Source organism: Marivivens sp. LCG002, from assembly GCF_030264275.1.
Taxonomy (GTDB): Bacteria; Pseudomonadota; Alphaproteobacteria; order Rhodobacterales; family Rhodobacteraceae; genus Marivivens.
In genome coordinates this window covers 281,287-337,143 of the sequence record NZ_CP127165.1, presented here as the reverse complement: position 1 = coordinate 337,143, position 55,857 = coordinate 281,287, and the positions used below count along the sequence as shown (strand labels likewise).

The following is a 55,857-nucleotide window of genomic DNA, read 5'->3' as shown; positions in this document are numbered from 1 at the left end:
ACCTTCAGGCGATCGAAAGCCTCAAGGGCTATTCGGTAAACGGCAACCATGTGAAAATCGGCGCGATGGTGACGCAGCATGAACTGATCAACAGCGACGAGCTTGCCGCTGTTGCGCCTATCCTGCGTGAAACCTCGCTCCAGATTGCCGACCCCCAAGTGCGCTACATGGGCACGGTCGGCGGCAATGTCGCCAACGGCGATCCGGGCAACGACATGCCCGGGTTGATGCAGTGTCTGGACGCGACGCTGCACCTGATCGGGCCGAACGGCACCCGCGAGGTCGCGGCACGTGACTATTACGAAGCGGCCTATGTGACGGCCCGCGAAGAGGACGAAGTTCTCACCGCGATCAGCTTTGAAGCCCCCAAAGGCGGCTTTGCCTATGAGAAGCAGAAGCGCAAGATCGGGGACTATGCCACCGCTGCCGCTGCGGTCACGATCCAGAAAGACGGCGGCAAAGTCGTCTCGGCGTCCATTGCTATGACCAACCTCAGCGATACGCCCGTCTGGTCCGAAGCAGCAGGCGCCGCACTTGTCGGAACGACCTGCGACGCAGGAGCGATCAAAGCCGCTGTGACCGCCATGCTCGACGACATCGACCCGACCGAAGACAACCGCGGTCCCGTTGCATTCAAAAAGCACGTGGCCGGCATCATCCTCACTCGCGCGATCACCCGCGCTTGGGAACGCGCGTAAGGAGCAAATCATGTCCAAGAAAATGCACATCAATCTCACCGTGAACGGTGAACACCATGAGTTCCTCGCCGAACCGCGCGAGCTTCTCATCTATACGCTGCGCGAGCGCCTGAACATTACGGGCCCGCACATCGGTTGCGAGACGTCGCATTGCGGCGCTTGCACCGTTACCCTGAACGGCAAGTCGGTCAAAGCCTGCACGATGTTCATCGCACAGGCAGACGGAGCCGAGATCACCACCATCGAGGGTATCGGCTCACCCGACAACCTTCATGTGCTCCAGCGTTCCTTCCGCGAGCATCACGGGCTCCAGTGCGGCTACTGCACACCCGGCATGATCACGCGGGCGTCCAAGCTTCTCGAAGAAAACCCCAATCCGACCGAAGAAGAAGTGCGCTTCGGGATGGCCGGCAACATGTGCCGCTGCACCGGTTACCAGAACATCGTGAAATCGATCCTCGCCGCCGCGAGTGAACTGAACGCCGCGAAGGAGGCCGCAGAATGAAAGATTTTACCGACGAACAGAAAGAGCGCGCCGCCAATCTCAAAGGCCTTGGTAGCTCGCGCAAGCGGGTCGAGGACGCTCGCTTTACCCAAGGCAAGGGCAACTATGTCGACGACATTAAGCTTCCCGGCATGCTGCACGGTGACTTTGTGCGTTCGCCCTATGCCCACGCCCGGATCAAATCGATCGACACGTCCAAGGCCATGGCACTCGAGGGCGTTGTCGCTGTCTTGACCGCAGCCGACCTTGCACCTCTCAACCTTCACTGGATGCCGACCCTTGCGGGCGACAAGCAGATGGTTCTTGCCGACGGCAAAGTGCTTTTCCAAGGACAGGAAGTCGCTTTCGTGGTCGCCAAAGACCGCTTTATCGCGGCTGATGCTGTCGAACTCGTCGAAGTGGACTACGAAGAACTTCCCGTTATCGTGAACCCCTTCGAAGCGCTCCAGTCCGATGTCGTCCTTCGTGAAGACATTGCCGACAAGAAAGAAGGCGCTCACGGTCCGCGCAAGCACCACAACCACATCTTTACGTGGGAAGTCGGAGAAGAAGCCGCAACCAATGACGTGATCGAGAACGCCGAAGTGGTCGCGACCGAAACCGTCTATTACCACCGCACACACCCCTGCCCGCTCGAAACCTGCGGCTCGGTTGCGTCGATGGACAAGGTCAATGGCAAGCTCACGCTCTGGGGCACCTTCCAAGCGCCGCACGTTGTGCGGACGGTCGCATCGCTTCTCTCGGGGATCGAAGAGCACAACATCCGTGTGATCTCGCCCGATATCGGTGGCGGCTTCGGCAACAAGGTCGGTGTTTATCCCGGCTATGTCTGCTCGATCGTTGCGTCCATCGTCACGGGCGTTCCCGTCAAGTGGATCGAAGACCGCATGGAAAACCTCATGTCGACTGCCTTTGCACGCGACTATTGGATGACGGGCAAGATCGCCGCCACCAAAGAAGGCAAAATCACAGGTCTTCACTGCCATGTGACAGCCGACCACGGTGCATTTGACGCCTGTGCGGACCCGACGAAGTTCCCCGCCGGTTTCATGAGCATCTGCACGGGGTCTTATGACATCCCCACCGCCTATCTTGCGGTGGATGGCGTCTATACGAACAAAGCACCTGGCGGCGTCGCCTATCGCTGTTCGTTCCGCGTGACCGAAGCCGTGTATTTCATCGAGCGCATGATCGAAGTTCTCGCGATCGAGCTCAACATGGACGCTGCCGAGCTTCGCCGCATCAACTTTATCAAGAAAGAACAGTTCCCCTATCAGTCGGCTCTCGGCTGGGAATACGACTCGGGCGATTATCACACTGCTTGGGACAAGGCGCTCAAGGCTGTCGACTACGAAGGCCTTCGCAAGGAACAGGCCGAACGCGTCGAAGCCTTCAAGCGCGGCGAAACCCGTTCGCTTATGGGGGTCGGTCTGACGTTCTTTACCGAGATCGTCGGTGCGGGTCCTGTAAAAAACTGTGATATCCTTGGTATGGGTATGTTCGACAGCTGCGAAATCCGCATCCACCCGACGGGTTCGGCCATCGCACGTCTCGGCACCATCTCTCAGGGTCAGGGCCATGCCACGACCTTTGCACAGATTCTTGCCTCGGAAATCGGTCTGCCCGCAGACAGCATCACCATCGAAGAAGGCGACACCGACACCGCGCCTTATGGTCTTGGCACCTATGGTTCGCGGTCTACGCCCGTCGCAGGTGCTGCAACCGCTCTGGCAGGCCGCAAAATCCGCGCCAAGGCGCAGATGATCGCAGCCTACCTTCTCGAAGTGCATGATGACGATGTTGAGTGGGACATCGACCGCTTTGTCGTCAAAGGCGCACCCGAGCGGTTCAAGACCATGAAGGAAATCGCCTATGCCGCCTATAACCAGGCGATCCCGGGCGTTGAACCTGGCCTTGAAGCAGTGAGCTACTATGACCCGCCGAACATGACCTATCCCTTCGGGGCTTATGTCTGCGTGATGGATATCGACGTCGACACCGGTGTACAGACCATCCGCAAATTCTATGCGCTCGATGACTGCGGCACCCGCATCAACCCGATGATCATCGAAGGCCAGATCCACGGTGGTTTGACCGAAGCGCTCGCCGTCGCCTTGGGCCAAGAGATTGCCTATGACGACATGGGCAACGTCAAGACGGGCACGTTTATGGACTTCTTCCTGCCGACCGCTTGGGAAGTTCCGAACTACATCACGGATCACACCGTAACCCCGTCCCCGCACCATCCGATCGGTGCAAAGGGCGTCGGCGAAAGCCCGCACGTCGGCGGCGTTCCCTGCTTCTCGAACGCTGTGAACGATGCTTTCCGTGCCTTTGGCCTTCGTCACACCCACATGCCCCACGACCACTGGCGCATTTGGCAGACGGCCAACAAGCTCGGCCTTCACGATTGATGCAAACGGGCTGCCCCTCACGCGGGGCGGCCCACCTCACCAAGGGGCGTTTCATGAGTTTCAAAGCGATCCAAACCGCAATGGCGGGCCAAGGCTATGTGGCTTCGGATGATCTGGCGATGGCCGTTCATCTTGCTCTTACCCTTGGTCGTCCTTTGCTGCTTGAAGGCGCAGCGGGCGTCGGCAAAACCGAAATCGCCAAAGTTCTGGCCGCCGTGAACGAGACAAAGCTCATTCGGTTACAATGCTACGAGGGGCTCGATGCCTCTCAGGCGATCTACGAATGGAACTATCAAAAGCAGCTCCTTTCGATCCGCGCCGCAGCCGAAAGCGGAACCGTGACCGACGCAGAGGCACGGATTTTTTCCGAAGAGTTTCTTCTTGAACGCCCCCTTCTGGCCGCAATCAGGCAGGCGAAATCGCCCGTTTTGCTGGTCGACGAAATCGACCGCGCGGACGAGGAGTTCGAAGCGTTTCTTCTCGAAGTCCTGTCCGACTTCCAGATTACAATCCCCGAACTCGGGACGATCACAGCCACCGCGCGTCCCGTCGTCATTCTCACCGCGAACGGAACCCGCGATCTGTCGGATGCACTGCGCCGCCGCTGTCTTTATGCCCATGTCGGCTATCCCGATCGTCAAACGGAACTCGCGATCCTCAAGTCGCGTTGCCCTGATATCGAAGCAGCACTTGCCGGCCAGATTGTAGGCTTCATCCAGAGCTTGCGCAAAGAGGACCTTGAAAAGGTGCCCGGCATTGCGGAAATGCTCGACTTTGCTGCCGCTCTGATCGGGCTTGGGATCAACGATCTTACTCAGGACCCCGCCCTGCTTCAAGCGACAATGGCGACCTTGCTCAAGACCGAGGTGGACCGTTTCAATATCACCACCGAGATCACCCAACGACTTGCGGGGCAAGCCGCATGACGCGGGTCACGAAATTTTCGGGACGCGACAGCGGACCCGCCGCGCGGGTCGGGGGGTTCGTTGCCCATCTGCGGGACAACGGGTTCCGCGTGGGTGTCGCAGAGGCCGAGGCATCACTCATGGCATTGGCCCAAGTGGAACCCTATCGCCCGACCGAGGCCAAGAGCGCGCTCAAGACCGTGCTCACCGGATGCCGCGAAGAGTTCGAGCGCTTTGATACCCTGTTCGACAGTTTCTGGATGAACGGAGGCCGCGTGACCGAGCGGATGAGCCGGTCAAACACGATGGCCCAACATGTTCATTCATCCCGTCCCGCACGCGGGGCGGACGAGGGCGGCGCGTCCGGCGAGGCCACCGCCCCCGATCAAGGCGAAGGCGAAAGCAACTCGGGCGGCGAAGGCAAACTCGTTGCGACCCTGACCCAGCAAAAGATGCGCCGCGACCTGCGCCACGTGGTTCAACCCGACGAGATCAAAGAGGCCGAAGCCATCGCGCACCGTCTTGGAGCCGCGCTTCGTGACCGTCGTTCGCGTCGCCGCAAGGCCGCTCAAAAGGGTGACCGCATCCATTTTCGCAAGCTCATGCGCCAAAGCCTCCAGACAGGAGGCGAGCCGCTACAGCTCCCCAAGAAAAAGCGCCCCGATCGTCCACGAAAGATCGTGACGATCTGTGACGTCTCGGGGTCGATGACGCTCTATGCTCAAGTATTCCTTGCCTTTGTTGCGGGGCTCATGCGTGCGGATGACACGGCGGATGCCTATCTCTTTCACACGCGGCTCGTTCGGATTGCCGAGGCGCTTCGTGATCGTGATCCGATGCGGGCCCTCGGGCGCTTGTCCGTGCTTGCAGACGGCTTTGGCGGCGGCTCGAAGATCGGCACATCGCTGCTTCAGTTTTCCAAGACCTATGCGCGCAGATTCGTGGATGGCCGCACAGTCGTCGTGATCTTGTCCGACGGCTATGACACCGGCGCGCCCGAGCAAATCGGCGAAGCGCTTGCGCTGCTCAAAAAGCGGGGCTGCAGGATCATCTGGCTCAATCCTCTCAAAGGGTGGGACGGTTATGAACCCGTGGCCGCAGGGATGCGCCACGCACTGCCTCATCTGGATCTCTTCCGACCTGCGAACACTCTGGCGGATCTTGCTGCTCTAGAAACGGAGTTGATGCGACTATGATCACAACCAAATTCCCGGATACCGGCTTTGACGAGCTCGTCCGGTCTTTGTCGGACAGAGGCGAACCCTATGCGATTGCCACAGTCATTCGCACTATGGGCCTGACGGCGGCAAAACCGGGCGCAAAGGCCGTGCTCAACCACGAAGGCACGATCATCGAAGGATGGATCGGGGGCGGATGCGTGCGGTCCGCAATGACCAAAGCGACCCTCCGCGCCATCGACGAGGGTGCCCCCCAGCTTATCTCTCTTGCTCCTGCCGAAGTGCTTGCCGATCTCGAGATCGAAGCGGGCGCAGAAGTGAACGGTATACGATACGCCAAGAACGGCTGCCCGTCCAAAGGGTCGCTCGACATCTTCATCGAACCGGTGGTGCCGATGCCCGAACTTCTCGTTTTTGGAACTTCACCCGTTGCCCGTGCGCTTGCCGCATTGGCGGAACGCTTCAATTGGTCGGTGCAGACGCCCGACGCAGACGACACGATCCATCCGCTTGCCACAGGCGCACGCCGAATGGTCGTGGTTGCGACCCAAGGCAAAGATGATCTTGCCGCGCTCAAGTCGGCGCTTCAGACCCAGAGCGAGCATATCGGCTTCGTTGCGAGCCGCAAAAAATGGGCGGCTCTGTCGAATAAACTTGCCGAAGCGGGCTTTGACGAAACTGCACTTTCACGGGTGCAGGCACCGGCAGGGCTTGCGATCGATGCGGTCACGCCTGACGAAATCGCTCTCTCGATCCTTGCACAACTGACCCAAATACGTCGCCGCAAACAAAGAAAGGACAGCGCCGATGCCTGACCTCGCGGACAAGGAAAAACCGACACTCAAACGTTTGCTCGAGCATCTCAAGCCAAAGCCTCTCACACCGGAGCAGGCCGAGGTTCTGGCCACCGTAAAATATCCCTGTTGCTAAGAAGGACTGCAAAATGGAACTCAAGGACGAAATCCTGATCGATGCCCCGAAAGATCGTGTTTATGCGGCTCTGAACGACCCGAACATCCTCAAACAATGTATTCCCGGTTGCGAGGAGTTGATCCAGCATTCCGATAGCGAACTTGAAGCGCTTGTCGTTCTCAAGGTGGGTCCCGTCAAAGCCAGATTCAGCGGCAATGTGACCTTGGACAAGTCAGGCGCGCCGGACGCGTTTTCTCTGACGGGTCAAGGCAACGGCGGTGCGGCGGGTCACGCAAAGGGCGGCGCAGATGTGACGCTGACCGAAGTCGACGGAAAAACCCTGCTGAGCTATGATGCAAAGGCCGAAATCGGGGGGAAACTCGCCCAGCTTGGAAGCCGTTTGATCCAGAGCACAGCGAAAAAGCTGGCGGGTGCGTTCTTTGCCAAGTTCGCAGAAGTGATGGAAGAAAAGGCCGAAGCCTGATCGAACGGCTGCGCCTTGCCGAAAGGCGCAGCCATTCTCCTAGGTTTGATCTTTTTGGATGAGGAGCGAGACAAAGGTCAGCGCCATCCCGACAAAAGAGACCAACGCACTGAAAAAGAAGGCATCCGAGCCGAAAACCTTGAAGATCGGCCCGAAAGCCATGACCACGAAAATGGACGATGTCTGCATCAGGATCGCAAAGAACCCCTGTGCCTCGGCCGAAACGGATTCGTCCGTCCGTTTCGCGATGAAATACATGCCCCCCAGATAGGCAAAGGTAAAACTGAACGCCTGTAACAGTTGAACCAGAACAAGGACCGGCACGCTCGGCTCGAACGTCATGAGCGTCCAACGCAAAATCGCAAAAGCGCCGCCAAGCATCAAAAGCGAACGCGCGGTAAAGCGGAACTCCACGTGTTTCCAAAGAAGCATGGTTACGGCCTCGGCGCCTGCGGCGAGTGCGATCAGGAACCCGATCGTGCCTGCGGAAATGCCTTGATTGCTCCAGACCAAAGCAGAAAAGCCGTTCATGATCATATGGGTGGAAAAGATGAACGATGCCCCGATCAAAGGCAGAAGCACCCAAAGTCTGAGCGCTTGGCGCAGCTCTTTCGTGAGAATGGCACCCCCGCTTGTCGAGCGTTTGCTCGCAGGATCACGCATCACGGGAAGATAATAGCCCGTCACCACGCGCAGCGCCGAAAGCCCCCCAAAGAGCCACAAAAAAGCATTCGGCCCGAACCAATCGGCAAGATACCCAGTCACCAAGCTGATCAACAGAAACCCTGCGGTGCCCCAAGCTCTGACGGTGCCGAACGAAAAGCCGCTGCGCTGTCCCAAACGGATCGTCGCAGCATCCGCGACAGGACCGACCATGATCGCAGGAGACACCGCAAGCACCCAAGCGATCAGAACAGTGACAAACGTATCGGCAAGTCCGAAAAACGCAGCAAAGAGCGCGGCAAGGGCCTGACCGATCAAAATCGTCTGCTTCCAGTCGGTGGCTTTATCCGCAATGCGGCCGACGAACACAGTCAAAAGGAGTGTGATTGCCATCGGCGCCGCATTCAAAACCCCGATCTGCGACTCGGTGATCCCGATATGGTCGAGCCAAATCGGAAGATAGGCCACGGTCACAGCAGCAGGCATGAACAACGTGAAGTAAAACCGCGTAACGGCGAATTGCGGCTTATTCATAAATGCTCCTGAAAGTTCGGCGGGTCGGCGCTTTGGCAAAACTGTTAGCGCTCACCAAAGTGGGTTTTCTACGCATTCGCAAGAGATCGCCGCAGAGTTACGCAAATTTACGTGCCGCAGCAAAATCGCTCAGAGAGCAAGTCCTGCAAGTCGTCCTTCTCGGATCGCCGCGGGAGCTTTGCGCGGGGACATGGCGTCGCCGATGACATGACTTGTGATGCCTTTCGCAGTCAACTCGACCAAAAGACTCTGATCAGAGCGGTTCCCCGTGGCCAAAACAAGACTATCTGCTGGAATTAACGACGCTTCCCCTGTCAAGAGCGAAAGACAGCTTGCCCCATCTTTGGTCCATGCCTCGAGCGCGGTTTCCGTCACAAAACGCACGCCAAGCTTGGCCAAAGTCATGCGGGCAGGCACATCGGCGCCCGACCGATAGAGTTCCTTGGCCACAACTGGGTCAGGTGTGACAATCGTCACTTCATGCCCTGCTTCAGCCAAAGCCCAAGCCGTGCCGACCCCTTTCCAATGCCCACCTTCATCGAGAATGACGACACGCTTTCCCAAGCGCGCGGATTTCCCCATCACATCCGCCGCGCTCCAAACGTTTCGGCTCTCGATGCCTTCGAGCGTTGCACGGTGCGGAAGTGCCTTCTGAAACCCGCTCTCGTTGGCAAACGAACCTGTGGCAATGATCAAATGATCCGCGCCAAAGGACCCGATATCCTCGGCGTCGAAATAGGTATGAAACCGAACATCGACTCCAAGTTTTGCAAGTTGTCGTTCATACCAATCGATCAAGTCCGTGATCTGGGCGCGACGCGGCTGCATCCCGGCAAGGCGGAATTGCCCTCCTAGCTTGCCGGACGCTTCGACCAAGCAGACACGGTGCCCTCTGGCAGCGGCAACCCGCGCCGCCTCGAGCCCCGCCGGCCCGCCTCCGACAACCAACACAGAGCGGGGCGTATCGGTTCTACTGAACTCTTCGTCCCCCCAAAGATATTCGTGCCCGACAGCGGGATTGATAAGGCAGGAGATATAGTAATCCCGTCCGCGTCTCCCCCAACATTGCTCGTTACAGGTCAGACAGCCCCGAATATCGTCGGAACGGCCCTCTTCAGCCTTTTTGACCAAATGGGGATCGGCAATCTGGCCTCGAACAATCGACACAAGGTCGGACTGCCCCGCCCCGATCACGGTATTCGCGTTCTCGGGGGTGCGGATGTTGGACTCGGCGATCACTTTGGCCCCAACTCCTGCATCCTTGAGCAGTTTTGCCAAATCCGCCCCAAGGTTCTCTGCAAACTGAAAGGTGGGAAGGATCTTGTAATATTCGAAATAACTGCCCGAACCGACAGTCACATAATCCATGAGCCCCTGTGCATCGTGGAGCGACACGACCTCGACCATCTCTGCACGGCTGAGACAGACAGGCACCTCTTCGTTGTCGTTGATCGACAGGCCGATTATGAAATCGGGTCCGCAGGCCTCGCGGATCCGCCTCATGATCGTTCGGGACAGGCGCGTGCGGTTTTCAAGCGATCCGCCCCATTCATCGTTGCGCGTGTTGGAAAACGGGGTCCAGAATTGATCAAGCAAAGAGTGATAGGCGGCCCAGACCTCGACCCCGTCAAACCCTGCCGCTTGGCAACGCAAAGCCGCCTTTACGAACCCGTCGATGGTTTCCTCTATCTCGCTCGGCGTCATTTCATGACTGCCGTCATTGTCATGATAGCTCGGTCCCCCCGATGGAGACCAATTCGGATGCCAGCTGTTGTCCCAATCCCCATGTGCACCGACGTGATAGAGTTGCTGGATCATCACCGTGCCAAAGGCTTTGCATGCTTGGGTGAGGGCCTTGAAATGGGGCACAACGCTGTCATCGGAATGAAGGAAATTGCCCCGCGTGAGAACGGCGGCCGCATGGACAGGCATCGGCTCGACGACGATCATCGACGCCCCGCCTCGTGCACGTTCCTTGTAATAGGCGATGTGCTGCTCGAAAGGGAGACCGTTACGCGCCATATTCGTCGTGTGCGCACCAAAAACAATTCGGTTCTTGAGGACTCGGGACCCGACCTTGAGGGGTGTGAAAATATGTTTCAAGAAAGTGTTCCCTGTTCCAACCCATCCAAGCCGCGCAAGGTGTCGAGACTTTGTCCCGACCGTTCGAGATGCAAGCGGAGCCGTTGATTATACCCGCCTTCGGTATTCAACGCCGCGATCAGGTCATCTGCGCGGGACTGGCCGAGGCTCGACGCGACAAGCTCCCTGAGAAACTCTTCTCCTGCCTCACCGTCCTCGATCCGATTGCCGAGCCAATGTGCGGTGTCCGAGACCATTCGCGCGATAGGCGAGAGTATGGCCTGCGCACAAAGATAAGCATCAAGCTCCTTGGCATCCTTGAGCGCGAAGACACGATTCCGCTCCCCGAAGATCGCTTCAACCAGACCCCTATCCCCAAGAGCAAGGATCGCGGACCCTCCACTTGCGATAGTCGGAAAAGGAAGCATCACGGCACTTGCATCAGCTGGGGCGACCATGGCTGCTACGTCTTCGAGAGTGACACCCGCCATGAATGAGATGACACGCTGGCCACCCCGAAAACAAAGGCCTGGTAAAATATCCTTGGCGGTCTCGGCCATGAGCGCAATAAAAACAACGTCGCTTTGATCAAGCACTGTTTGATTGTCGGTAACGCTCACGCTCGAAAATTCTGACGCAAGTGCCGAAGAAAACGTCTTGCTGCGTTCCGAGATGGTGATCAGATGCCCGTCATTCGCGATGGCGCGCACCACTGCGCTTGCAATCGTTCCGGTTCCGATAAATCCGATACGCATCCGCTCTCCCGCCGCTTCTCATAAGGGGACAGAGGCACTGAACGACATGAACCCGCACCAAGCAAGGGTCCGAATGTGTCATCCGGAACATTTCTTGTCGGTCGAGGCAGTTCGGGGATCAGCGACGGATAAAGGTCAGATAATGCGGCGTTCGTCCCTCACGCAGAGCCTTTTGCTCGTAGCGTGTCGAGACCCAGTCACTCCACGGCTCGCGCCAGTCTTCGGGGCTCTGAGCGGTCCACTCGAAACCCGCTTTGGGCACTTCCTGAAGCGTCTGGCGGACGTAATCCTCGATGTCCGTCGCAACGCGGAACTCGGCGCCCTCGGCCATGATGCGGTGAAGCGGCTCGAGGTGATCCTGCGTCACAAATCGGCGGCGGTGGTGCCGCTTTTTAGGCCATGGATCTGGATAGTTGAGAAAGGCCTTTTGAACCGTGCCTTCAGGGATCACGTCAAAGAGGTCACGCGCATCACCGGGGTGCACGGCAAGGTTGGTCACCCCAGCCTCGCGGATTTTGCCGAGCAGCATCGCAACGCCGTTGATGAACGGCTCGCAACCGATGATCCCGACGTCGGGATAGGTCTTGGCCATGTGAACCAGATGTTCGCCACCGCCGAAACCGATTTCCACCCAAAGCGGCCTGCCCCCGAAAAGCCCGTCGATATCGAGAGGCTTACGCTCGGGGTTGACGTCCCAACCCACAGCACCCGGGGAAAGACCGTCCAGATCTTCGCGCAGGTATTCCTCCTGCGAGTCGCGAAGGGTCTTGCCGCGAAGTCGGCCATAGAAATTGCGCCAAGGGGCGCCTGAGGGATGCTGGTTCTGGGTCATGGCGCGCCTTTAGCAACTTCGCCTTGCCCTTGCAATGAAAGAGGGGCGAAGTTTCCTTCGCCCCTTTTGTGGTTAGATCGCGGCCTTGAGGGCTTCGACCAGATCGGTGCGCTCCCACGAGAAGCCGCCGTCCGCCTCTGGGGCGCGGCCGAAGTGGCCATAGGCCGAGGTGCGCGCATAGATCGGACGGTTGAGACCGAGGTGCGAGCGGATGCCTCGGGGGGTGAGGTCCATAACTTGGGCAATCGCCGCTTCGATCTTGGCGGGGTCTACGTCGCCCGTGCCGAAGGTATCGGCATAGATCGAGAGCGGTTTGGCCACACCGATGGCATAGGAAAGCTGGATCGTGCAGCGCTCGGCAAGACCTGCCGCCACCACGTTCTTGGCCAGATAGCGCGCGGCATAGGCGGCCGAACGGTCCACCTTGGTCGGATCTTTGCCCGAAAACGCGCCGCCGCCGTGGGGCGCTGCGCCGCCATAGGTGTCGACGATGATCTTGCGCCCCGTAAGGCCTGCGTCCCCGTCGGGGCCGCCGATCACAAAGGTGCCCGTGGGGTTCACCCACCATTCGGTGTCCGCCGAAATCCAACCCTCAGGCAGCACTTCGCGGATATAAGGCTCGACGATGGCGCGGATGTCGGCGCTCGTCTGGCTTTCGTGGGCGTGCTGGGTCGAAAGCACGATCGAGGTGACGCCGACGGGCTTGCCGTTTTCATAGCGCACCGAAAGCTGGCTCTTGGCGTCGGGGCGCAGGGTCGGCTCGCTGCCGTCCTTGCGCACTTCGGCCAGACGCTTGAGGATCTTGTGCGCATAGTGGATCGGGGCAGGCATCAGCTCGGGCGTCTCGGTGGTCGCATAGCCGAACATGATCCCCTGATCGCCTGCGCCTTCGTCCTTGTCCTCGCGCGCGTCGACGCCTTGGGCGATATGCGCGGATTGCTCGTGCAGGAGATTGGTGATCTCGACGGTTTCGTGGTGGAACTTGTCCTGCTCGTAACCGATGTCCTTGATGCAGTCGCGGACGATCCCGTCCACGCGGCCCATGTAATCGCTCAACTTGTCCTGATCGGAGAGGCCCACTTCACCGCCGATCACAACGCGATTGGTCGTAGCAAAGGTCTCGCAGGCCACGCGAGCTTCGGGTTCCTCGGACAAAAACGCATCGAGGATGGCGTCCGAAATCCGGTCGCAGACCTTATCGGGGTGGCCTTCGGACACGGATTCCGAAGTGAAAATGTAGTTCTGTCGGCTCATTGGGAAGTGCTCCATTGGAATGTCCCCGCCACGCCAGGAAGCCGTTGTGACGGGTTTTTGTTATCGTGTTTTCGTTAGGCGCGCCGCGGCTTGCGGTCAATCGGGATACGTCCAAAAGGTGAAATGATCCAAAAGGTGACGATTGCAAGCAACAAAATGGCCGGCCACCCTTTATATTTCACAAAGACTGTTAACGGCTCGGGTGCGGGCAGTTTTACATCGAGCATTCCTTGCTGACCAAAGGGAAGGTCCGCAAGGATTTCCCCGTTGGTGCCGATCAAAGCAGTGATCCCCGTATTGGCCACGCGCAGCATCGGTAACCCCGTTTCGATCGCGCGAATGCGGGCTTGGGCCATATGCTGTGCCGGCCCTGCCCAAGTGCCGAACCATGCGTCATTTGTTGCAAGGATCAGGACATCGGGCCGTTCGCCTTTGACTACTTCCCAAGGGAAAATACCTTCGTAACAGATCAGAACCTTTGCCCGCCCGACCGCCCCGAGGTCAAAGGGTTCGGCTGTGCGACCTGCGCTGTAGCCCCCGCCTTGGGACGCGGCGAGACCATAGATGCCGAGCTGTGCGAAGACCTCGCCGAACGGAACGTATTCGCCGAAAGGCACGAGGTGCTGTTTGTCGTAGATATGTTCCACCTGCCCCTCTGCGTCGATGAAAGCAAAAGCGTTATAGAAACGCTCGCCCTCGATCCTGTTGATCCCGAAGCCAACGGGAGCAACCGCTTTCTCGCCGATTTCCGCGAGGATGTGGTCAGAGAACTCAAGAACATAAGGGATTGCCGTTTCGGGCCACAAAATGAGATCAGGTGTCCCCGGTGCAGCAGAATAGGTCAGAAGGCGTTGATAGAAGACCTCGGCCAAGAGCGGGTCCCATTTTTCGTCCTGCGGGGCGTTGGGCTGGACAAGTCGGACAGTCGGCGCGTCCGCTGGTATAACGACCTCTTCGGGGCGATACGGAAGCGCGAGAAAAACAAGCGGGGTCGCGAAAACCAGAAGCCGCATCGGCTTCTCCTGCGTCACCCAAGCAACCAGTCCGACAGCGAACAGCATCAGGATCGAAAGCCCTTCGGCCCCGAAAACCGCATAGAGCCCACTGGCGGGTGTCTCGAGCAAGACATGCGAAAACCCGCCCCATGGAAAGCCCGTGAAAAGATGCCCGCGTCCCAGCTCTGCAAGGGAAAGCCCGATAGCCCAAGCAAGATATGGCGCATGCCCTGCGAGACGGTGCGCGACGCCCTGGGTGATTGCCCAGAAAAGTGCGAGCCCTGAAGGAAGTAGAACAAGCGCAAAGGGCGCCATCCACCCGTCGCGTTCCGGCTCCACAAGAAATGGCCAAACGATCCAATGGAGCAGCACCAGAAAATAGCCGAACCCGATCAGCCAAGAGTCTTTGGCAACTTCTTTAGGTCCATGGCCACGGGCAAAAAGGCGCGCCCAAATGAAAAGGCCAACTAAGCTCAGGGGCCAGAAACCAAGCGGCGCCTGTCCCAAGGCCATCATCGCGCCCAGCAAAACGAGAACAAGGCTGCGAGGGATCCCCTTCGCAGCCTCTTGCTTCGTAAATCGGCTTATGAACGCCTCAAGCCTCATGCGCTTGGTTCAAGCGGACCCTGAGGCGTTTGATACGGCGCGGGTCAGCGTCCACCACCTCGAACTCGGGACCGTCAGGATGCGGAATGACTTCGCCCCGAGCCGGCACATGTCCCGCCAACATAAAGACCAAGCCCCCGAGCGTATCGACCTCTTCCTCGTCGATTTCTTCATGAGCCGTAAGATCAAAGCCGATTTCGGCCTGAAACTCGTCGAGGGGTGTGACGGCCTGAGCCATATAGACCCCCGGCTTTTCCCGCACAAAGGTCTGGGCTTCTTCGATATCATGCTCGTCTTCGATCTCGCCTACGACCTGTTCGATCAAGTCCTCGATCGTCACAAGCCCGTCGGTTCCACCGTATTCGTCGATCACCAAAGCCATGTGAATCCGCTCCGCCTGCATCTTCTGCAGAAGAACACCCAAAGGCATCGAAGGCGGCACATAGATCAAAGGACGCAGCATCTCTCGCAGTGAGAAATTCGGCGTATCGCCGTTAAAGCCGAACTTGAGCGCAAAGTCCTTGAGATTGGCAAGACCGATCGGAGTATCGAGCGTGCCGTCATAGACGGGGAGACGTGTTAGGCCGCTTTCGCGGAAAACTTTGACCAATTCATCAAGCTCGATGGTTACGGGAACTGCAACGATTTCGGTCTTGGGGATCGAAACGTCTTCGACCCGCATCTTGCGCAGATTCACGAGACCGGGAACAAAGGGAGCCCTTGCCTGAACGTCGGAACGCTCGACGGTTTGGTCCGTCTCTGTTTCTGCGGGGGAAAGAGCGCCGATGATACGGCTGAAAAAGCCCTTGTTCGCGCTCTCGTTACTGTCATCTTCTTGCGCGCTATGCGCTGCGATAGAAGGACCGTCAGGGGTGTCGGTCATTGTCTCCAAACCTATAGCCGAACTTCGGGTCCGACCTTCAATATTCCGAATATGGGTCTTTAATACCCATTTTGCCAAGTATCTCTGTCTCTATTCCCTCCATTAAAGAAGCATCTGCCTCTCTAATGTGGTCAAAACCCAACAGGTGAAGGACGCCATGTACCATCAAATGGGTGGCGTGATCGGTCAGGGACTTTCCCGCCTCTTCAGCTTCACGGGCGCATGTATCAAAGGAAATGGCGATATCGCCAAGCTCGATCACGCCGAAAATATCGGGTTCGGGCGTTTCAGGGAGCGCGCCCTCAATCTCGGCGCCGCGCTCTTCCGCGGGCCAGGAGAGGACGTTCGTTGCTTTGTCTTTTTCGCGGAAATCAGCGTTGAGCTCTTTGATCCGAGCGTCGCCGCACCCCAGCACCGAGAGTTCGCACTCATCCGCCTCGATTTCCAACCGCTCCAGAACCGCAAGCGCGGCTTTTTCGCAGATAGCCTCGAGCCCGAGGGTAGCCCAGCGTTCGTCGGTGATATCGAGATCGATTTGCATAAGAGCCGTGTTCGCAATCCATTCAGTTCGCCCCGCTCTATCTCGAAGCGCAGCAAACGCCCAGTGGATTTTGTGCCGAGCGCAACGCGGCGCTCGGCGGTGTTTCAGCGCAGCGCAGCTTCTGCATCTGCCTCATAGGCTTCGATGATTGCGGCAACCAGCGGGTGACGCACTACGTCCTTGGAGGTGAAGTAGTTGAAGCTGATCTTGTTGATGCCCTTGAGAAGTCGTTCGGCATCCGCAAGCCCCGACGACACGCCGCGTGGAAGGTCGATCTGGGTTCTGTCGCCCGTGATGACCATACGCGAGCCTTCACCCAGACGGGTGAGGAACATCTTCATCTGCATCGACGTGGCGTTCTGCGCTTCGTCGAGCACCACAAAGGCATTGGAGAGAGTCCGGCCACGCATAAAGGCAAGCGGTGCAATCTCGATGCGCTTTTCCTCGATCAACTTGGCGGTCTGCTTGCCGGGCAAGAAGTCGTTCAGCGCATCATAGAGAGGCTGCATATAGGGGTCGACCTTGTCCTTCATATCACCGGGGAGATACCCGAGCTTTTCACCCGCTTCGACGGCAGGGCGGGAGAGGATGATGCGATCCACCTGCCCCGTGATGAACATGGACACCCCGACCGCAACGGCGAGATAGGTTTTGCCCGTACCCGCAGGGCCTATACCAAAGGCCAGCTCATTCTTGAACAGGGACTGGACATAGGCTTTTTGCGCATCGGTCCGAGGCTCGATGAGCTTTTTACGGGTTTTGATCTCGATCGGTCCGCCCTTGAAAAGCTCCATCTGATCGCCCGCTTGGGGTTCTGTGCCTGCTTCGCTCGCTCCCATCCGAAGTTCGCGGTCAACATCTCCAAGCTCGACGCTCTTGCCGCTTTCGAGCCTGCTGTAGAGGGCGTTGAGAACATCAACGGCAGCTTTGCGCGATCCATCTTCGCCGATCACCAAAAGATGGTTTCCACGGCGCAGGATCTGTATACCCAGTCGTTCCTCTATTTTGGCAAGGTTCTTATCGTATTCACCGCAAAGGTCGATCAGAAGGAAGTTGTCCGGAAACTCGATCGCTGTCTCAGCGATCTCCGGAACGGCGACTGGCGGGGTAAGAACATTAGCTACCAAGCAAGACTCCTGAGTATGTGTGTAAGTTCATCGTGGCAATTTGTGTGCCGTATGGCAAGTAGACACATGATATTGTGACACCGGCATAACGAAGAAAGGCCGCTGGACACGCCAACGGCCTTTCTTTGCTTGGGAATTAAACAATTTTAGAGCGAGTCGGGGATGTTCGACCCTGCCTTGAACGGACCGACAGCCGTATTGGGCTGCGCGACTCCCGAGCAAACGGGGCGACCATCGGGGGTCATGCGCTCGGAAAGATATCCTTCAACGCCATCGTCGATGATCCAATGATCACAACCGTTGGGATCGACCCAGATACCGGCGACAAGCTGGCTAAGGTGCTTTGCATCCTGACCGCCGTCGAACCAACGTTCAGAGCCGGTTCGTGTGCCACCCTCAAGCCCGCAGGCCGCAACGCTGAGCGACAGAGCACCAAGAGCAAGGATTTTTACGAGTTTCATGTCCAGCTCTCCTTAGCGCAGGCAGTAGATTTCAACACGGCGGTTCTGCTGCATCCCAGCAGCCGACCCGTTGTCCGCACGAGGCCGACGCTCGCCAAAACCTTTGACGTCAACCACGCGGGCACCGACAGACTGTGCGATCGAAGCGACCGCGTTGGCGCGGTTGTTGGACAAACGCATGTTGTATTCATCCGAAGCGCGGCTGTCCGTGTGTCCGTAGATGAGATAGCCGTATGCGCCTGTCGAACGGAAGAAATTCGCGAGCGTTTCGCGTCCGGTGGCGTTGATATGGTATTTGTCGGTCTGGAACAGCTGATCCGAGGGGACGATCCCGCAAATCTCGGAGCGGTGACACACCGGCGAGCCATCACGGTTGCGATGCGGAGACATGTAGCCTTCGAAGCCGTCATCCATGACCCAATGCTCACATCCGTCGGGATCGATCCAGACGGTGGGCGTCATCTCTGTGCCGACGATGGTATTTTGTGCGTGAAGTGCGGGTGCGAACGTCAGGGACAGCACCCCAGCCATTACACCAGCCATAGTCATGCGAGCGGCTTGAAACATCGCAATTTCCCCAATCAAAACTCAAGGCAAATGCGCATGCCACAAGACGCCACGCAAAGCTGCCAAACTTAACCTTTAGGATAGCCTATTACTGTCCTATTGGAAGCTAAATCTCGCCTGAATTCGGGAAATTTTCGCAACAAATTGCCCCACTAGGCGGAATTGTTTCCACATATGGTGGTATACGGCAAATTTGATGAAACTTTTAGACCAGCACACCGCCAAGTGAGTTCGGCCCGCTCTCTTTGATCCGCACTTTGTGGATCTTGCCAAGTGCTTCTTCCGGAGCCTCGACGTAGCAAGCATGAAGATACTCGGTCTTGCCGATCAACTGTCCTGCCATGCGCCCTTTCTTCTCGAAGAGCACATTCACCTCGCGGCCGACCATGGAGTCCTGGGTGTCGCGCTGCTGCTTGGTGATCAATGCCTGAAGCTCTTGCAGACGGGCATCCATGAGATCATCGGGCAGTTGCGGCTTTTCCGCTGCGGGCGTGCCCGGTCGCGTCGAATATTTGAAGGTAAAAGCCATTCCGTAGTTGACCTGCCGGATGAGATCCATCGTGTCCTCGAAGTCCTGATCCGTCTCGCCGGGAAAGCCGACGATGAAATCACCGGACAGAACAAGATCGGGACGCGCACCGCGAATGCGGTCGATCAAGCGGAAATAGTCGTCGCGCGTGTGCTTGCGGTTCATCGCCTTGAGGATCTTATCGCTGCCCGATTGCACAGGAAGGTGCAGATAGGGCATCAGCTTTTCACAGGTGCCGTGCGCTTCGATCAACGCATCGTCCATGTCGTTGGGATGCGATGTGGTAAAGCGGATGCGGTCGAGACCGTCGATCTCGGCGAGGTCCCAGATAAGCCCCGCCAAGCCTTTGTCATGCCCATGATAGGCGTTCACATTTTGGCCGAGCAGAGTGATCTCCCGCACACCTGCTTCGACCAGATCGCGCGCCTCGGCAAGGATACGATCCTTGGGGCGGCTGACTTCCGCGCCGCGGGTATAGGGAACGACGCAAAAGGCACAAAACTTGTCACAGCCTTCTTGCACGGTGAGGAACGCGGTGGGGCCGCGCTTGGCCTTTGCGCGGGTTTTGTTCAGGATCGCGAACTTATCTTCCTCGGGAAAATCGGTATCGAGTGCCTTGGCGCCCGACTGGATCGCCGTCTCCATATCGGGAAGACGGTGATAGGTTTGCGGCCCGACCACGAGATCGACCACAGGCGCACGGCGCATGATCTCCTGACCTTCGGCCTGCGCGACACAGCCCGCCACCCCGATCTTGAGATTGGGATTCACATCCTTGAGCGGCTTGAGCCGACCAAGCTCGGAATAAACCTTTTCCGCTGCTTTTTCGCGAATATGACAGGTATTGAGCAGGATCATATCCGCCTCTTCCTGCTTCTCCGTCTGGACATAGCCCTTGCTGCCCAGCGCTTCGGCCATACGCTCGGAGTCGTAAACATTCATCTGGCAACCATAGGTCTTGATGAAAAGTTTCTTGGTCTCGGACATGGTTTCACCCTGTAGATGCAGCGATAAAGGGAATTTCCGCTCTCTATAGGACAGCCGAGCGGCTTGCAATGCCGCGCGAATTAACGGAACCTAAGCGCGAAACCCGCAAATCAGGCACATGCGCTACTCCAGTCTCAGTGAATTCTTGAACAAAGGCTCCCAAGGGATCAAAGGTCCCGTGGCCATCATCCTATGCGATGACGAGGTCGAGATCGATACGACCGTGCGTCACCACATCGACCTCGGGTTCAAGAAAATCATCTGCGTGGCATCGGAAGAAATCGCGATCCCCTCGACCGTTCTCGACAAAGTGGACGTGATCGTTTTCGACATGTCACGCGAAGCGGCGCTTGAAAACGTGATGAACCCGCTGATCGGAGCACTCAAAACCCAATGGCTCTATTATTGCTATAACGCGGAATATCTGTTCTTTCCGTTTTGCGAACATCGCAATGTTCTGGAACTTATGCTCTTCAATCTCGAAGAGCGGCGCGAGGCGCTTCTTGCCTATGTCGTCGATCTTTATGCCGAGGATTTGAACAGGCACCCGAATGCGGTTTCGCTTGATACCGCGATGCTCGACAAGACGGGGTATTACGGTTTGGCTCGGCCCGATCCCGCCAACCACAACCACCCCAAGGAGCGGCAACTGGATTTCTACGGCGGCCTGAGATGGCGGTTTGAAGAACATATTCCGGCCTCGCGCCGGAGGATCGACCGTATTCCGCTCTTTCTTGCCAAAGAGGGTCTCAAGATCCGCAAAGACCACACGTTGTCCGATGAAGAGATGAACACCTATGCCTGCCCTTGGCATAACAACATCACGGCTGCGATCGCGTCCTTCCGCACGGCTAAAGCGCTCAAGCGTAACCCCGGTTCCACCTATGATATCCATACGTTCAAGTGGCATAACTCGGTGCGCTTCACGTGGCATTCACAGCAACTCCTCGATCTTGGCTTGATGGAACCCGGCCAGTGGTTCTAGATGGCGGCAACAACGGCCTGAAACTGCGTCGGGTTTGACGCACCGGACAGCCAATAGGGTTCCACCATTGACCGACAGTTTGCCCCAGCCTAACCAGAGGCCGCTTCTCGCCATTATGCTCGTTGCCGTAACCACGCTGTTTTTTGCGGCGGCAGACACCATCGGCAAAGAAATGGCGATGAAATACCCCGTGCCCGTGATGCAGGCGATCCGCTATCTCGCGAGCACGGTTCTGCTTTTTGCGTTCGTTTATCCCAAGATCGGGGCGCGCCTCTGGCAGACCCAAAAAACGAAACAAGTGATGTTTCGGGGGCTGCTGCTTTCTTTTGCATCGCTCACTATGGGACACGCTCTTCGTTTGATCCCTGTGGGCGAGGCCGTGTCGATCCTTTACCTCTCTCCCTTTGCAGTGATGGCGCTTGCTGTTCCGCTTTTCGGCGAAAAGGTCTCGCCGCTTGGATGGTTCCTTGCGGTTCTCGGGTTCAGCGGAGTTCTTCTGGTGCTCCGACCGGGAGGCGGTCTTGACCCTGTCGGCGTCATCTATGCCGTCGTCAATGCAGGCATCGCGACCGCGTTCCACCTTATGACCCGATCGCTTTCGAAAACCGAAAGCGCGATTGCCATGTTGTTTTACGCGACGATCAACGGGGCGGCGTTCTTCGTTCTGACCTCGATCCCGCACCTGTCCGGCCCCGTCCCCGCACTCTTCGATATCGGCTTGATGGTCCTGATGGGCCTTTTTGCGACGCTCGGGCACTTCTTCTTTGCCGCCGCCTATAAAATCGCACCCGCATCGCTCGTCGCGCCGATCAACTACATGCATATCGTTTGGGCAGCGGTTCTGGGCTGGCTGGTGTTCAATCACCTGCCCGATCGCGTTTCAGTTTTCGGTATGGCACTGATCATCGTTGCGGGCGCCGCGCTTGCGCTGAACGCCCACTACGTCAAAGGACGGACAAAAATCTGATCAGGATTTGCGGCGCAGTCGGATCACAACGTCGACCGCAGCGATTTCAGCGCCTTCAGGTGGCTCGGGGAGATTGAGAATCTCGAGCTGCCCTTCGGCTGCGTCCGTCAGGGTCGCGGTATCTTCCCAATAGAAATGCGGATGGTCGCTCATGTTGGTATCGAAATAGCTCTTGGCGCCATCGACGGTAATCTCGCGCATGAGACCCGCATCACAGAACGCACGCAGCGTATTGTAAACCGTTGCCAATGATACCTTTTCACCGCTGCTCGATGCAGCTTCGTAAAGCCATTCTGCGGTCACATGGCGGTCTTGCCCGTCGCCGACCAGCAACGTTGCAAGAGCCACACGTTGCTTGGTGGGGCGCAGTCCAACGGCATTCAGCCACTCAGTTCCGCGATGTGTCTCGTTGTCGAGCATGGGCATCAGTCTCCTTGACTGTCTAGCATATGGTCGAATGCCCACCGGTTTCAATTGAAAATCACCATTTTGCCTGTCGCACGCGCCAGACTTGCCCCGCATTGACGCAGAGTGATAAAGGGGATGCAACAGGAACACTCAAGAATGGACACGACCGTATGGCCCAATATCCGAGCAGCTTTAGCAAAGAAGATCTTCTGAAATGCGCCCGCGGCGAGCTTTTCGGTCCGGGAAATGCGCAGCTGCCCGCGCCGCCGATGCTCATGATGGATCGCATCACAGAAATTTCCGAGGACGGCGGTCTTCACGGCAAGGGCCATGTGGTTGCGGAATTCGACATCAATCCCGACCTTTGGTTCTTCGAGTGCCATTTCCCGAACAACCCGATCATGCCCGGATGCCTCGGTCTCGACGGCCTGTGGCAGCTGACCGGCTTCAACCTTGGCTGGCGCGGCTGGGAAGGTCGCGGATATGCGCTCGGGGTCGGCGAAGTAAAACTGACGGGCATGGTGCGCCCCGACCGCAAGATGCTCACCTATAAGGTCGACTTCACCAAAGCTGTCCAGACCCGCCGTCTTACGATGGGTGTGGCCGACGGGATCGTCGAGGCCGACGGCGAAGTCATTTATCAGGTCAAGGATATGAAAGTCGCTCTATCGACCTCCTAAACCAGCCTATTCGTCGAAACAAACACGCCCCCGAATGCTCGTTCGGGGGTTTTTCTTTGCTGGAAAACGGTTTGAACCCGCTGGACGCAGAGTCGCACGGGCGTAATCTGCGCTTTCATCTGTTGCACCTTCGACCCTCTATGGCCTACACACGAAGCCAAGTTATTCAAGGAGGCTTTTAATGCGCCGCGTCGTCGTCACGGGTCTGGGGATCGTTTCCCCGATTGGCAATAACGCCCAAGAGGTTGAGGCATCCCTTCGCGCCGGAAAATCCGGCATCGAAGCAAGCCCTGATATGGCAGAACGCGGGTTTCGGAGCCAGATCGCAGGGACCGTCAAGATCGACGTAACCGAGCATGTGGACAAACGCGCACTGCGTTTCATGGGACCCGGTGCTGCCTATGCCTATATCTCAATGCAGCAGGCGATCGCGGACTCGGGCCTGACCGAGGATCAGGTTTCGAACGTTCGCACAGGTCTTGTTGCGGGTTCGGGCGGTCCTTCGACCAGCGCCATGTATGCCGCTCATCAAGTTGTCGACAACTCTGGTTCGCCCAAGCGGATCGGGCCCTTTGCCGTGCCCAAGTGCATGTCGTCGACCATTTCGGCGAACCTTTCGACCCAGTTCAAGATCAAGGGGATCAACTATTCGATCACCTCGGCGTGTTCGACCTCGCTGCACTGTATCGGCAACGCCGCTGAACAGATCATGATGGGCAAGCAGGACGTCATGTTCGCAGGCGGCGCCGAAGAGCTCGACTGGACCCTCTCGTGTCTGTTCGACGCCATGGGCGCGATGTCCTCCAAATACAACGACCAGCCGACCAAAGCGTCACGCGCCTTCGATGCCAACCGCGATGGCTTTGTGATTGCGGGCGGCGGCGCGATTGTCGTGCTCGAGGAACTGGAACACGCCAAAGCGCGTGGCGCGAAAATCTATGCCGAAGTCACGGGCTATGCGGCAACCTCGGACGGGCACGACATGGTTGCCCCCTCGGGTGAAGGCGGCGAACGCGCGATGCGACTTGCCCTGCAATCGCTGCCCGAAGGCCGCAAAGTCAGCTATATCAACGCACACGGCACATCGACGCCCGTCGGTGACGTCGGCGAAGTCGAGGCCGTGCGCCGCGTCTTCGGTCAGGGCAGCACTCCGCCGATCTCTTCGACCAAGTCGATGACGGGCCACAGCCAAGGCGCAACGGGTGCATCGGAAGCAGTTTATTGTCTTTTGATGTTGCAGGGTGATTTCATCGCCCCGTCGATCAACGTTGAAACGCTTGATCCGGCAATCGACCCGTCGGAAATCGCAACGTCGCTGGTCGAGAACGCAGGTCTTGATAGCGTCATGACCAACAGCTTCGGCTTTGGCGGCACCAACGGATCGATGATCCTGTCGAAATATCGCGACTGAACGACATAGAACAAACCGATAAACGGCCGCGCCTCTTTTCGGAGCGCGGCCTTTTTGATGCCGTTTCCATACGTTCGCAATGGTGCGACAAAACCTTGGGTCGAGATGCTCGAAGTTTACGCTTCACGGCCCGAAACCCTAGGGTAACTTGACGCTGCGTTCCAAACGCGTCACATCTCAAGAAAATTTGAGGAAATGTTATGATCCAACTGAATGGGAAGCGCGGCCTGATCATGGGCGTCGCAAATGAACGCTCGATCGCTTGGGGCATCGCCAAGGCCTGTGCCGAAGCAGGGGCCGAACTTGCCTTCACCTATCAAGGCGAAGCCTTCGGTAAACGTCTCGAACCGCTTGCCACTTCGGTCGGAAGCGACACGATGATCGACGTCGATGTCACCAACGCCGAGAGCATGGATCTTGCGTTCGACACGCTCAAAGCAAAATGGGGCACTGTCGACTTTATCGTGCACGCGATCGCCTATTCGGACAAAAACGAGCTGACGGGTCGTTTCATCAACACAAGCCGTGCGAATTTCTCGCATTCGCTCGAGATCAGCTGTTTTTCGTTCATCGACGTTGCAAAACGCGCGACCGACCTGATGCCCGAGGGCGGCACCCTGATCACGCTGACCTATGGTGGCTCGAACCGCGTTACTCCCAATTACAATGTGATGGGCGTGGCCAAGGCCGCTCTCGAGTCTTCGGTGCGCTATCTGGCCAATGACCTTGGTCCCCAGAAAATCCGCGTGAACGCCATTTCCCCCGGCCCGATGAAAACGCTCGCAGGGGCCGCCATCGGCGGGGCTCGCGCCACTTATCGCCACACCGAGGAAAACGCACCGCTCCGCTCGAATGCAACGCTCGAAGCCGTGGGCGGCACAGCCGTCTATCTGGTTTCCGATGCAGGGGCCTATACAAGCGGAGAAATCATTCGCGTGGATGGCGGTTTCCACGTTCTCGGCATGCCGCAGCACGAAAATCTCTGATGCTCGAGCTTGTGGTCGCGGCCGCTCTTTGCATCGCAACAGCCAAAGCACTTCGTGGCGGTTGGGCTTTGGCCCAGCTGCCCAAACTCGACAGCAAGGTCCTTTTTCTTGCCGTTATTTCGATCGTGGCGGCTGTGCTGGTCTTTGGGCCGGTATTCGGCGTTCTGATCATCATCGCCGTGATCATCCACGAACTGGGCCATGTCATGGCCTATCGGGTTTGCGGCCACGACGATGCCCGCTTCAGGTTGATCCCGCTCTTGGGCGGTGTGGCAATCTCGAACCGCGCTCCAAAGACCCAAACGGATGACTTCTTCATTACTCTGATGGGGCCCGCAATCGGTTTGGCTCCGATGGTCCTCGCTTTTGCCCTCTCTTATGTGTTGTCGGATGTCGCCCCCGTCGTCGCCGTCATGCTCAGCGCCTTTGGAATGACGGTCGCAGCGCTCAATGCTTTTAACCTGCTTCCGCTTTATCCTTTGGATGGGGGGCGCATGATCCGTCTCGCCACATCGAGCCTCTGGCCTGCAGCCGAGCTTTTTGTAGCCGGCGGAATGGTTGCTTTGCTCGTGCTTTTGGCTGTGGTGATGAAATCGCTGATCATCGGTTTGATCGCACTTATGGGGTTCCAGTCGATCCGCGCCGAAGCCCAGCGCCGCCGCAAGCCCCAGCCCATGAAAAAGGCGACAGCGCTGCTCGCGCTTGCCGCCCATATCTTTACCCTTGCTGCGTTTATTCTCGGCGCTTTGCCGATCATCACGGCATGGGGCAGCTCGATCAGGCTGCTTTGATCTCGACCAGTTCGATTGCAAAGGTCAGGTCTTTGCCTGCCAGCGGGTGATTGGCATCCAGCACGACTTCGACATCATTCGAAGACACGACCACGACGGGCACAATTTGGCCATCAGGCGATTGCATCTGAAGCTGTGTCCCGGGCTCGACCGGAATATGGGCGGGGATTTCCGCGCGCGGAATCGCCTGACGGGCCTCTTCGCGGCTCTCGCCGTATGCTTCAAGGCAAGGCACCTCGACAACCTTTTTGTCGCCGACAGCCATACCCGGAATGGCTTTATCGAGACCGGGAATAATCTGCCCGGAGCCGACGACGAATTCGAGAGGCTCGCGACCTTCCGAGCTGTCGAATGTTTCGCCCGACACAAGAGTTCCTGTGTAATGAATGCGTACTGTATCGCCCGCTTTGACTTGGGTCATAAGGTCTCTCCGAATTTTTGGGGGAATGAATAAACGAGGCCGCGTCTTTGCGGGTGCTCGAAGCGATGCCCTCTAATTAGGCATTATTCGCGCTTATTGCAAACCGGCGACAGGAAAACCTTGTTTCATCCCCAAGGCGGGGTCAGTCTGTTTTCGAAACGGGAGGACAATATGAGCATCACGACATGCGTCTTTGACGCATACGGCACGATTTTCGACGTGAACTCGGCGGCGCGCCGTGCAGCAGAGCGCCCCGAGCAAAATGCGCTTACCCATGTTTGGCCGCGTCTTGCCGCCGACTGGCGTATGAAGCAGCTCCAATACACGTGGCTTCGCGCGATCACGGGACATCACACCGATTTCTGGCAAGTGACCAAAGACGGTCTTGACTGGGCAATGGAGGCCCAAGGCATTGAGGATCCTATTTTGCGCGAAACACTTTTGGCTCTCTATTGGGAGCTCGAAGCCTTTCCCGAAGTTCCGCAAATGCTGAGCGATCTCAAAGATCGTGGAATGACCTGTGCGATCTTGTCGAACGGGTCGCCCGACATGCTTGAAGGTGTGGTCGAGTTCGCAGGGATCCAAGGCCTTCTTGACTCGGTGATCTCGGTGGAGTCCGTCGGGATCTTCAAACCGTCGGCCAAGGTTTATGACCTTGTCCCCGAGACACTGGGATGCGCCGCAAACGAGGTGCTTTTTGTCTCGTCGAATGGATGGGACATTGCGGGGGCCTCGGCTTATGGTTTCAAGACCGTTTGGGTCAACCGTGTCGGCGAACCGATCGATCGGCTCTTTGCAAATCCGCACCACGTCCTTTCCGATCTGACGACCTTAGCGGAGCTTATCTGATGGCCACCTTCCAGACACGCGACGGCGTTTGTCTCCATTACACCGAAACGGGCCAAGGGCTGCCGGTTCTGGCTATTCCGGGACTGACGCGAAACTCGACCGACTTCAATCATGTCGCCCCGCATCTCGAAGGAATTCGACTGATACGGATCGACCTCAGAGGGCGCGGGCTCTCGGAATGGGCACCCCCCGAGACCTATACCGTGGTGCAGGAAGCCACTGACGTCCTCGACCTTTTGGACCACCTCGGGCTTGAAAAAACCGCCGTTTTGGGAACATCGCGTGGCGGTCTGATCGCCATGTATATGGCTTTTGCCCACAAAGACCGCCTGTCGGGCGCGTTGCTCAACGATATAGGCCCCAAGATCGAGGCGAGCGGCCTTCGGATCATCAGCAGCTATGTCGGCAAAAATCCCGCACAGCAAACCTATGACGAAGCTGCGGAAGCGCGTGCAAAACTCTGGAAGGGGTTTCGAAACGTTCCGATGTCGCGCTGGCGCGCTGAAGTCGAGCAGCATTACCGCGAGACACCGAACGGGCTCGTCGCTCGGTATGATCCGCGACTTGGCGAGAGCTTTAGTCAGGACTTCGACGGCGAGGTGCCGACCGCTTGGCCGCTTTTCGACGCTCTGGACGGACTTCCAACGGCACTTTTGCGCGGAGAAACCTCGGATATCCTCTCGAGAGAAACGGCCGAAGAGATGAAGGCCCGTCGCCCTGATCTGATCTATGGAGAGGTCGAAGGACGTGGCCATGTGCCGTTCCTCGACGAACCCCAATCGCTTGAAGTGATCGATGACTGGATCGAAGCGTTACATAGAACCAGTCGTGCTTCCTGACTTGACCTCGACAAGGGCGCGGCCCATGTTCCGCCCAAGTTGAGCAAAGGACCGGACATGCGCGAACACCATATAAAAAGAGGTGACGTCACTCTTTATGCACGAGAGGACGGAAACCTCGACGCTTCGGCACCGACCATCGTTTTTGCAAACTCGCTCGGGACGGACATGCGGCTTTGGGATGCGATACTTCCCCTGCTGCCAGAGGGATTGCGAATTGTGCGGATGGACAAGCGCGGCCACGGCAAATCGGACTGCCCGCCCGCCCCTTATACGATGGGAATGCTCGTCAGCGATGCCGAAGCGATTTGCGACGCGCTCAACGTCCGCGATGCGCTTTTCGTCGGACTTTCGATCGGCGGCATGATCGCGCAGGGCCTTGCGGTCAAGCGGCTCGACATCATCAGATCGCTTGTCATTTCGAACACCGCCGCAAAGATCGGAAGCCCCAAACTTTGGCAGGACCGTATCGACGCCGTTCGCACCAAGGGTATTGAATCGATTGCCGATAATGTCATGGAGCGCTGGTTCGCAAAGGACTTTGCCAAGAGCGAAGCGGTCAAACCCTGGCGTCAGCTTCTGGTCGACACCCCCGTAGAAGGCTACACAGGCTGCTGCGCTGCAATTTCAGGAACGGATTTCTATACGCCCACGTCCGGACTTCGGCTCCCCACCCTCGGGATTGCAGGATCGGAAGACGGATCGACTCCGCCCGATCTCGTGCGCGAGACAGTCGAACTCATTCCCGGGTCCCAGTTCAAAATCATCCGCAAAGCGGGGCATCTCCCTTGCGTCGAGAAACCGCAGGAATACGCCGATCTTCTGATCGAATTCATGAAGGCAACGGGCCATGTCTGAGATCATTCTTGTTCACGGGTCCTGCCACGGAGCGTGGTGCTGGCGCGATGTGATCCCCGAGCTCGAGGCGCTCGGACACGATGTCACCGCCATCGACCTACCCTCGCACGGCGATGACACGACTCCGGTCGAGACCGTAACGCTGGATCTCTATGCCGAAGCGATCGTCAAAGCGATCAAGGGCAAGGCAGTGCTGGTGGGGCATTCGATGGGCGGCTATCCGATCACTGCAGCCGCCGAGCTTGCCCCCGAAAAGGTTGAGCGGCTGATCTATCTTTGCGCCTATGTCCCTCGCGAGGGAATGGGCCTTGCCGACATGCGCCGCGCCGCGCCGCGACAACCGCTCCTCGAAGCGGTCGTTGTGGACGAAGCCCGTATCAGCTTTACGGTCAACCCCGAGATGGCGGTGGAAAAATTCTATCACGACGTCGCCCCTGAAACGGCGGCTTGGGCAATCTCCAACCTCTGCCCGCAAGCGATCCTTCCGCAAGAAACCGCTCTGGAACTTCGGAACAGTCCGAGCATCGCACGCAATTATATCCGCTGTTTGTACGACGGGGCGATCCCGACCGAGTTTCAATTCACGATGACAGAAGGCTGGCCCGACGGGACCGTGGTCGATATGGCGACCTCCCATTCGCCGTTCTTCTCCGATCCCAAAGGGGTCGCGGCTCATATTCACAGCTTTACGAAAGGCTAGGGAATGGCTGCTTCACTCTTTGACAGTGCGATTTACCGCGACCTCATGCTCGACAGAGAGTTCGGTGCCCTTTTCACGGATAGCGCCGAAGTGCGGGCCCTGATGATCGTCGAGGGAGCGCTCGCCAAGGCGCAAGGCGAAGTCGGCCTTATCCCCGAGGAAAGCGCAAAGGCGATCCACCGCGCCTCGCTCGAGCTTCAGATCGACCCGGCGGGGCTTTCGCCCGAAACGGGGAACAACGCGGTCGTGATCCCCGCTCTCGTTTCGGCCTTCCGCTCGCTGATGCAAGCGCCCGAACATGCCCAATGGCTTCACTATGGTGCCACGTCACAGGACATTATCGACACTGGCCAAGCACTTCGGCTGCGCCAAATGCTGGTCCTAGCCGAGGAGCGACTCAAGAAAATCATAAAAGCGTTGGGCACATTGGCGGACCAACATGCCGAAACCCCGATGGCGGGGCGCACCTATGGCCAAGTGGCGACGCCGACCTCGTTCGGCGCCATGGCCGCAAGTTGGGGTGTCCCCCTCGCCAACCTGCTCGAAGAGCTTCCTGCACTTCGCTCGCGCGTTCTCAAGGTGAGCCTCGGCGGTGCCGCAGGCACGCTGTCCGCTCTCGAGGACAAAGGCGCGGCAACCCGCTCAGCGCTGGCCAAAGGACTCGGCCTTGCCGATACGGGCGAAAGCTGGCACGCGATGCGCGATGGTGTCGCCGCCCTTGCTGCTTGGATGACACAAGTCACCGCACAAACCGCCAAAATGGGCGAGGATCTCACCTTGATGACCCAATCGGGCATTTCCGAGGTGATCCTTCCTTCGGCGGGTGGCTCTTCAACCATGCCGCAGAAGCAAAATCCCGTCATGCCGTCCGTGCTCGTGGCGATCGCGCGCACGATGGTCGGGCTCAACTCTGTGGTTCAAGGCGCAGCGATCCACCGACAGCAACGCGACGGCGCGGCCTGGATTTCAGAATGGATGACACTGCCGCAAATGTGTATGGCCTTTGGCCGTGCTCTCGCCATTGCGGGTGACCTTGCCGAAGGCATGACGCCACGCGTCGAAACGCTTGCGGCGCATATCGACGATGGAACCGGCCTTATCTATGCCGAAGCGCTGTCTTTCCGTTTGGCCAAAACGATGCCGCGCCCCGAGGCACAAGCCGCCGTCAAAGCGCTGTGCAAAGAGGTGATCGCGGGGGAAGGTTCCCTTGCCGATCTCGCGCCTCGTATGTGGCCCCAGGCGGACCTTGTCGGGGTTTTCGCTCCCGAAAGCCAGCTTGGGCTTGCCCCGATGGAAGCGCGTCAATTCGCAGAGCGTGCAAAAGCACTTACGCACTAGACCTCTTGGTCAACCCTTCGCCCTTCGCGGCAAACTAGGACTTCATATGAACAAGCGCCTGCCTGTTACCTTTATTCTGATCACGATGTTGCTCGACTCGATGGGTGTGGGGCTGATCTTCCCTGTGATGCCTGACCTGATCCGCGAGGTACATGGCGGCGACATCAGCAACGCCGCGATTTGGGGCGGTGTTTTGGCCACGGTCTTTGCCGCGATGCAGTTCCTTTTCGGCCCTCTGCTCGGTTCTATCTCGGACCGCTTCGGACGGCGCCCTGTCCTGCTCTTGGCGCTTGGGGCGATGGCAATCGATTATCTCGTGATGGCACAGGCTTGGACCATCTGGCTCCTACTTTTGGGCCGCATGATCGGCGGCATCACCGCGGCCACACATGCCACCGCGACAGCCTATATGGCCGACATCTCGAAACCCGAGGACAAGGCAGCGAATTTCGGGCTTATCGGCGCAGCCTTCGGGATGGGATTTGTTCTCGGACCACTGCTCGGCGGATTGCTTGGACAATGGGGGACAAGAGCGCCGTTTTACGCCGCCGCACTTCTGGCCATCCTCAATTTCGGCTTGGGCTACTTTGCGCTACCTGAAACCGTGACAGACCGCATTCGGCGTCCCTTCTCGTTCAAACGCGCCAATCCGATCGGCGCCTTGATGTCGGTCGGACATTTGCCCGGCCTCAAACTTCTTCTTTCGATTTCATTCGTCTACGGTATCGCCTTTTTCGTCTATCCTGCGATCTGGGCCTATTTTGCAGCGCTGCAATTCGGCTGGTCCCCCGCGATGATCGGCGTTTCGCTTGCCAGTTTCGGTGTGTCGATGGCGATCGTTCAAGCCGTCCTCATGCGGCCCATTCTCAGATTGATGGGGGAAAGGAATGCTGTCATCGGCGGTTTGCTTCTTGATGCTGTTGTCTTTGCGGCGCTCGGGTTTGTGGAAAGCGGAACCCTTGCGCTGATCATGATCCCGATCACCGCGCTCGGCTCCGTGGTCGGCCCCGCACTCCAAGCGATCATGTCCCGCACTGCGCGCGACGATCAGCAAGGCGAGCTTCAGGGGACTCTGGCCTCGATCAACGCAGTTGGCATGATTATTGCCCCATTCATCCTGACCCAAATCTTCTGGTATTTCACATCAGACTTGACACCAATGTACTTGCCCGGCGCACCGTTTATCCTTTCTGCTGCATTGGTCCTGATCTGTGCGCTCTTGTTTCTCCGCCACCCCTACGAGAAACTCGAGGCAGAAAATCGCTGATCCGGCAAAAGTTTGCCCCTGACCGCTTTACGGGAAAATACCTGGCAGTACATTGAACCGAGTTCAGACCAAGGAACCTGAGTTGCCGACACCGACCCATACCCGCCGCATGGCTCTTCGAGACAAGCTTATTCTTATTGCCGAAGCCCGTATCGTTTTGGGCGGCCCCGAGGCGCTGCGCGCAAGAGAACTGGCCAAGGATGCAGGCTGCGCGGTCGGCGCGATCTATAACTCGGTCAAGGATATGGGTGAACTTGTTCACGCCGTGAACGAGCGGACTTTCGTCAAACTCATCAGCACGATTGCCGAATGCAACGATGTGGATGCTCTTGAAGAGCTCACCAATATGGCCAAGGCCTATCATCGGTTTGTCCAGAGCAATAGAAGCCTTTGGCGCGTTCTCTTCACCACACCCGATCCGGCCTACAAGGATTGGTATCAGGCGATCTTCGACCAACTCCAGACACATTTCGAGACGACCCTCGAACGTATCCAGCCGAATATGGATGCCCAGAAACGGTCCCAACTGGCGCGCGCGACCTTTGCGGCGATCCATGGAATCGTGCTCTTGAACTATGACGAAGCCCTATCGGGTATGCCCCCCGGACAGGTGGACCGCTTGCTCGTCCTCACCGTCAAGCAACTGGCCAGCAAATAGCGCACCGCGACCAACTGACCGCATTGCAGGCGCAATAATATTTCCCTACCGTCTTATCTGGAGATCGGGGCCCTAGGCTGGGCGCCCGACAGGGAGACTTCGCCTTTGGCCTTTCCTTGGGGTCGATGTGTGCAAATAGGGAGACGAGGATGAACCCGAGCATCTATGACACCGCGCTCGATATGAACGCGGCGAATTATGCGGCGCTGACACCGCTGAGTTTTGTCGAGCGGACAGCCGCGATTTACCCCGAATATACGGCCGTGGTTTACGGCGACGTGCGCCGGACTTGGGGCGAGACCTATGCGCGGATTTGCAAATTCGCTTCTGCCCTGTCCAAGCGCGGGATCACCAAGAACGACACCGTTTCGGTCATTTCGGCAAACCTTCCCGAGATGTTCGAAGCGCATTTCGCAGTCCCCATGGCGGGGGCGGTTCTCAACACGATCAACACCCGTCTCGACGCCGAAGCGATTGCATTTATCCTCGCCCATGCGGAAGCAAAGGTCTTGCTCGTCGATCCCGAATTTTCCGAAGTTGCGGAACGCGCGCTCCACATGAGCGGGCTGGAAGATGTGCTTGTGATCGACATCGAAGACAGCACGTTCGACGGCGGGAAACGCGTCGGGTCAAAGACCTATGCCGATCTGCTCGCCGAAGGCGATGCCGACTTTGTTTGGACCCCGCCTGCCAGCGAATGGGACGCCATCAGCCTCAACTATACCTCGGGGACCACGGGCAACCCCAAGGGGGTGGTTTACCACCACCGTGGCGCCGCGCTGAATGCGCTCTCGAACATCACGACATGGGGCATGGCGCAGCATTCTCGCTATCTCTGGACCTTGCCCATGTTCCATTGCAACGGCTGGTGTTTTCCTTGGACCATTGCCGCAAATGCGGGCGTCTGCGTCTGTCTGAGGGCGGTGCGTGCAGAGCCGATCTTCCAACTGATCCGCGATGAAAAGGTAACCCATTTCTGCGGCGCGCCGATCGTGCTCAATATGCTTGCCAACTCGCCCGACGAACTCAAGGACTTCAGTCACGAAGTGAAGGTCATGACGGCGGGCGCCTCCCCGCCTGCTGCGGTGATCGCAAAGATGGAAGCCATGGGGGTCGAAGTCACCCACGTCTATGGCCTTACGGAAACTTATGGTCCTTCTGTGGTTTGTGCATGGAAAGACGTCTGGAACGGCGAAAGCGCCGATCGCAAGGCGACGCTCAAGGCGCGCCAAGGGGTCAAAAACGTGGCGCTTGACGGTCTAATGGTTGCGGACCCCGAAACGCTCGAACCTGTCCCTTCGGACGGCAAAACCATGGGCGAGATTTTCATGCGCGGCAACAACGTGATGAAAGGCTATCTCAAGAATCCTTCTGCCACCCAGAAATCGTTCAACGGCGGCTGGTTCGCCTCGGGTGACTTGGGCGTCATGCACCCCGACGGCTATATCGAGCTCAAGGACCGCTCGAAGGACATCATCATTTCAGGCGGCGAAAACATCTCGTCGATCGAGGTCGAGGATGTGCTCTATAAACACCCCGCCGTGATGGAAGCCGCAGTTGTTGCAAAGCCCGACGAAAAATGGGGCGAGACCCCTTGCGCCTTTGTCGATCTCAAACCGAACTCCGAGGCAACGGCCGAAGACATCATCGAATACTGCCGCCAGAATATGGCGCGTTTCAAGGTGCCCAAGACCGTGATCTTCGGACCCTTGCCCAAGACCTCGACAGGCAAGATCCAGAAATTTGTGCTTCGGGATCGTGCCAAGACCGAAGGGTAACAAGGAAAAGCCACCGCAGGCAGAGCGCTCGCGGTGGCTTTTGCTGTGTGGTCCCGCCGGTCAGCTACGGGCGTTGAATTTCGCATCCATGTCATTGATCGCTTTGACATTGCTGGCGCTCGAGCCTGCTTCGTCGAACGATTTGGACAGGAACGTATCCACGATTTCCTTGGCCAATTCTGCGCCGATCACACGCGCACCCATCGTGATGATTTGGGCATTGTTGGAGGTCGCAGCCTTGCCTGCCGAGTAGGTGTCGTGGGTCTGAGCCGCACGTATGCCGGGCACCTTGTTCGCTGCGATACAGACACCGATACCTGTGCCACAAACCAGGATGGCTTTGTCGAATTTGCCATCGACAACCGCAGATGCCACGTTCTCGGACAGGTTCGCGTAAAACTCTGCGCCCAAATCCGCCATTGTGAAAAACGTTACATCAAATCGGGACGCAAGGTGGTCCGCCAAAACCTTGGCAAGTCCGCCACCCGCACTGTCTCCCGCAACCGCAATTCTCATTCCCGATTTCCTTTAGATAACGGCCGCGCATTTGGCCAAAATGTCGAGATAGCCCCTGACGTCCCAAGCGGACCGCCCGATAAACAACCCGTCGATATGGGGGCATCCGATAAGCTCTTCGCAGTTTTGCGGGTTCACCGACCCCCCATAGAGACAAGGGACACGGCGCCCGAGAACCTCTTGTGCGACGGCGATGATCTCGGCCTGACGATCGTCGGCATAGTCACTGCTGGCGGGAATGCCGTTTGCGCCTATGGCCCAAACGGGTTCATAGGCCAAAAGGATCTGGGCGGTTTTTTGATCCTGCGAAAGCCTGCCCAGTGCGGCGCGCACCTGAGCGGCCAAGACATCAGTTGCACGACCGCCCTCGCGCTCTTCGAGTGTCTCCCCGATACAGATCAACGGAATAAGCCCGTGCCGCACCGCCGCTTCGACCTTGAGGCCAACCGTCTCATCCGTCTCGCCGAAAAATTCTCGTCGCTCCGAGTGCCCGATCTCGACAATATCGAGCTGACAATCCTTGAGCATCAAGGGTGACACTTCCCCTGTCCAAGCGCCTTGATCGGCCCAATGCATATTCTGCGCACCGACCTTGACGGTGGTATCGGCGAGCATCGTTTTGACCTCGCGCACCAAAGTAAAAGGCGGGATGACAAACCGCTGGATACGCGTGTCTGCGGACGCATCCGTAGACAGGAGCCCTTCAGCAAAGACCTTTGCCTCGGCAAGGGTCTTGTTCATTTTCCAGCTGGTGCCGATCCAGACTTGCGACATTCATCAAGTTCCAAACGTGTAAATTCACGTCAAAAGAACCCTGTCGCGACCACTAAGACAAGCTTAGCTCTCCTGCGGGAAAGCTTTAAAGAAACTTAACAATTGGGGAGATTTGGCGATCCCAGAAGGACTCGAACCCTCAACCTGCTGATTAGAAGTCAGCTGCTCTATCCAGTTGAGCTATGGGATCGCAAGAAAGGCAACCGAAGTCGCCTTTTGAAAATCAATGTGTCCAGGCGCCACGACGGTTGGTGGCAAAGTTTTCACCATAGCCACCAGCGCGAAGGTTCGGCTTGCGGCTGTGCGGCTCTTGAACCACGAATTCGATGCCGTTCTCGCTCGCATATTCGATCGCAGCTTCTTTGGTCTCGAACTTGAGCTTGACCTGGCTCTGGGTGTCGTCGCTCGATGTCCATCCCATCAGCGGGTCAACTTCGCGCGCGCTCGCAGGCGCAAATTCAAGCACCCAAGCCTTGGTCTTGGCGGTGCCGGACGACATAGCAGTTTTTGCAGGGCGATAGATTCGTGCACGCATGGGATGCCTCCAGTAATGACGGCTCCTTATCCCGAAAACTTGCCCAACGTGCAAGCCTTGAAGGGCAATGTCAGCTTCTGCCCTTGAATGCGAACAAAAAGAGCACAGAATGAAACCCAACCCAAGGAATCGCTCATGCACAACAATTCACCCGAACAGATGCCGATGCTTCACTCCACACCCCACCGTCGGGAAAAGTTGGAGGGGGGAAAGCGCTTTGTCATGAGAACCGAGTTTCAACCTGCGGGGGATCAGCCGACCGCGATCAAAGAACTCGCAGGGGGGATTCTTGCGGGCGAACGGGACCAAGTGCTTCTTGGAGCAACGGGAACGGGTAAAACCTTTTCGATGGCAAAGGTCATCGAAGAAACACAGCGCCCTGCCATTATCCTCGCTCCGAACAAGACCCTGGCGGCCCAGCTCTATGGCGAGTTCAAGGGTTTCTTTCCCGAAAACGCCGTCGAATATTTTGTGTCCTACTACGACTATTACCAGCCCGAAGCCTATGTGCCGCGCTCGGACACCTACATCGAGAAAGAAAGCCAGATCAACGAACAGATCGACCGTATGCGCCACTCGGCGACGCGGGCGCTCTTGGAACGGGACGATGTGATCATCGTCGCTTCGGTATCTTGTATCTATGGTATCGGATCGGTCGAAACCTATTCGGCGATGACCCAGGATTTGTTCACTGGCAAGCTTTATGACCAGCGACAGGTGATCGCCGACCTTGTCGCCCAGCAATATCGCCGCAACGACCAAGCCTTCCAGCGCGGTTGTTTCCGCGTGCGCGGGGATAGTCTCGAGGTCTGGCCTGCCCACCTCGAGGACCGCGCATGGCGGCTGTCCTTTTTTGGAGAAGAGCTGGAAGGGATCATCGAATTCGACCCGCTGACAGGGCAGAAAACCGATACTTTCGAGAAGGTAAGAATTTACGCCAACAGTCACTATGTGACGCCGCGCCCGACGATGAACCAGGCGATCAAAGGCATCAAAGAAGAGCTGCATGTGCGGCTCAAGCAATTGGTCGACGAAGGCAAACTTCTCGAAGCGCAGCGTCTGGAACAGCGCACCAACTTTGATCTCGAGATGCTCGAAGCCACGGGCGTTTGCAACGGGATCGAGAACTATTCACGCTATCTCACGGGGCGTGCCCCCGGCGAACCGCCGCCCACGCTTTTTGAATTCATACCCGATAATGCGATCGTCTTTGCCGATGAAAGCCACGTGTCGGTGCCGCAGATCGGTGCCATGTACAAGGGCGACTATCGGCGCAAGTTTACGCTGGCCGAACACGGGTTCCGCCTTCCCTCCTGTATGGACAACCGTCCTCTCAAGTTCGAGGAATGGGACGCTATGCGCCCGCAGTCGGTTTTCGTTTCGGCCACACCTGCGGCTTGGGAGCTCGAGCAAACAGGGGGCGTTTTCACCGAGCAGATCATCCGCCCGACGGGGCTTCTCGATCCGGTCGTCGAAATTCGCCCCGTGGAAATGCAGGTGGATGACCTCCTTGACGAAGTGAGACGCGTCTCGGCTCGGGGCTTCCGCACTCTGGTCACGACCCTGACCAAGCGGATGGCGGAGGACCTTACCGAGTATATGTATGAACAAGGGATCAAGGTCCGCTACATGCACTCCGACATCGACACCATCGAGCGGATCGAAATCCTGCGAGATTTGCGGCTCGGTGCTTTTGACGTGCTCGTCGGGATCAACCTCTTGCGCGAGGGTCTCGATATACCCGAATGCGGATTGGTTGCGATCCTCGACGCCGACAAAGAAGGCTTCCTTCGCTCGGAAACATCACTGGTCCAGACGATCGGCCGCGCCGCGCGTAACGCCGAAGGCCGCGTGATCATGTATGCCGACCGTATCACGGGTTCTATGGAGCGCGCGCTCAAAGAAACCGAACGCCGCCGCACGCGTCAGATGGCCTATAACGAGGAACACGGGATCACCCCCGCCACCGTGAAAAAGAACGTCGAGGATATCCTTGCCGGTCTTTATAAAGGCGATGTGGATATGAACCGCGTCACCGCCAAAGTGGACAAACCACTCCATGGCGGCAATCTCGAAGCGGTTCTCGATGGTCTTCGCAATGACATGCGCAAAGCAGCCGAGAACCTCGAGTTCGAAGAAGCTGCGCGCCTGCGGGACGAGATCAAGCGCCTGGAGACGGTCGATCTCGTTATCTCGGACGATCCTCTTGCACGGCAATATGCCGTGGAAAAGGCAGTCGACGAGGCCAAATCAGCCAGCGGTCGTTCCACTGCGGGCCGAGCAGGTCAGCGCGGTGGCAACAAACGCAGCAAGCGCCACTAGGCCAAGGCTTTGTTCGCCGCTTCGCGGATCGCGCGGATGTTTTCGCCATAGGGCGCGGGGTTCGAAACGGAACCGCCACGGAAGACAGCGGACCCCGCCACGAGAACGTCCGCGCCCGCTGCCGCAACCAAGGGCGCCGTGGTCGGGTCGACGCCGCCATCGATCTCGATATGGATCGGACGATCTCCGATCATAGCGCGGAGTTTGCGCACCTTTTCGACCTGGGAATGGATGAATTTCTGTCCGCCGAAGCCGGGGTTCACGGTCATCACACAGACCATGTCGACCATATCGAGAAGATATTCGACCTCTTCGGCGCGGGTTGCGGGATTGAGCGCGACACCAGCCTTGGCCCCTGCACCGCGGATCGCCTGGAGCGTGCGGTGGATGTGGGGTCCTGCCTCGACGTGAGCGGTAATAAAATCGGCGCCCGACGCGGCAAAGGCTTCGATGTAAGGATCAACCGGCGCAATCATCAGGTGCACATCCATCACGCCCTTGATGTGGGGACGGATCGCAGAACAGGTCGCGGGGCCAAAGGTGATATTGGGCACAAAATGCCCGTCCATGACGTCGACGTGAACCCAATCGCAGCCCTGTGCCTCGATCGCCTGACATTCGGCGCCGAAATTGGCAAAATCCGCAGAAAGGATCGAAGGGGCAATCTTGATGGTGCGGTCGAATTGCATCGCGTAGCTTCCTTTTTGAGCGTTTGTGCCGCCTTTATAGTCCAAATCGTCCAAGGTCACTATGAACCTTGAACCTGCGTCACTATTGTCACGTTGCATTTGCAAACTCTATGCTATGACTCGCCTATGAAGTGTATTGATCTCCTCTCTCGTGATGTTTTGCGTGATGGCGCCGCCTATCACATGGCGCGATCGTCCCTTGAACAACGGCGCGCCAAAGCGCTTCATTCCCAAGATTTTTACGAGTTGATCTGGGTCCAAAACGGGGAAATGCGCCTGACCCTTGGCAACGAGAAAATCGATCTCGACGAGGGCAAGGTCGTCTTTGTGCGTGCGGGGGAACCCCATGCCCTTCATGCGCGCGCCGAGGATACCTTTGTGGTCTCGGTCACGTTTTCGGCCGAACTGATCCGCAACATCGGAGAGCGTCACGACGCGCTTGCAGGACGGTTTTTCTGGTCGACCGCGCCGTTGCCCCATGTCGCGCATCGCGACATCCGCGAACTGGCCGCACTCAACAAACAAGCCTTGCGACTTGAACGTGTTGCGCGCTCCGCGCTCGAGGCCGAAGCCTTTTTACTTCCGCTTTGCGCAGAGCTCGTCGCAGAAGCGCAGAAGCGCAGCAGACGCGCGAGGAAGCGCCGGACTGGTTGGTCATGGCCTGCGCCGCTGCGCATAATCCCGAAGTTTTCCGCGAAGGTGCAGCAGGATTTGTCGCCGTTACGGGCCGTGCACATGCCCATGTGAGCCGCACAGCCAAGGCGATCCTGGGTCAGACCCCTTCTGAATATATCAACAAAATCAGGATGGAATACGCGGGCCGCCGTTTGGCAGGGACCACCGATCAACTTGCCGAAATCGCGGCAGATTGCGGGATTCCCAACCTAAGCCATTTCCATAAATGCTTTTCGAGCCATTTCGGGATTACCCCGCACCAGTTCCGGCTCAAAATGCAAAAGAACGTGCTTCAGCCAAGCTGATCATTTCTTGCTGAAAAACCTGCGAAGCCGCGACTTCTTCTCGGCATACTCGGCCTCGACCTCGTCCCAGCGGTTTCCCGCAGAGGTAAGGGCGGGATCAACGGTGCGCTCGACGAATTGGCGCCACATCGCGCGGACCATGAGAAAAGCGATCAGCAGGAAGACGAAGAAGAAAATGTTGAACCATGGAATGATCCGCACATCGGGGCTGTCGACAGGGCGGATGCTGATCGCGTTGGGATAGATTGAAATATAGCGGTTCCGCCAGCCGTAATGGGTGATCACAACCCAGCGCGGGTTTGTCGCTTGGGAAATGTTGTCAGAGGCCTCGGCCTGAAGATCCGAGCTGTCGAACTTGAAATAAGGCGGCCAGATCCAACCCGTATCCTCGTTGCGATACACCATCGTTTCTTCGCCGCCCGTTTTGTAGAACCCAAAGAAAAGAGTGTTCTTGCGGACGGTGTTGATCAGACGAAGATCGCGCGTGGTCTGTTCGGCATTGCCTGAATCGCCATTGGCGTAAAAGACCTTGTTCCAACCGCTAAGATCCTGACGGATGATTTCGGTGGAATTGATCCGCACGACATCATGCTGGGGGAGCGTATAGTGCAAAAACGCTCCAAAAATCACAAAGAGCACGATGCGGATGATGGACTTGATACTCGGCATGGCGCCCTCAGTTCGTCAAATATTGGATCACCGCGATTGCAGCGATAGGAACGATATAAACCAACAGAACGAGCCGCTTGCGTATGCTGCCCGCATATTCGCCCATTCCGCGTTCGATATAGTCGCTCCGCTCGGACGGATCACCCCCGTCAGGGTGATTTTCCGCCCAGTCCTCTTCAAGATTTTCCCTGCGGACCGAGCGGAAGTAGACCGAAAGAGAAACATAGATCACACTCAGAGCGAGGAACCCGAAGAGTACCAGCCTGATGAATGACATCATGTATCTCCGCGCTGGGGCTCTTCGGTTGTCTCTTCGGTGTCCTCTTCGGGCTCCTTGACCAATTCGTCAGCCAGAATTTGCGCAAGCGGACGATCGGCGGCGACGGCCTCTTCGCTGTAGATCAGGTCGGGATCGACGCGCGTGGCTTCAAGCTCTTCCCCGCGCGAGGCGTAATCCTCGCCTTCAAGACGGATAGAATCGGCCTTGGTGCGGACAACGACCTTGGTCCCGTTGGGCACCATTTCGAACAGATGGATGATGTCGTGGTTGAACATGCGGATACAGCCCGCAGACCCCGAGTTCCCGATCGATGCAAGATCATTGGTCCCGTGGATCCGGTACATCGTGTCCTTGCCTCCGCGATAGAGATAGAGAGCGCGTGCGCCCAGCGGGCTACGCAATCCCCCCGGAATGCCACGTGCGAAGGGTCCGTAGACCTCGGGTTCGGTCCGAAGCATATTTTCGGTCGGAATCCAACCGGGCCATTCCTCTTTGCGACGGATCACGGTTGTCCCGCGCATGGATCGGCCCTGACGACCAACAGCAATCGGGTAACGGATCGCGGTGCCGTCGTCCTCGATGAAATAAAGGAATTTAGCGTAGGGATCGACCTCGATCGTGCCCGGCTTCTCGTCGCCCGAATAGAGAACGATCGTGCGGCGGTTCGGCTCTTCGAGGTATTCACTCGGCACACCTGGAAGTGCATAGCCCTTGTCCATGATCGGACCATAACCTTCGACAAAGGTTTCGACGACGGGCTGGGTTTCTTCTACGGCCTCTTCGGTAACACAGGCCGCAAGGCTTGAAAGCAAGAGAACGGAAATAAAGGCACGCAGCGCGAGCGAGGCGCGCGGCAAATCAAACAAGGTCATGGCAGCAATCCAAAAGTCTTCTGGGCTCGTGATAGCATTTTGGCGCGAAAGCGCAAATTACTAGCGCACGATCGAGACGTTTTGTTGCACGGCAGAGTGGTTTCTGCCGTGCACTGCTGCAAAATAATCAGCCTACGACGTTGAACTCGGGGCCATAGGGGTATTTGGTGATGTCCTCGTTACCGTCTTTGGTGATGACGAGGATATCGTGCTCGCGGTAGCCGCCTGCACCGGGCTGGCCTTCGGCGATGGTGAGCATCGGCTCCATCGAAATGACCATGCCTTCTTCGAGGACGGTGTCGATATCTTCGCGAAGTTCGAGGCCCGCTTCACGGCCATAGTAGTGCGACAAGACGCCGAACGAATGGCCGTAGCCGAAAGTGCGATACTGCAAAAGCTGACGCTCTTCGAAGAAGTCGTTGATCTTGGCAGTAATTTCCGCACAGCTTGCACCGGGCTTGAGAAGCGACATGCCGTATTCATGCGCTGCAACGTTAGCTTCCCAGATCTTGAGGCTCGCGGCATCGACCTCTTTGACGAACAACGTCCGCTCGAGCGCGGTATAGTATCCCGAGATCATCGGGAAGGTGTTCAAGCTCAGGATATCACCCACTTCGAGAGCACGCGCCGTCACGGGGTTATGTGCGCCGTCGGTGTTGATCCCCGACTGGAACCAGACCCAGGTATCGCGGTATTCGGCATCGGGAAAGCGTTTGGCGATTTCAAGTTCCATGGCATCGCGACCTGCCATGGCGACATCGATCTCACGGGCGCCGACCTTGATGGCCTCGCGGATTGCAAAGCCACCGACGTCGGCAACAGCCGCGCCTGCGCGGATAAGTTCGATTTCGGCGGCGGATTTGCGCATCCGCTGTTCCATCGTTGCAGGTGCGATATCCAAGCTGCTCTTGGGTGCGAGGAAATGATCCAGCTTCTGGCTTTGGAGCAGCGTGAGATGATCCGCCTCATAGCCGATCACAGCGCCTGTTCCCGTGATATCACGGATCGTGCGCCAGTAGTTGTCACGCTGCCAGTCCGTATAGGTGATGTTATCACCATAGCAGCGGCGCCAAGGCTGAGCCGCGTCGATCCCTGCGCTGATGGTAACGGCCTGACCTGCCGTTACGACATAGGCATAGGGACGGCCGAACGAGCAATACAGAAAACCCGAGTAATAGGCGACGTTGTGCATGGACGTGAGCACAACCGCATCCACCCCTTTTTCCGCCATGATTTTACGGAGTCCGGTAACACGGGCTTCGTATTCTGATTCTGCAAAAGGAAGAATACGGTCGCCCTGATGGAAACGATAAGACTGGGGACGTGCTGTCATTTTAGACCTCATTTTTCGCAGAGGTCCCACCGGACCTCCAAAAGAAGATCCCGGCGTTCAGGAGACTGCGGGACAAACCCGCGAGATAGGAATGACCTGTGGCGACGCCATCGCCACGCTCTCGTGAGAAGATATGGCAAGAGTTCGACACAAATTCCAGAAGATTTTGAAGAACGAAAGGATAGAGTTCCAAATTGTCGAAAAGCTGCCTTTTGAACATGCGGCCATGCGCCCGCAAACGCATAGAAGCTTGCATTCTGCGCTCGGATCATGCCCTTTGACTGCAAAGACAAACGGAGGGAGCACCATGTCGATCTGGTCCGAACTTTTCAGCTTTGAGCCACCTTCCGACGATACACCCGAACTGCCCCCAAGGGCGCCCGAAGGCTTTGTTCGGGTCTATTTCTTCTCTGGCGTGTTTGCGACAGAGGACGAGCTTGTTGCCTATTGCTTTGGCGACAATGACGATGCCGACAGCCCAACCCCGCTGACACGCGCCCTTCCCGGAGCCTATATCGACACGTCGTATCTGGTTACGGGATACCAAGACCAAGTTGGGGATGTTCTCTCGGATTTCTTTTCACCCGAACAGGTCGACGCACTCCAGTCGCATATGGGGCCCGACAATAGCGTGGTGATCATGTCCGAATATGCGTTCGGCGGATTTCCTTTTTCACTCGGCGATACCGAAAACCTGCGCTTTCACGGTGCCTTTTTAATCAAGGCACCAGAGCCGCTCTAGTCGAGCAGAGCCCGCATCAGTGCGCTTTGGGGATCGGCAAGCCCGTCGATCACATCGAAATGATGCCGCCCCTGCTCGACCACAAGAGCGGCATTCCATTCGGTTGCGAGCCGCGTCGCCTGCTCGACGAAAACGGGCCGTTCGTCTGCGCCGACCCAGACCGTGACGGGCACGTCATGCTTGCCAAGATTGATCGGGCTTTGCGCCGCCGCTTCCTCCGCATCAATCCGCAAATCCGCATTCATCGACGTGCGCATCAAGGGGGCAAGGTCCGCAACGGGCGAGATCGGCATAACTTTGGCAATCCGAGAGACCCAAGGTTCGTCGATATCCGAAGCGATCATCCGTGCCACAAGTTGCCCACCGGCTGAATGCCCGACAAGCCGGATCGGACCGGAGACCTGATCCGCAATCACGCCAATTGCGGCTTTGACCTGTGCCACGATTTCGCTGATCCGCACCTTCGGGCAAAGATCATAGGAGGGCATCGCAACCGCCCATCCGTGTTCAAGCGCTCCGTTGGCAAAATGCGACCAGTATTTGCGATCAAAACGAAGCCAATATCCGCCGTGGACGAAGATGACGACACCCTTGGGTGCTCCAGCAGGTTGGAACAAATCAAACGCGCAACGCTCGCTCTCGGCGTAGGGCACGTCAAGCGCGGCGGGATGGGTGCTCCGAAATGCCAAAGCTTCGGCAAGCCATCTTTCGGGGTAATCAACGCCGCCCGGAATATAGGCTGCGTTGGCAAATGCGTCGTCGAGTTCCATCATTCTTTCCATTCAGACTAGACCTAGGGTCGGTGCCGTGTATCTATATGATCAAATTTGGCGGAGGATACCATGTCCAGCAAAAGCACCAATCTCAAATCTCTTCTCAAGAACCCTGACCTGTTGACCGAATTCGCTTTCGCGGGCGGCGAATGGGTCAGCTCGGCATCGGGGAAAACGTTCGAAGTGACCAACCCCGCACGCGGTGACGTCATTGCGAATGTGGCGGATCTCAGCCGCGAAGAAGTGGCCAAAACGATTGATGTTGCCCACAGCGCCCAGAAGGAATGGGCCGCCCGCACCGGCAAGCAACGCGCCGCGGTCTTGCGTAAATGGTATGATCTTATGATCGAAAATCAGGAAGATCTTGCCATCATCATGACTGCCGAGCAGGGTAAGCCTCTTGCCGAAAGTCGTGGCGAGATCGCCTATGGCGCGAGCTATGTCGAGTGGTTCGGCGAAGAGGCCAAGCGCGTTTACGGCGAAACCATCCCCGGTCATATGCCCGACAAGCGTATTACCGTCATCAAACAGCCCATCGGGGTTGCCGCCGGTATCACACCGTGGAATTTCCCCAATGCGATGATCGCCCGCAAAGTCGCCCCTGCTCTCGCGGCGGGTTGCTCTTTTGTGATCCGACCCGCCTCTCAAACGCCGCTCTCGGCTCTGGCGATGGCAAAGCTTGCCGAGCAGGCAGGCGTGCCCAAAGGCGTATTTTCCGTCGTGACCTCCTCGGATGCCTCGGGCGTGGGCAAAGAATTCTGCGAGAACCACAAGGTGCGCAAACTCACCTTTACAGGGTCGACCGAAGTGGGCCGTATCCTTTTGCGCCAAGCCGCCGATCAGGTGATGAAATGTTCGATGGAACTGGGCGGTAACGCACCCTTTATTGTGTTCGACGACGCCGACCTCGATGCAGCGGTCCAAGGTGCCATTGCCTGCAAATTCCGCAACAACGGGCAAACCTGCGTCTGTGCCAACCGTATCTACGTGCAAGCAGGTGTTTATGACGCTTTTTCGGCCAAGCTGAAGATCGCGGTCGAGGCTCTCAAGGTGGGTGACGGGCTTGAAGCAGGCACCGATCTTGGTCCTTTGATCGAGCCTTCGGCCATCGCCAAGGTCCAAGACCATCTTGCGGATGCTGTGGCCAAGGGCGGCAAGGTCCTCACCGGGGGCGCGATGTCGAACGAAGGCTCGCAATTCTTCCTCCCGACGATTGTCTGCGACGCCACCCAAGACATGAAGGTCGCCAAGGAAGAAACCTTTGGTCCCTTTGCACCACTCTTCAAGTTCGAGACAGTGGATGACGTGATCGAGATGGCCAATGACACGATCTTTGGTCTTGCATCTTACTTCTTTGCCAAAGACATGAGCCGTGTGATCAAGGTTCAGGAAGCACTTGAATACGGGATGGTGGGTGTCAACACGGGCATCATTTCGACCGAAGTCGCGCCCTTTGGCGGGGTCAAACAATCCGGCCTTGGCCGCGAAGGAAGCCGCCACGGGATCGAGGATTACCTCGAGATGAAATACATCTGCACCCAAGTTTGATCATCAGGGCGCGGGTTCACCAAGTGCAATCCGCGCCATCGACCTTCTTTCGAGCCGAGAGGACTTATTCCAGCTCGGCTGCGGGAATCAGGGGATGGAACATCCCGCCCGACGTCACGCCGAACATCTCTCCTTTGATCTCGCCGACATCGACCAGCCGATAGAACGACTTGCGATCGATCAACGCCTCGAGATTGCGCCGCACGAGGATATAGGGCGACGGCTCGCCCGTTTCGGGATCACGGTTCACGCGGATCGGATGGTCGGGTCCTGCCACGACTTTGTCGTCGACATTCGTCACAAATTCCAATCCGTCTTCGACAGGATTGAAGTCAACCGCAACGAATGGCGCGTCCTCTACGCGGATACCGACTTTTTCAACAGGCGTGACAAGAAAATAGTCCTCACCGTCCTTTCGAATGATCGTCGAAAACAGTTTGACCATCGCAGGACGCCCAATCGGCGTGCCGAGATAGAACCAAGTTCCATCGCGCTTGATCTCCATGTCGATGTCCCCACAGAACGGCGGATTCCACTTTTCGACAGGGGGCAGACCCTTTTTTGAGGCAGCTTGCGCCGCCGAGACCAGACTTTCCGCCGATGGCGTCACAATCTTTTGTGTGTCCATGATTTCCCCATTGGGTTCGTCCGCTATATCTGTTGTTCTAAGTAGATAGTGCTTCGAGGGAGAAATGTCATGGCAGCACCCGCAGACTTGGTCGCAGAGATCGAAACTTTCGGCGACAAGCTTGGTGCGGCGCGCGACAGCATTGCCAAGCGCTTTATCGGGCAAGAGCGGGTCGTCGAGTTGACGCTGATGGCGCTTGTCTCGGGAGGTCACGCGCTCTTGGTCGGTTTGCCGGGTTTGGGCAAGACACGCCTTGTCGAGGCGCTGTCCACGGTCATGGGACTCGATGGCAACCGAATTCAATTTACCCCCGACCTCATGCCTGCGGATATTCTGGGCTCCGAGGTGCTTGAGACCGCTGCCGACGGCAGACGCGCGTTTCGCTTTATCGAAGGTCCGATTTTCTGTCAGCTCTTGATGGCCGACGAAATCAACCGTGCAAGCCCGCGGACGCAATCCGCCCTGCTCCAAGCGATGCAGGAACACGAAGTGACGATTGCGGGGCAACACCGCAAGCTCGGCACCCCGTTTCATGTCCTTGCAACGCAGAACCCGCTTGAACAGGAAGGCACATATCCGCTCCCAGAAGCGCAGCTTGACCGCTTTCTCCTCCAAATCGACGTGCCCTACCCGACGCGCGAGGTTGAAAAGCAAATCCTACTAGCGACCACTGGAACCGACGACCACGAGGTCAGCCCGATCTTTTCGGCGGGCGATCTGATCAAGGCCCAAACGCTCCTGCGCCGTATGCCCGTTGGAGAGGGCGTGGTAGAATGCATTCTCGATCTGGTCCGTGCGTGTCGCCCCGATGACGATGCTCCCGCTCTCATCCGCGACAACATCAGTTGGGGTCCCGGCCCGAGGGCGTCTCAGGCTTTGATGCTGGCGTCTCGCGCTCAGGCACTTCTCGATGGACGTCTTGCACCTTCTGTCGAGGACGTGCGCCGTTTAGCAAAGCCGGTGCTCAGTCACCGGATGGCGCTTGGCTTTGCGGCGCGTGCGCGCGGCGCGGATCTTGGCCGCATCATCGACGACGTTGCAACCCAGATCACCAAGGTCGAGGCCGCCGCGTGACACTCCCGCTTCGCACTCGGGCGGAAGAGGTCGCAGCCAGATTTCCGCCGCTCTTGGTCAGGGCCGAGACACTCGCCTCGAGTGTGATCATGGGCGAGCATGGTCGCCGACGTGCAGGAATGGGCGAGAACTTCTGGCAGTATCGCCCCGCGACGGCACAAGACGATGCACGTCACATAGATTGGCGTCGGTCTGCCCGCTCGGATGCGTCGTTCGTCCAAGATAAGGAATGGCAGATCGCACAGACCGTTTCTCTCTGGGTGGATCAAAGCGCGTCGCTTGACTTTGCGAGCGGCACGCAACTCGAGACTAAATTACAGCGCGCCCGTTTGATCGGCCTTGCAAGCGCGATCCTGATGCTTCGCGCGGGCGAGCGTGTCGGCCTTGTTGCGCCCCACATTCCGGCAAAGCGAGGGAGCGAGCAGATCCTCCGTTTGACGAGCGCACTTTCAGAAACGCTGGCCGACAGCGCGCTCCGCACAGAGCATTTCGCGCCGCACGCCCGAGCGATTTTCATCAGTGATTTTCTCTCGGACCTCGAGGCTGTGGAAACGGCCCTGACCAAGGCTGCAAGCCTTGGAGTGACCGGACTTTTGCTTCAGGTTCTCGACCCTGCAGAAGAGACATTTCCGTTTGGCGGCAGGACGATTTTCGAAAGCGTTGACAAGCGTCTCGAATTCGAAACGCTGCGCGCCAAAGACCTTCGTCCCGCCTATCTCGAACGTTTGGCCGAGCGGAAAGACAGGCTCCAAAAGTTGGCCCAGCGCTCGGGCTGGCACTATCAAGTCCACCATACGGATCAAAGCTCGACCCAAGCGCTCTTGTCCGTTTATGCCGCGTTGGAGAGACAGCGCTGATGTGGTCTCTCGGTCCGATTGGCTTCACCTCGCCGCTTTTGCTTTGGGCGCTCGCGCTTTTGCCGGTTATCGTTTACCTGCTCCGAGCCGTGCCGCCCGCACCGATCCGACGCAAGTTCCCCGGGATTGTTCTTCTGCTCGGGCTCAAGGACAAAGAAAGCCAGACCGACACCACGCCATGGTGGCTTTTGCTTCTGAGACTCTTGGCGGTCGCTGCGGTCATCATCGGATTTGCGGGGCCCATTCTCAATCCGCGAGACCAAAGTGTTTCGACCTCGGAACGGCTGTTGATCGTGATGGACGCAAGCTGGGGCGCTGCGCAGGACTGGGACAATGCCAAAGCCATGGCCGAGGCGATTTTAGAGCAAGCTGCGCGCGATGAGGCTTTGACCGCGCTCGTTTCGCTCACCAAAGCTTCGTCAGAACCGACTTTTGTCTCGCCGCAGATCAATTCCGCTCTACTCGACAGCATTGCCCCCCAAGCTTGGGAACCGCATGAAGACGACTATCTCGCGCTGGCGGAATCCCTCCCACAGGAGTCGTTTGACACGATTTGGCTCTCGGACGGACTGGAGCGCTCTGGTCGCGAAGCGTTGCTCGACGCATTGCGCTCAAAGGGTCGGGTCAGTGTTGCGACACCCGCTTCGCCGATTTTGGCGCTCAGGCCTGCCGAACTGCGCGACGGCACCATTTCAGTTACGGCTTTGCGTTCGGCGAATGTGACCCCAGAGGCCCGCATCCGCGCACTGGGCCTCGATCCTGCAGGCATCGAACGTGTGTTGCAAGAACAGCCCCTCTCCTTTGAAGCGGGCGCCTTGATGGCGACTGCCGCATTCGATCTACCCCCAGAGCTTCGAAACAGACTGACCCGTTTTGATATCGCCGATGTCGCCTCGGCGGGCGCCGTTTCATTAACAGGGGACGCGTTGCGCCGCAGAGAGGTAGCTCTTGTCGACACGGGCGCAAGTCAAGAGGGTCTCGAGCTTCTGTCTCCTTTCCATTACCTCCGCGAAGCTCTCGCGCCTTCTGCCGATATTCTGAGTGGTCCGCTGGAACAGCTCCTTCTTGCCAATCCCGATGTGATTGCCCTTGCTGATGTGGCAGCCCTTCCCCCTATCCAGAACGCAGAACTTACGACTTGGGTAGAGAACGGTGGTCTGCTCTTGCGCTTTGCAGGGCCGAACCTTGCGATCGCGGATCGCCTGCGTGACGAAGCAAACGCGCTTTTGCCAGTGCAGCTTCGCACGGGCGGTCGAACGCTCGGCGGGGCAATGAGTTGGGGCGAGCCAAAGGCGCTTGCGCCTTTCAAAGAAGACAGCCCGTTCTTTGGTTTGACCATTCCTGAAGACGTGAGCGTCAGCACACAGGTCCTTGCACAGCCAAGCCCCGAACTCGCTGGCCGTGTGATTGCGGAGTTGTCGGACGGCACCCCTCTTGTGACGCGCAAGACGTTGGGGCTTGGACAAGTGGTTCTATTTCACGTGACCGCCAATGCAGAATGGTCCAGCCTTCCGCTATCGGGACTTTTCGTCCAGATGCTGGAACGTCTCGCTCTTGCTTCGGGCAACCGTGCACAGCTTATCCAAGATCTCGAAGCTTCGACATGGTCTCCGACACAAATCATGGATGGCTTCGGCGCATTGACCTCGGTCGACACGCTTGCAAGCGTCGAAGGTTCAACGATCGCCAGCGGCCGGATCGGTGCAGATCTCGCCCCGGGGATTTATCAGGCGAACGAGCAAACAATCGCGCTGAACGCCGTGGCCGAAGATCGCATTCTCGCAGCCGCGACATGGCCCTCGGATGTGGTCAGGATCGGGCAGGAGGCGACCGAGACCAAAGACCTTAAAGGCGCACTGTTGACTGGTGCTCTGGTGCTTGCTCTGATCGACATCATTGCCGCGCTTGGGCTGACGGGGCGATTGCGCGTTGCGCAAATTCTCGTCTTCTCCATCGCAATTGGAGTGCTCTCGCATGGCGCTCAGGCTCAGGACGACAGCTTTGCGCTTGAAGCGACCGAGAACGTTGTGCTCGCCCATGTGCTCACGGGCGATGACGATCTCGACGCGCGCGCCGAAGCGGGTCTACTCGGGCTTTCTCAAGCGCTGTTCCGCCGCACATCGGTCGAGCCTGCCGCGCCGATGGGTGTGAACCTTGAAACCGACGAAATAGCGCTCTTTCCTTTTCTCTATTGGCCGATCAGTCCGGATCAGCCCATTCCCTCGCAAGAGGCCTATGCCAAGCTCAATCTCTATCTACAACGTGGCGGGCTGATCCTCTTCGACACCCGCGATGCAGATCGTGCGGGTTTTGGAGGCGGCACGCCCGAAGGACAAAAGCTCCGCCGCATTGCGATCGGTTTGGATATTCCTCCGCTCGAACCGATACCGCAGGACCATGTGCTATCGCGCACCTTTTACCTTCTCCAAGCCTATCCCGGACGCTTCGACAGTCTGGATATCTGGGTCGAGGCCGCGCAGGCGAATGCCGAGCAAATCGAAGGTCTGCCGTTCCGCATTCTCAACGACGGTGTGACGCCTGTGGTGATCGGCGGCAATGATTGGGCTTCGGCTTGGGCGGTCGATGAAATCGGGAACAGGCTCTATCCCGTCGGGCGCGGCATGGCGGGCGAACAACAGCGTGAATACGCCTATCGCTTCGGGATCAATCTTATCATGCATGTTTTGACGGGCAATTATAAGTCGGATCAGGTGCACGTCCCCGCGCTTCTTGATAGGTTGGGCCAATGAGCAACTCGCTAATCTTTGATCCGCTGATCAGCTGGCCTTTGCTCTGGACCCTTGCTGCGGTTGCGGCAGTCTTTGTGGTCTTCGCAGCCTACAAGCGCCTAAACGGTTGGTGGCTGCGCGCGCTCGCGGCTTTGGTGCTTGTTGCTGCACTCGCCAATATTTCGATCCAGTCAGAAGACCGTGTTCCCCTGAGCGATATCGTCATCGCCGTTGTAGATGACACATCAAGCCAAAGCCTCTCTGACAGGCCGGACCAAACCCAAGTAGCGCTTGACCACATTCGGTCGCAGATCGCAGAACGCCCGAACACCGAGCTTCGGGTCGTTCGGCTTGAGGACGGCGAGAACGACAGCGGCACAGCTCTCTTGACCGCTCTGAGCGAAGCCTTGGGTCAAGAACCGAGTGGCCGCGTTGCAGGTGTCGTTCTGATCACCGACGGAATTGCCCATGACCTCGGGGTTGCGCCGCCATTGCCCGCGCCCTTGCACCTTTTGCTGACGGGACAGGAAACCGACTGGGACCGTCGGCTGATCATCCGCAATGCGCCGAGCTTTGCGATCCTTGGCGAACAGGTATCGCTCACACTCCGGATCGAGGACCAAGGCAAAGCGCCGGATGCGTCAACAACCGTCCCGCTTTCCATTACGATCGACGGTGGGCAACGGCTCGATTTCCAGGTGCCCATCGCGCAAGACATCGAGATTCCTCTGTCGCTGCCTCATGGCGGAATCAATGTGCTCCAGTTCGAAACGCCTTTGACCCAAGGCGAGCTTACGAATCGCAATAATTCTGCGGTGGTCCAGATCAACGGCGTGCGCGACAGGCTGCGGGTTCTTTTGGTTTCGGGCGAACCCTATGCAGGCGAGCGCACATGGCGCAATCTTCTCAAGTCGGACTCGAGTGTCGACCTTGTCCATTTCACCATTTTGCGGCCGCCTGAAAAACAGGACGGTGTGCCTGTGAACGAGATGTCGCTTATTGCTTTTCCGACACGTGAATTGTTCATGGAAAAGATCGACGAATTCGACCTCATCGTCTTTGACCGTTATCGCAGGCGCGGAATCCTTCCCACGAGCTATATCGCCAATATCGCCGATTATGTGCTCAAGGGGGGTGCTGTTCTTGTGGCTGCAGGACCCGAATTCGGAAGTGCGGAAAGCATTTTCCGCTCGCCGCTCGGCGACATTCTCCCCGGCGCACCCAGTGCTCGTATCTTCGAACGCGGCTTTGTGCCCGAGATCACTGAACTGGGCGCCAAACACCCCGTAACCGAAGGTTTGGCGGATCTGGATTTCGCACCGACCGAAGATGGCGGGATGCCCACTTGGGGCCGCTGGTTGCGCCAGATCGAGGTCGCTGCAGCACAGGACGCCGAGGTCATCATGTCGGGCGTCGATCAAAGCCCGCTCCTGCTCCTTGATCGGGTGGGCGAGGGCCGCGTTGCTCTGCTTGCCTCCGATCAGGCTTGGCTTTGGGATCGCGGTTTCGAGGGTGGCGGCCCACAACAAGAGCTTCTTCGTCGGCTTGCGCATTGGATGATGAAAGAGCCCGAACTCGAGGAAGAAGCGCTCTGGCTTGAAGCCATCGGCGAGACCATCACCGTGATCCGCAGAACACTCAGAACCGAAGTCCCCAGCGTCACCGTCACCGGCCCCGATGGGGCGGCGACCGAAATCGAACTGAACCAGGTGACACCAGGGCGGTTCGAGGCGCGGTTCGAGGCGCCAATGATGGGGCTTTACACGTTTGAACAGGGGGACAAAGAGGCGGTCATCGCTATCGGACCTGCGGCCCCCAAAGAGTTCGAAAACACCATTGCAACAGGGGATTTGCTCGAACCTATTGTCGATGCCAAACGTGGCGGTATCTTTCGCATCGAAGACACACTCCCCGATGTCCGAGCGGTTCAATCCGATCGTCCTGCGGCAGGGCGCGGCTGGATCGGCATTACACCGCGAGAGGCGTATCGCGCCACGACGGTTTCCATCGCGTCACTCGTTCCCACATGGCTCTTGTTGCTCATGGCGGCAGGCATGTTGCTCGGCGCGTGGCTGAGGGAAGGTCGCCGTTAGCCTTCGAATTTGCGCAGCAGGATTTCGCGCGGCACCGAGTTGAACTCTCTTCGCCAAAGGACAAAGGTCACGGCCGCCGTGGCGATAAGCAACGCGCCTGCCCCGCCAATCCACGCCAAAGTGCCCAAGGCGAAATACATCGAGCGCAAGCCGCGCGTGAAATTGGTCGAGGCGCGGATATTCAGGTCCGCCGCTTGAAGCGCCTTGTGTTCCTCTTTGGCATCGGCAATCGGGCCGACCGCCCCCATGACAACGGCCGCATAGCCAAAGAGCCTATGTGCCCAGACAAAGCGCAGAAAAGCAAAGACCAGAAAGAATGACACAAGCAACAGCTTGAGTTGCCAGATGAATTCAGGGGTCGATCCGATATCGGTGAATTCTTCCGCCACACCGCGCAAGGGATCGACGTTCCCCACAAGTGCGAGCACACCGCCGATCGCAAGGATCGAGGTCGACGCAAAGAAGGACGTCCCTTGGCGCAAATGTCCGATCATTTGAGCGTCGAAAATGCGGTTATCGCGGCGCAGGAATTCGATCATCCAAAGCCTGCGATAGTCGGCCATGATGACCGAAACAGAGGGGCGCTTGGAGCTGGGATGTTCGATCCGCCAACCAATACCCGCCCAAGCCAGAAGAACCGCAACGCCTGCGATCCAGTCCAGCGGTTCCAACAACAAAAGGTGCTCGATCAGATTCATGGGCTCACTCTACGATGCCCTTCTAAAACTTGCCAGATCGGAAAATTGGTTATAAGAAGTTACCAATCAGGAGGAATTATCATGGAAATGCCAATCCCCGACGAAGGAATCATCGCCCGCAAGGAGCGTATCGTTCAACGTTTACAATCGGTTATCCCACATGACGCCGTTATCCATGATCCGGCAGAGACTCGGGCCTATGAGTGCGATGCTTTGACCGCTTATCGCTGTCCGCCTCTGTGTGCCGTGCTTCCTTCGACGACCGAAGAGGTCGCAGCCGTTCTTCGCGTATGCTTTGAAGAGCGCGTGCCCGTGGTGCCGCGTGGATCGGGAACATCGCTTGCAGGGGGCGCGCTTCCGACGGCCGATGCGGTCATTCTCGGCGTTTCGCGTCTCAATCAGGTTATCGAAACAAACTATGCCGATCGCTACATAAGGGTTCAGACGGGGCGCACGAACCTGTCCGTCACGGGCGCTGTCGAAGCGGATGGTTTCTTTTACGCCCCTGACCCTTCGTCCCAGTTGGCCTGCGCCATTGCGGGCAACATCGGGATGAATTCGGGCGGAGCACATTGCCTTAAATACGGGGTGACGACGAACAATCTCATGGGCGTAAGAATGGTGACGATGGAGGGCGAGATCCTCGACATCGGTGGCACCTATGTCGATGCGGGCGGCATGGATCTGCTAGGCGTGATCTGCGGCTCCGAAGGTCAATTGGGGGTCGTGACCGAAGCCACCCTGCGCATTCTTCCCAAGCCCGAAGGCGCTCTTCCCGTATTGATCGGCTATGATAGCAACGAAGTGGCAGGGGAATGCGTCAGCGACATCATCAAGTCGGGCATTCTTCCTGTGGCCGTCGAATTCATGGATCGCCCCTGTATCGAAGCGACCGAA

57 protein-coding genes, 1 tRNA gene and 1 riboswitch (2 of these 59 cut by a window edge) are annotated in these 55,857 nt (G+C 57.8%); of the genes, 32 read left to right on the top strand and 26 right to left on the bottom strand.

Annotation, left to right across the window (positions count from 1 at the left end; all coding sequences use genetic code 11):
* The 8 genes in view from QQG91_RS01745 to QQG91_RS01710 are tightly spaced (at most 53 nt apart) and all read left to right on the top strand, a layout consistent with a single transcriptional unit that may run on beyond the window.
* Positions 1-698 carry the 3' portion of an FAD binding domain-containing protein gene (locus QQG91_RS01745; RefSeq protein ID WP_285771266.1) on the top strand. Its footprint begins 157 nt before the window's first position, so the window shows 698 of its 855 coding nt (coding positions 158-855); the start codon falls outside the window, past its left edge; the stop codon is at positions 696-698.
* A gap of 10 nt (positions 699-708) precedes the next feature.
* Positions 709-1,203 (top strand): (2Fe-2S)-binding protein, encoded by a 495-nt coding sequence (locus tag QQG91_RS01740; RefSeq protein ID WP_285771265.1) that lies wholly within the window; start codon positions 709-711, stop codon positions 1,201-1,203.
* Complete coding sequence (locus QQG91_RS01735; protein ID WP_285771264.1) at positions 1,200-3,617, top strand: aerobic carbon-monoxide dehydrogenase large subunit; 2,418 nt, start codon at positions 1,200-1,202, stop codon at positions 3,615-3,617. The genes QQG91_RS01740 and QQG91_RS01735 overlap by 4 nt, the downstream gene beginning before the upstream one ends.
* A gap of 53 nt (positions 3,618-3,670) precedes the next feature.
* On the top strand, positions 3,671-4,543 hold the full coding sequence (locus tag QQG91_RS01730; protein ID WP_285771263.1) for an AAA family ATPase: 873 nt from the start codon (positions 3,671-3,673) through the stop codon (positions 4,541-4,543).
* On the top strand, positions 4,540-5,718 hold the full coding sequence (locus QQG91_RS01725; protein WP_285771262.1) for a vWA domain-containing protein: 1,179 nt from the start codon (positions 4,540-4,542) through the stop codon (positions 5,716-5,718). Before QQG91_RS01730 ends, QQG91_RS01725 begins: the two co-directional genes overlap by 4 nt.
* On the top strand, positions 5,715-6,515 hold the full coding sequence (locus QQG91_RS01720; protein WP_285771261.1) for an XdhC family protein: 801 nt from the start codon (positions 5,715-5,717) through the stop codon (positions 6,513-6,515). The genes QQG91_RS01725 and QQG91_RS01720 overlap by 4 nt, the downstream gene beginning before the upstream one ends.
* On the top strand, positions 6,508-6,630 hold the full coding sequence (locus QQG91_RS01715) for a hypothetical protein (RefSeq protein ID WP_285771260.1): 123 nt from the start codon (positions 6,508-6,510) through the stop codon (positions 6,628-6,630). Before QQG91_RS01720 ends, QQG91_RS01715 begins: the two co-directional genes overlap by 8 nt.
* Before the next feature lie 13 nt (positions 6,631-6,643).
* Positions 6,644-7,096, top strand: a complete 453-nt coding sequence (locus QQG91_RS01710) for an SRPBCC family protein (protein WP_285771259.1) — start codon at positions 6,644-6,646, stop codon at positions 7,094-7,096.
* Between the two features lie 39 nt (positions 7,097-7,135).
* On the opposite strand, the gene QQG91_RS01705 is transcribed toward QQG91_RS01710, so the two are convergent.
* From QQG91_RS01705 to miaB, 12 genes are all read right to left on the bottom strand, one after another.
* Positions 7,136-8,293: an MFS transporter gene (locus tag QQG91_RS01705; RefSeq protein WP_285771258.1), complete on the bottom strand. Its 1,158-nt coding sequence runs from the start codon at positions 8,291-8,293 to the stop codon at positions 7,136-7,138.
* A gap of 129 nt (positions 8,294-8,422) precedes the next feature.
* Positions 8,423-10,396, bottom strand: coding sequence for an oxidoreductase (locus tag QQG91_RS01700; protein WP_285771257.1), 1,974 nt, complete (start codon positions 10,394-10,396; stop codon positions 8,423-8,425).
* A complete protein-coding gene (locus QQG91_RS01695) occupies positions 10,393-11,130 on the bottom strand; it encodes an NAD(P)-binding domain-containing protein (protein WP_285771256.1) in 738 nt (245 codons plus the stop codon). Before QQG91_RS01695 ends, QQG91_RS01700 begins: the two co-directional genes overlap by 4 nt.
* A gap of 118 nt (positions 11,131-11,248) precedes the next feature.
* Positions 11,249-11,962: a tRNA (guanosine(46)-N7)-methyltransferase TrmB gene (gene trmB, locus QQG91_RS01690; RefSeq protein WP_285771255.1), complete on the bottom strand. Its 714-nt coding sequence runs from the start codon at positions 11,960-11,962 to the stop codon at positions 11,249-11,251.
* A gap of 72 nt (positions 11,963-12,034) precedes the next feature.
* Complete coding sequence (gene metK / locus QQG91_RS01685) at positions 12,035-13,216, bottom strand: methionine adenosyltransferase (RefSeq protein WP_285771254.1); 1,182 nt, start codon at positions 13,214-13,216, stop codon at positions 12,035-12,037.
* A 7-nt stretch (positions 13,217-13,223) separates the two neighbouring features.
* Positions 13,224-13,272, bottom strand: a riboswitch (SAM-SAH riboswitch).
* Positions 13,273-13,290: 18 nt separating this feature from the next.
* The gene (gene lnt / locus QQG91_RS01680; protein ID WP_285771253.1) at positions 13,291-14,724 is read right to left on the bottom strand and encodes an apolipoprotein N-acyltransferase; all 1,434 of its coding nucleotides are present in this window, start codon (positions 14,722-14,724) and stop codon (positions 13,291-13,293) included.
* 82 nt (positions 14,725-14,806) lie between these two features.
* Positions 14,807-15,700, bottom strand: coding sequence for a CBS domain-containing protein (locus QQG91_RS01675; RefSeq protein WP_285771252.1), 894 nt, complete (start codon positions 15,698-15,700; stop codon positions 14,807-14,809).
* Positions 15,701-15,737: 37 nt separating this feature from the next.
* Positions 15,738-16,241 carry an rRNA maturation RNase YbeY gene (gene ybeY / locus QQG91_RS01670; protein WP_285771251.1) on the bottom strand — a complete coding sequence of 168 codons (504 nt, stop codon included), beginning with the start codon at positions 16,239-16,241 and terminating at the stop codon, positions 15,738-15,740.
* A gap of 104 nt (positions 16,242-16,345) precedes the next feature.
* Positions 16,346-17,368, bottom strand: coding sequence for a PhoH family protein (locus QQG91_RS01665; protein ID WP_285771250.1), 1,023 nt, complete (start codon positions 17,366-17,368; stop codon positions 16,346-16,348).
* 146 nt (positions 17,369-17,514) lie between these two features.
* A complete protein-coding gene (locus QQG91_RS01660; RefSeq protein WP_285771249.1) occupies positions 17,515-17,829 on the bottom strand; it encodes a hypothetical protein in 315 nt (104 codons plus the stop codon).
* Positions 17,830-17,841: 12 nt separating this feature from the next.
* Entirely contained in the window at positions 17,842-18,396 is a 555-nt protein-coding gene (locus QQG91_RS01655; RefSeq protein ID WP_285771248.1) for an OmpA family protein, read from the bottom strand.
* Positions 18,397-18,601: 205 nt separating this feature from the next.
* Entirely contained in the window at positions 18,602-19,912 is a 1,311-nt protein-coding gene (gene miaB / locus QQG91_RS01650; RefSeq protein WP_285771247.1) for a tRNA (N6-isopentenyl adenosine(37)-C2)-methylthiotransferase MiaB, read from the bottom strand.
* Between the two features lie 118 nt (positions 19,913-20,030).
* Here miaB and QQG91_RS01645 point away from each other — a divergent pair, with 118 nt between their 5' ends.
* Positions 20,031-20,897, top strand: a complete 867-nt coding sequence (locus QQG91_RS01645; protein WP_285771246.1) for a hypothetical protein — start codon at positions 20,031-20,033, stop codon at positions 20,895-20,897.
* 67 nt (positions 20,898-20,964) lie between these two features.
* Positions 20,965-21,864 carry a DMT family transporter gene (locus QQG91_RS01640; protein WP_285771245.1) on the top strand — a complete coding sequence of 300 codons (900 nt, stop codon included), beginning with the start codon at positions 20,965-20,967 and terminating at the stop codon, positions 21,862-21,864.
* Here QQG91_RS01640 and irrA read toward each other — a convergent pair whose 3' ends face one another.
* Positions 21,865-22,284, bottom strand: coding sequence for an iron response transcriptional regulator IrrA (irrA, locus tag QQG91_RS01635; RefSeq protein WP_285772299.1), 420 nt, complete (start codon positions 22,282-22,284; stop codon positions 21,865-21,867).
* A gap of 158 nt (positions 22,285-22,442) precedes the next feature.
* On the opposite strand from irrA, the gene fabA reads away from it, so the two are divergent.
* From fabA to QQG91_RS01615, 4 genes are all read left to right on the top strand, one after another.
* Positions 22,443-22,952, top strand: a complete 510-nt coding sequence (gene fabA / locus QQG91_RS01630; RefSeq protein ID WP_285771244.1) for a bifunctional 3-hydroxydecanoyl-ACP dehydratase/trans-2-decenoyl-ACP isomerase — start codon at positions 22,443-22,445, stop codon at positions 22,950-22,952.
* A 181-nt stretch (positions 22,953-23,133) separates the two neighbouring features.
* Positions 23,134-24,363, top strand: a complete 1,230-nt coding sequence (gene fabB, locus QQG91_RS01625) for a beta-ketoacyl-ACP synthase I (protein WP_285771243.1) — start codon at positions 23,134-23,136, stop codon at positions 24,361-24,363.
* A 200-nt stretch (positions 24,364-24,563) separates the two neighbouring features.
* Complete coding sequence (locus tag QQG91_RS01620) at positions 24,564-25,349, top strand: enoyl-ACP reductase FabI (RefSeq protein WP_285771242.1); 786 nt, start codon at positions 24,564-24,566, stop codon at positions 25,347-25,349.
* Positions 25,349-26,140, top strand: a complete 792-nt coding sequence (locus QQG91_RS01615; protein ID WP_285771241.1) for a metalloprotease — start codon at positions 25,349-25,351, stop codon at positions 26,138-26,140. The genes QQG91_RS01620 and QQG91_RS01615 overlap by 1 nt, the downstream gene beginning before the upstream one ends.
* Here the strand turns inward: QQG91_RS01615 and QQG91_RS01610 are convergent.
* A complete protein-coding gene (locus QQG91_RS01610) occupies positions 26,127-26,561 on the bottom strand; it encodes an FKBP-type peptidyl-prolyl cis-trans isomerase (protein ID WP_285771240.1) in 435 nt (144 codons plus the stop codon). The two genes, QQG91_RS01615 and QQG91_RS01610, sit on opposite strands and share 14 nt — an antisense overlap.
* Positions 26,562-26,732: 171 nt before the next feature.
* On the opposite strand from QQG91_RS01610, the gene QQG91_RS01605 reads away from it, so the two are divergent.
* The 8 genes from QQG91_RS01605 (at position 26,733) to QQG91_RS01570 (ending at position 34,848) form a co-directional block, all read left to right on the top strand.
* Positions 26,733-27,410 carry a haloacid dehalogenase type II gene (locus tag QQG91_RS01605; RefSeq protein ID WP_285771239.1) on the top strand — a complete coding sequence of 226 codons (678 nt, stop codon included), beginning with the start codon at positions 26,733-26,735 and terminating at the stop codon, positions 27,408-27,410.
* Positions 27,410-28,249, top strand: a complete 840-nt coding sequence (locus QQG91_RS01600) for an alpha/beta fold hydrolase (RefSeq protein WP_285771238.1) — start codon at positions 27,410-27,412, stop codon at positions 28,247-28,249. Before QQG91_RS01605 ends, QQG91_RS01600 begins: the two co-directional genes overlap by 1 nt.
* A 57-nt stretch (positions 28,250-28,306) precedes the next feature.
* Positions 28,307-29,107, top strand: coding sequence for a 3-oxoadipate enol-lactonase (pcaD, locus tag QQG91_RS01595; protein ID WP_285771237.1), 801 nt, complete (start codon positions 28,307-28,309; stop codon positions 29,105-29,107).
* Positions 29,100-29,807 carry an alpha/beta fold hydrolase gene (locus tag QQG91_RS01590; protein ID WP_285771236.1) on the top strand — a complete coding sequence of 236 codons (708 nt, stop codon included), beginning with the start codon at positions 29,100-29,102 and terminating at the stop codon, positions 29,805-29,807. Before pcaD ends, QQG91_RS01590 begins: the two co-directional genes overlap by 8 nt.
* 3 nt (positions 29,808-29,810) lie before the next feature.
* Positions 29,811-31,145 carry a lyase family protein gene (locus QQG91_RS01585; RefSeq protein WP_285771235.1) on the top strand — a complete coding sequence of 445 codons (1,335 nt, stop codon included), beginning with the start codon at positions 29,811-29,813 and terminating at the stop codon, positions 31,143-31,145.
* 46 nt (positions 31,146-31,191) lie between these two features.
* A complete protein-coding gene (locus QQG91_RS01580) occupies positions 31,192-32,412 on the top strand; it encodes a TCR/Tet family MFS transporter (RefSeq protein WP_285771234.1) in 1,221 nt (406 codons plus the stop codon).
* An 82-nt stretch (positions 32,413-32,494) separates the two neighbouring features.
* The gene (locus tag QQG91_RS01575; RefSeq protein WP_285771233.1) at positions 32,495-33,070 is read left to right on the top strand and encodes a TetR/AcrR family transcriptional regulator; all 576 of its coding nucleotides are present in this window, start codon (positions 32,495-32,497) and stop codon (positions 33,068-33,070) included.
* Between the two features lie 149 nt (positions 33,071-33,219).
* Positions 33,220-34,848, top strand: a complete 1,629-nt coding sequence (locus tag QQG91_RS01570) for an acyl-CoA synthetase (protein ID WP_285771232.1) — start codon at positions 33,220-33,222, stop codon at positions 34,846-34,848.
* A gap of 60 nt (positions 34,849-34,908) precedes the next feature.
* On the opposite strand, the gene QQG91_RS01565 is transcribed toward QQG91_RS01570, so the two are convergent.
* The 4 genes from QQG91_RS01565 to QQG91_RS01550 all read right to left on the bottom strand — a co-directional run bounded on the left by QQG91_RS01565 (position 34,909) and on the right by QQG91_RS01550 (position 36,673).
* Positions 34,909-35,364: an RpiB/LacA/LacB family sugar-phosphate isomerase gene (locus tag QQG91_RS01565; RefSeq protein WP_285771231.1), complete on the bottom strand. Its 456-nt coding sequence runs from the start codon at positions 35,362-35,364 to the stop codon at positions 34,909-34,911.
* A 12-nt stretch (positions 35,365-35,376) separates the two neighbouring features.
* Positions 35,377-36,138 carry a triose-phosphate isomerase gene (locus tag QQG91_RS01560; protein ID WP_285771230.1) on the bottom strand — a complete coding sequence of 254 codons (762 nt, stop codon included), beginning with the start codon at positions 36,136-36,138 and terminating at the stop codon, positions 35,377-35,379.
* A gap of 113 nt (positions 36,139-36,251) precedes the next feature.
* Positions 36,252-36,328: transfer RNA gene (locus tag QQG91_RS01555), tRNA-Arg, on the bottom strand.
* A gap of 33 nt (positions 36,329-36,361) precedes the next feature.
* Positions 36,362-36,673, bottom strand: a complete 312-nt coding sequence (locus tag QQG91_RS01550) for an ETC complex I subunit (RefSeq protein WP_285771229.1) — start codon at positions 36,671-36,673, stop codon at positions 36,362-36,364.
* 135 nt (positions 36,674-36,808) lie between these two features.
* Here QQG91_RS01550 and uvrB point away from each other — a divergent pair, with 135 nt between their 5' ends.
* The gene (gene uvrB, locus QQG91_RS01545; protein ID WP_285771228.1) at positions 36,809-38,995 is read left to right on the top strand and encodes an excinuclease ABC subunit UvrB; all 2,187 of its coding nucleotides are present in this window, start codon (positions 36,809-36,811) and stop codon (positions 38,993-38,995) included.
* Here uvrB and rpe read toward each other — a convergent pair.
* Positions 38,992-39,684 (bottom strand): ribulose-phosphate 3-epimerase, encoded by a 693-nt coding sequence (gene rpe, locus QQG91_RS01540; RefSeq protein ID WP_285771227.1) that lies wholly within the window; start codon positions 39,682-39,684, stop codon positions 38,992-38,994. The genes uvrB and rpe overlap by 4 nt on opposite strands.
* A gap of 126 nt (positions 39,685-39,810) precedes the next feature.
* Here rpe and QQG91_RS01535 point away from each other — a divergent pair, with 126 nt between their 5' ends.
* Together QQG91_RS01535 and QQG91_RS01530 are read left to right on the top strand one after the other, a co-directional pair.
* The gene (locus tag QQG91_RS01535) at positions 39,811-40,431 is read left to right on the top strand and encodes a cupin domain-containing protein (protein ID WP_285771226.1); all 621 of its coding nucleotides are present in this window, start codon (positions 39,811-39,813) and stop codon (positions 40,429-40,431) included.
* Positions 40,341-40,664 (top strand): helix-turn-helix transcriptional regulator, encoded by a 324-nt coding sequence (locus QQG91_RS01530; protein WP_285771225.1) that lies wholly within the window; start codon positions 40,341-40,343, stop codon positions 40,662-40,664. Before QQG91_RS01535 ends, QQG91_RS01530 begins: the two co-directional genes overlap by 91 nt.
* Here the strand turns inward: QQG91_RS01530 and QQG91_RS01525 are convergent, their stop codons facing one another.
* From QQG91_RS01525 to QQG91_RS01510, 4 genes are all read right to left on the bottom strand, one after another.
* Positions 40,665-41,333, bottom strand: a complete 669-nt coding sequence (locus tag QQG91_RS01525) for a DUF1523 family protein (RefSeq protein ID WP_285771224.1) — start codon at positions 41,331-41,333, stop codon at positions 40,665-40,667.
* 7 nt (positions 41,334-41,340) lie between these two features.
* Positions 41,341-41,610 (bottom strand): hypothetical protein, encoded by a 270-nt coding sequence (locus QQG91_RS01520; RefSeq protein ID WP_285771223.1) that lies wholly within the window; start codon positions 41,608-41,610, stop codon positions 41,341-41,343.
* Positions 41,610-42,485 (bottom strand): L,D-transpeptidase, encoded by an 876-nt coding sequence (locus tag QQG91_RS01515; protein ID WP_285771222.1) that lies wholly within the window; start codon positions 42,483-42,485, stop codon positions 41,610-41,612. Before QQG91_RS01515 ends, QQG91_RS01520 begins: the two co-directional genes overlap by 1 nt.
* 127 nt (positions 42,486-42,612) lie before the next feature.
* On the bottom strand, positions 42,613-43,818 hold the full coding sequence (locus tag QQG91_RS01510; RefSeq protein ID WP_285771221.1) for an aminopeptidase P family protein: 1,206 nt from the start codon (positions 43,816-43,818) through the stop codon (positions 42,613-42,615).
* A gap of 307 nt (positions 43,819-44,125) precedes the next feature.
* On the opposite strand from QQG91_RS01510, the gene QQG91_RS01505 reads away from it, so the two are divergent.
* Positions 44,126-44,560, top strand: a complete 435-nt coding sequence (locus QQG91_RS01505) for a hypothetical protein (protein WP_285771220.1) — start codon at positions 44,126-44,128, stop codon at positions 44,558-44,560.
* Here QQG91_RS01505 and QQG91_RS01500 read toward each other — a convergent pair.
* Positions 44,557-45,330 carry a hormone-sensitive lipase gene (locus QQG91_RS01500; protein WP_285771219.1) on the bottom strand — a complete coding sequence of 258 codons (774 nt, stop codon included), beginning with the start codon at positions 45,328-45,330 and terminating at the stop codon, positions 44,557-44,559. The genes QQG91_RS01505 and QQG91_RS01500 overlap by 4 nt on opposite strands.
* A gap of 72 nt (positions 45,331-45,402) precedes the next feature.
* Here QQG91_RS01500 and QQG91_RS01495 point away from each other — a divergent pair, with 72 nt between their 5' ends.
* Positions 45,403-46,881 (top strand): NAD-dependent succinate-semialdehyde dehydrogenase, encoded by a 1,479-nt coding sequence (locus QQG91_RS01495; protein WP_285771218.1) that lies wholly within the window; start codon positions 45,403-45,405, stop codon positions 46,879-46,881.
* A 64-nt stretch (positions 46,882-46,945) separates the two neighbouring features.
* Here QQG91_RS01495 and QQG91_RS01490 read toward each other — a convergent pair whose 3' ends face one another.
* Complete coding sequence (locus QQG91_RS01490) at positions 46,946-47,509, bottom strand: DUF1285 domain-containing protein (RefSeq protein WP_285771217.1); 564 nt, start codon at positions 47,507-47,509, stop codon at positions 46,946-46,948.
* 69 nt (positions 47,510-47,578) lie between these two features.
* Here QQG91_RS01490 and QQG91_RS01485 point away from each other — a divergent pair, with 69 nt between their 5' ends.
* The 4 genes from QQG91_RS01485 to QQG91_RS01470 are packed head-to-tail and all read left to right on the top strand — an operon-like array spanning position 47,579 to position 54,262.
* Positions 47,579-48,583 (top strand): AAA family ATPase, encoded by a 1,005-nt coding sequence (locus tag QQG91_RS01485; protein WP_285771216.1) that lies wholly within the window; start codon positions 47,579-47,581, stop codon positions 48,581-48,583.
* Positions 48,580-49,440 (top strand): DUF58 domain-containing protein, encoded by an 861-nt coding sequence (locus QQG91_RS01480; RefSeq protein WP_285771215.1) that lies wholly within the window; start codon positions 48,580-48,582, stop codon positions 49,438-49,440. Before QQG91_RS01485 ends, QQG91_RS01480 begins: the two co-directional genes overlap by 4 nt.
* Positions 49,440-52,190 (top strand): DUF4159 domain-containing protein, encoded by a 2,751-nt coding sequence (locus QQG91_RS01475; protein WP_285771214.1) that lies wholly within the window; start codon positions 49,440-49,442, stop codon positions 52,188-52,190. The genes QQG91_RS01480 and QQG91_RS01475 overlap by 1 nt, the downstream gene beginning before the upstream one ends.
* Positions 52,187-54,262, top strand: a complete 2,076-nt coding sequence (locus QQG91_RS01470) for a hypothetical protein (protein WP_285771213.1) — start codon at positions 52,187-52,189, stop codon at positions 54,260-54,262. The genes QQG91_RS01475 and QQG91_RS01470 overlap by 4 nt, the downstream gene beginning before the upstream one ends.
* On the opposite strand, the gene QQG91_RS01465 is transcribed toward QQG91_RS01470, so the two are convergent.
* The gene (locus QQG91_RS01465; protein ID WP_285771212.1) at positions 54,259-54,960 is read right to left on the bottom strand and encodes a DUF599 domain-containing protein; all 702 of its coding nucleotides are present in this window, start codon (positions 54,958-54,960) and stop codon (positions 54,259-54,261) included. The two genes, QQG91_RS01470 and QQG91_RS01465, sit on opposite strands and share 4 nt — an antisense overlap.
* 81 nt (positions 54,961-55,041) lie before the next feature.
* Between QQG91_RS01465 and QQG91_RS01460 the strand changes: the two genes are divergently transcribed.
* Positions 55,042-55,857, top strand: the 5' portion of a protein-coding gene (locus QQG91_RS01460; protein WP_285771211.1) for an FAD-linked oxidase C-terminal domain-containing protein. The gene runs 624 nt beyond the window's last position; 816 of the gene's 1,440 nt are visible here — the first part of the coding sequence; the start codon lies at positions 55,042-55,044; its stop codon lies beyond the right edge, outside the window.

Bases quoted from the DNA above. Each gene is read 5' to 3' on its own strand.
- QQG91_RS01550 (WP_285771229.1), bottom strand. From the start codon at position 36,673: ATGCGTGCACGAATCTATCGCCCTGCAAAAACTGCTATGTCGTCCGGC.
- QQG91_RS01580 (WP_285771234.1), top strand. From the start codon at position 31,192: ATGAACAAGCGCCTGCCTGTTACCTTTATTCTGATCACGATGTTGCTC.
- QQG91_RS01725 (WP_285771262.1), top strand. From the start codon at position 4,540: ATGACGCGGGTCACGAAATTTTCGGGACGCGACAGCGGACCCGCCGCG.
- fabA (WP_285771244.1), top strand. From the start codon at position 22,443: ATGGCCCAATATCCGAGCAGCTTTAGCAAAGAAGATCTTCTGAAATGC.
- QQG91_RS01715 (WP_285771260.1), top strand. From the start codon at position 6,508: ATGCCTGACCTCGCGGACAAGGAAAAACCGACACTCAAACGTTTGCTC.
- QQG91_RS01515 (WP_285771222.1), bottom strand. From the start codon at position 42,485: ATGACCTTGTTTGATTTGCCGCGCGCCTCGCTCGCGCTGCGTGCCTTT.
- metK (WP_285771254.1), bottom strand. From the start codon at position 13,216: ATGAGCCGACAGAACTACATTTTCACTTCGGAATCCGTGTCCGAAGGC.
- fabB (WP_285771243.1), top strand. From the start codon at position 23,134: ATGCGCCGCGTCGTCGTCACGGGTCTGGGGATCGTTTCCCCGATTGGC.
- QQG91_RS01695 (WP_285771256.1), bottom strand. From the start codon at position 11,130: ATGCGTATCGGATTTATCGGAACCGGAACGATTGCAAGCGCAGTGGTG.
- QQG91_RS01705 (WP_285771258.1), bottom strand. From the start codon at position 8,293: ATGAATAAGCCGCAATTCGCCGTTACGCGGTTTTACTTCACGTTGTTC.
- QQG91_RS01600 (WP_285771238.1), top strand. From the start codon at position 27,410: ATGGCCACCTTCCAGACACGCGACGGCGTTTGTCTCCATTACACCGAA.
- irrA (WP_285772299.1), bottom strand. From the start codon at position 22,284: ATGCTCGACAACGAGACACATCGCGGAACTGAGTGGCTGAATGCCGTT.
- QQG91_RS01585 (WP_285771235.1), top strand. From the start codon at position 29,811: ATGGCTGCTTCACTCTTTGACAGTGCGATTTACCGCGACCTCATGCTC.
- QQG91_RS01465 (WP_285771212.1), bottom strand. From the start codon at position 54,960: ATGAATCTGATCGAGCACCTTTTGTTGTTGGAACCGCTGGACTGGATC.
- QQG91_RS01610 (WP_285771240.1), bottom strand. From the start codon at position 26,561: ATGACCCAAGTCAAAGCGGGCGATACAGTACGCATTCATTACACAGGA.
- QQG91_RS01475 (WP_285771214.1), top strand. From the start codon at position 49,440: ATGTGGTCTCTCGGTCCGATTGGCTTCACCTCGCCGCTTTTGCTTTGG.
- QQG91_RS01505 (WP_285771220.1), top strand. From the start codon at position 44,126: ATGTCGATCTGGTCCGAACTTTTCAGCTTTGAGCCACCTTCCGACGAT.
- QQG91_RS01620 (WP_285771242.1), top strand. From the start codon at position 24,564: ATGATCCAACTGAATGGGAAGCGCGGCCTGATCATGGGCGTCGCAAAT.
- QQG91_RS01740 (WP_285771265.1), top strand. From the start codon at position 709: ATGTCCAAGAAAATGCACATCAATCTCACCGTGAACGGTGAACACCAT.
- QQG91_RS01675 (WP_285771252.1), bottom strand. From the start codon at position 15,700: ATGACCGACACCCCTGACGGTCCTTCTATCGCAGCGCATAGCGCGCAA.
- QQG91_RS01730 (WP_285771263.1), top strand. From the start codon at position 3,671: ATGAGTTTCAAAGCGATCCAAACCGCAATGGCGGGCCAAGGCTATGTG.
- QQG91_RS01590 (WP_285771236.1), top strand. From the start codon at position 29,100: ATGTCTGAGATCATTCTTGTTCACGGGTCCTGCCACGGAGCGTGGTGC.
- QQG91_RS01660 (WP_285771249.1), bottom strand. From the start codon at position 17,829: ATGAAACTCGTAAAAATCCTTGCTCTTGGTGCTCTGTCGCTCAGCGTT.
- QQG91_RS01735 (WP_285771264.1), top strand. From the start codon at position 1,200: ATGAAAGATTTTACCGACGAACAGAAAGAGCGCGCCGCCAATCTCAAA.
- QQG91_RS01565 (WP_285771231.1), bottom strand. From the start codon at position 35,364: ATGAGAATTGCGGTTGCGGGAGACAGTGCGGGTGGCGGACTTGCCAAG.
- QQG91_RS01510 (WP_285771221.1), bottom strand. From the start codon at position 43,818: ATGACAGCACGTCCCCAGTCTTATCGTTTCCATCAGGGCGACCGTATT.
- QQG91_RS01645 (WP_285771246.1), top strand. From the start codon at position 20,031: ATGCGCTACTCCAGTCTCAGTGAATTCTTGAACAAAGGCTCCCAAGGG.
- uvrB (WP_285771228.1), top strand. From the start codon at position 36,809: ATGCACAACAATTCACCCGAACAGATGCCGATGCTTCACTCCACACCC.
- QQG91_RS01500 (WP_285771219.1), bottom strand. From the start codon at position 45,330: ATGGAACTCGACGACGCATTTGCCAACGCAGCCTATATTCCGGGCGGC.
- QQG91_RS01495 (WP_285771218.1), top strand. From the start codon at position 45,403: ATGTCCAGCAAAAGCACCAATCTCAAATCTCTTCTCAAGAACCCTGAC.
- QQG91_RS01530 (WP_285771225.1), top strand. From the start codon at position 40,341: ATGGCCTGCGCCGCTGCGCATAATCCCGAAGTTTTCCGCGAAGGTGCA.
- ybeY (WP_285771251.1), bottom strand. From the start codon at position 16,241: ATGCAAATCGATCTCGATATCACCGACGAACGCTGGGCTACCCTCGGG.
- QQG91_RS01655 (WP_285771248.1), bottom strand. From the start codon at position 18,396: ATGTTTCAAGCCGCTCGCATGACTATGGCTGGTGTAATGGCTGGGGTG.
- QQG91_RS01520 (WP_285771223.1), bottom strand. From the start codon at position 41,610: ATGTCATTCATCAGGCTGGTACTCTTCGGGTTCCTCGCTCTGAGTGTG.
- lnt (WP_285771253.1), bottom strand. From the start codon at position 14,724: ATGGCCTTGGGACAGGCGCCGCTTGGTTTCTGGCCCCTGAGCTTAGTT.
- QQG91_RS01485 (WP_285771216.1), top strand. From the start codon at position 47,579: ATGGCAGCACCCGCAGACTTGGTCGCAGAGATCGAAACTTTCGGCGAC.
- QQG91_RS01535 (WP_285771226.1), top strand. From the start codon at position 39,811: ATGAAGTGTATTGATCTCCTCTCTCGTGATGTTTTGCGTGATGGCGCC.
- QQG91_RS01560 (WP_285771230.1), bottom strand. From the start codon at position 36,138: ATGTCGCAAGTCTGGATCGGCACCAGCTGGAAAATGAACAAGACCCTT.
- QQG91_RS01710 (WP_285771259.1), top strand. From the start codon at position 6,644: ATGGAACTCAAGGACGAAATCCTGATCGATGCCCCGAAAGATCGTGTT.
- QQG91_RS01570 (WP_285771232.1), top strand. From the start codon at position 33,220: ATGAACCCGAGCATCTATGACACCGCGCTCGATATGAACGCGGCGAAT.
- QQG91_RS01525 (WP_285771224.1), bottom strand. From the start codon at position 41,333: ATGCCGAGTATCAAGTCCATCATCCGCATCGTGCTCTTTGTGATTTTT.
- QQG91_RS01470 (WP_285771213.1), top strand. From the start codon at position 52,187: ATGAGCAACTCGCTAATCTTTGATCCGCTGATCAGCTGGCCTTTGCTC.
- pcaD (WP_285771237.1), top strand. From the start codon at position 28,307: ATGCGCGAACACCATATAAAAAGAGGTGACGTCACTCTTTATGCACGA.
- QQG91_RS01720 (WP_285771261.1), top strand. From the start codon at position 5,715: ATGATCACAACCAAATTCCCGGATACCGGCTTTGACGAGCTCGTCCGG.
- miaB (WP_285771247.1), bottom strand. From the start codon at position 19,912: ATGTCCGAGACCAAGAAACTTTTCATCAAGACCTATGGTTGCCAGATG.
- QQG91_RS01615 (WP_285771241.1), top strand. From the start codon at position 25,349: ATGCTCGAGCTTGTGGTCGCGGCCGCTCTTTGCATCGCAACAGCCAAA.
- QQG91_RS01490 (WP_285771217.1), bottom strand. From the start codon at position 47,509: ATGGACACACAAAAGATTGTGACGCCATCGGCGGAAAGTCTGGTCTCG.
- QQG91_RS01605 (WP_285771239.1), top strand. From the start codon at position 26,733: ATGAGCATCACGACATGCGTCTTTGACGCATACGGCACGATTTTCGAC.
- rpe (WP_285771227.1), bottom strand. From the start codon at position 39,684: ATGCAATTCGACCGCACCATCAAGATTGCCCCTTCGATCCTTTCTGCG.
- trmB (WP_285771255.1), bottom strand. From the start codon at position 11,962: ATGACCCAGAACCAGCATCCCTCAGGCGCCCCTTGGCGCAATTTCTAT.